This window comes from Kaistella antarctica (genome assembly GCF_900109615.1).
GTDB lineage: Bacteria > Bacteroidota > Bacteroidia > Flavobacteriales > Weeksellaceae > Kaistella > Kaistella antarctica.
On sequence record NZ_FOIX01000001.1, the window covers coordinates 230,686 to 288,356 of the forward strand.

60 protein-coding genes, 2 tRNA genes and 3 pseudogenes (2 of these 65 only partly in view) are annotated in these 57,671 nt (G+C 34.4%); 42 read left to right on the forward strand and 23 right to left on the reverse strand.

Annotated features, from left to right (window positions below; translation table 11 throughout):
- From BMX49_RS01090 to rplU, 3 genes and pseudogenes are all read right to left on the reverse strand, one after another.
- On the reverse strand, positions 1-1,329 hold the 5' portion of the coding sequence (locus tag BMX49_RS01090; RefSeq protein WP_051803629.1) for a BspA family leucine-rich repeat surface protein. The gene continues 114 nt to the left of window position 1, outside the view; only the first 1,329 of its 1,443 coding nucleotides appear in the window; its start codon is at positions 1,327-1,329; the stop codon falls past the left edge of the window.
- Between the two features lie 135 nt (positions 1,330-1,464).
- Entirely contained in the window at positions 1,465-1,731 is a 267-nt protein-coding gene (rpmA, locus tag BMX49_RS01095) for a 50S ribosomal protein L27 (protein WP_034717840.1), read from the reverse strand.
- Between the two features lie 35 nt (positions 1,732-1,766).
- Positions 1,767-2,186: pseudogene (gene rplU, locus BMX49_RS01100) on the reverse strand (50S ribosomal protein L21); the annotation flags it as partial.
- Positions 2,187-2,389: 203 nt separating this feature from the next.
- Here rplU and BMX49_RS01105 point away from each other — a divergent pair.
- A complete protein-coding gene (locus BMX49_RS01105; protein WP_034717844.1) occupies positions 2,390-3,505 on the forward strand; it encodes an acyltransferase family protein in 1,116 nt (371 codons plus the stop codon).
- Positions 3,506-3,518: 13 nt separating this feature from the next.
- On the opposite strand, the gene BMX49_RS01110 is transcribed toward BMX49_RS01105, so the two are convergent.
- On the reverse strand, positions 3,519-3,755 hold the full coding sequence (locus BMX49_RS01110) for a hypothetical protein (RefSeq protein ID WP_034717846.1): 237 nt from the start codon (positions 3,753-3,755) through the stop codon (positions 3,519-3,521).
- A 160-nt stretch (positions 3,756-3,915) separates the two neighbouring features.
- Here BMX49_RS01110 and BMX49_RS01115 point away from each other — a divergent pair, with 160 nt between their 5' ends.
- From BMX49_RS01115 to tnaA, 3 genes are all read left to right on the forward strand, one after another.
- Positions 3,916-4,494 carry a MiaE family protein gene (locus tag BMX49_RS01115; RefSeq protein ID WP_034717848.1) on the forward strand — a complete coding sequence of 193 codons (579 nt, stop codon included), beginning with the start codon at positions 3,916-3,918 and terminating at the stop codon, positions 4,492-4,494.
- A gap of 74 nt (positions 4,495-4,568) precedes the next feature.
- Positions 4,569-5,189, forward strand: coding sequence for a DUF502 domain-containing protein (locus BMX49_RS01120; RefSeq protein ID WP_034717849.1), 621 nt, complete (start codon positions 4,569-4,571; stop codon positions 5,187-5,189).
- A 92-nt stretch (positions 5,190-5,281) separates the two neighbouring features.
- Positions 5,282-6,658 (forward strand): tryptophanase TnaA, encoded by a 1,377-nt coding sequence (tnaA, locus tag BMX49_RS01125; protein ID WP_034717851.1) that lies wholly within the window; start codon positions 5,282-5,284, stop codon positions 6,656-6,658.
- 104 nt (positions 6,659-6,762) lie between these two features.
- On the opposite strand, the gene BMX49_RS01130 is transcribed toward tnaA, so the two are convergent.
- Together BMX49_RS01130 and msrB are read right to left on the reverse strand one after the other, a co-directional pair.
- Complete coding sequence (locus BMX49_RS01130; RefSeq protein WP_034717853.1) at positions 6,763-6,945, reverse strand: CPXCG motif-containing cysteine-rich protein; 183 nt, start codon at positions 6,943-6,945, stop codon at positions 6,763-6,765.
- A gap of 25 nt (positions 6,946-6,970) precedes the next feature.
- A complete protein-coding gene (msrB, locus tag BMX49_RS01135; RefSeq protein ID WP_034717854.1) occupies positions 6,971-7,507 on the reverse strand; it encodes a peptide-methionine (R)-S-oxide reductase MsrB in 537 nt (178 codons plus the stop codon).
- 76 nt (positions 7,508-7,583) lie between these two features.
- Here msrB and BMX49_RS01140 point away from each other — a divergent pair, with 76 nt between their 5' ends.
- The 5 genes from BMX49_RS01140 to BMX49_RS01160 all read left to right on the forward strand — a co-directional run bounded on the left by BMX49_RS01140 (position 7,584) and on the right by BMX49_RS01160 (position 11,248).
- On the forward strand, positions 7,584-8,828 hold the full coding sequence (locus BMX49_RS01140; RefSeq protein WP_034717856.1) for a DUF445 domain-containing protein: 1,245 nt from the start codon (positions 7,584-7,586) through the stop codon (positions 8,826-8,828).
- A gap of 32 nt (positions 8,829-8,860) precedes the next feature.
- Positions 8,861-9,769 carry a helix-turn-helix domain-containing protein gene (locus BMX49_RS01145; protein ID WP_051803630.1) on the forward strand — a complete coding sequence of 303 codons (909 nt, stop codon included), beginning with the start codon at positions 8,861-8,863 and terminating at the stop codon, positions 9,767-9,769.
- 65 nt (positions 9,770-9,834) lie between these two features.
- Positions 9,835-10,350, forward strand: coding sequence for an azurin (gene azu / locus BMX49_RS01150; RefSeq protein WP_034717857.1), 516 nt, complete (start codon positions 9,835-9,837; stop codon positions 10,348-10,350).
- 10 nt (positions 10,351-10,360) lie between these two features.
- A complete protein-coding gene (locus BMX49_RS01155) occupies positions 10,361-10,792 on the forward strand; it encodes a hypothetical protein (protein ID WP_034717859.1) in 432 nt (143 codons plus the stop codon).
- Between the two features lie 36 nt (positions 10,793-10,828).
- Positions 10,829-11,248, forward strand: coding sequence for a hypothetical protein (locus BMX49_RS01160; RefSeq protein WP_034717860.1), 420 nt, complete (start codon positions 10,829-10,831; stop codon positions 11,246-11,248).
- 35 nt (positions 11,249-11,283) lie between these two features.
- On the opposite strand, the gene BMX49_RS01165 is transcribed toward BMX49_RS01160, so the two are convergent.
- Positions 11,284-12,291 carry a quinone-dependent dihydroorotate dehydrogenase gene (locus tag BMX49_RS01165; RefSeq protein ID WP_034717861.1) on the reverse strand — a complete coding sequence of 336 codons (1,008 nt, stop codon included), beginning with the start codon at positions 12,289-12,291 and terminating at the stop codon, positions 11,284-11,286.
- Between the two features lie 163 nt (positions 12,292-12,454).
- Here BMX49_RS01165 and BMX49_RS01170 point away from each other — a divergent pair, with 163 nt between their 5' ends.
- The 7 genes from BMX49_RS01170 to BMX49_RS01200 all read left to right on the forward strand — a co-directional run bounded on the left by BMX49_RS01170 (position 12,455) and on the right by BMX49_RS01200 (position 20,627).
- The gene (locus tag BMX49_RS01170; RefSeq protein WP_034717863.1) at positions 12,455-14,206 is read left to right on the forward strand and encodes a TrkH family potassium uptake protein; all 1,752 of its coding nucleotides are present in this window, start codon (positions 12,455-12,457) and stop codon (positions 14,204-14,206) included.
- An 11-nt stretch (positions 14,207-14,217) separates the two neighbouring features.
- Positions 14,218-14,904 (forward strand): potassium channel family protein, encoded by a 687-nt coding sequence (locus BMX49_RS01175; protein ID WP_034717865.1) that lies wholly within the window; start codon positions 14,218-14,220, stop codon positions 14,902-14,904.
- Positions 14,905-14,964: 60 nt separating this feature from the next.
- A complete protein-coding gene (locus tag BMX49_RS01180) occupies positions 14,965-15,456 on the forward strand; it encodes a hypothetical protein (RefSeq protein WP_034717868.1) in 492 nt (163 codons plus the stop codon).
- A gap of 255 nt (positions 15,457-15,711) precedes the next feature.
- Positions 15,712-17,253, forward strand: a complete 1,542-nt coding sequence (locus tag BMX49_RS01185; protein WP_034717870.1) for a glycine--tRNA ligase — start codon at positions 15,712-15,714, stop codon at positions 17,251-17,253.
- Between the two features lie 10 nt (positions 17,254-17,263).
- Complete coding sequence (locus tag BMX49_RS01190) at positions 17,264-18,040, forward strand: hypothetical protein (RefSeq protein ID WP_034717873.1); 777 nt, start codon at positions 17,264-17,266, stop codon at positions 18,038-18,040.
- 137 nt (positions 18,041-18,177) lie between these two features.
- Complete coding sequence (locus BMX49_RS01195; RefSeq protein WP_034717876.1) at positions 18,178-19,317, forward strand: serine hydrolase domain-containing protein; 1,140 nt, start codon at positions 18,178-18,180, stop codon at positions 19,315-19,317.
- Between the two features lie 89 nt (positions 19,318-19,406).
- Complete coding sequence (locus BMX49_RS01200) at positions 19,407-20,627, forward strand: aminotransferase class V-fold PLP-dependent enzyme (protein ID WP_034717878.1); 1,221 nt, start codon at positions 19,407-19,409, stop codon at positions 20,625-20,627.
- A gap of 5 nt (positions 20,628-20,632) precedes the next feature.
- Here BMX49_RS01200 and bcp read toward each other — a convergent pair whose 3' ends face one another.
- Positions 20,633-21,085, reverse strand: a complete 453-nt coding sequence (gene bcp / locus BMX49_RS01205) for a thioredoxin-dependent thiol peroxidase (protein ID WP_034717880.1) — start codon at positions 21,083-21,085, stop codon at positions 20,633-20,635.
- Between the two features lie 32 nt (positions 21,086-21,117).
- Between bcp and BMX49_RS01210 the strand changes: the two genes are divergently transcribed.
- The gene (locus BMX49_RS01210) at positions 21,118-21,735 is read left to right on the forward strand and encodes an endonuclease III domain-containing protein (protein WP_034717882.1); all 618 of its coding nucleotides are present in this window, start codon (positions 21,118-21,120) and stop codon (positions 21,733-21,735) included.
- Positions 21,736-21,762: 27 nt separating this feature from the next.
- Here BMX49_RS01210 and BMX49_RS01215 read toward each other — a convergent pair whose 3' ends face one another.
- From BMX49_RS01215 to BMX49_RS01225, 3 genes are all read right to left on the reverse strand, one after another.
- The gene (locus BMX49_RS01215) at positions 21,763-22,116 is read right to left on the reverse strand and encodes a response regulator (RefSeq protein WP_034717884.1); all 354 of its coding nucleotides are present in this window, start codon (positions 22,114-22,116) and stop codon (positions 21,763-21,765) included.
- A gap of 13 nt (positions 22,117-22,129) precedes the next feature.
- Positions 22,130-24,370: a PAS domain S-box protein gene (locus tag BMX49_RS01220; protein ID WP_034717886.1), complete on the reverse strand. Its 2,241-nt coding sequence runs from the start codon at positions 24,368-24,370 to the stop codon at positions 22,130-22,132.
- Between the two features lie 198 nt (positions 24,371-24,568).
- Positions 24,569-26,362, reverse strand: a complete 1,794-nt coding sequence (locus BMX49_RS01225) for a DUF885 domain-containing protein (protein WP_034721029.1) — start codon at positions 26,360-26,362, stop codon at positions 24,569-24,571.
- A gap of 181 nt (positions 26,363-26,543) precedes the next feature.
- On the opposite strand from BMX49_RS01225, the gene BMX49_RS01230 reads away from it, so the two are divergent.
- The 15 genes and pseudogenes from BMX49_RS01230 (at position 26,544) to BMX49_RS01300 (ending at position 38,149) form a co-directional block, all read left to right on the forward strand.
- Positions 26,544-27,005: a hypothetical protein gene (locus tag BMX49_RS01230; protein WP_034717887.1), complete on the forward strand. Its 462-nt coding sequence runs from the start codon at positions 26,544-26,546 to the stop codon at positions 27,003-27,005.
- Positions 27,006-27,098: 93 nt separating this feature from the next.
- Positions 27,099-27,779, forward strand: a complete 681-nt coding sequence (locus BMX49_RS01235) for a MotA/TolQ/ExbB proton channel family protein (RefSeq protein ID WP_034717888.1) — start codon at positions 27,099-27,101, stop codon at positions 27,777-27,779.
- Positions 27,779-28,177: an ExbD/TolR family protein gene (locus BMX49_RS01240; protein WP_034717889.1), complete on the forward strand. Its 399-nt coding sequence runs from the start codon at positions 27,779-27,781 to the stop codon at positions 28,175-28,177. The genes BMX49_RS01235 and BMX49_RS01240 overlap by 1 nt, the downstream gene beginning before the upstream one ends.
- Positions 28,178-28,211: 34 nt before the next feature.
- Positions 28,212-29,078, forward strand: a complete 867-nt coding sequence (locus BMX49_RS01245) for a hypothetical protein (protein WP_034717891.1) — start codon at positions 28,212-28,214, stop codon at positions 29,076-29,078.
- A 175-nt stretch (positions 29,079-29,253) separates the two neighbouring features.
- Positions 29,254-30,492: a bifunctional folylpolyglutamate synthase/dihydrofolate synthase gene (locus BMX49_RS01250; protein WP_034717894.1), complete on the forward strand. Its 1,239-nt coding sequence runs from the start codon at positions 29,254-29,256 to the stop codon at positions 30,490-30,492.
- Between the two features lie 52 nt (positions 30,493-30,544).
- Positions 30,545-30,619: transfer RNA gene (locus tag BMX49_RS01255), tRNA-Val, on the forward strand.
- A 41-nt stretch (positions 30,620-30,660) separates the two neighbouring features.
- Positions 30,661-30,738, forward strand: a tRNA-Val gene (locus BMX49_RS01260).
- Between the two features lie 130 nt (positions 30,739-30,868).
- Positions 30,869-31,720, forward strand: a pseudogene (locus BMX49_RS01265) (YifB family Mg chelatase-like AAA ATPase); the annotation flags it as partial.
- Positions 31,721-31,761: 41 nt separating this feature from the next.
- On the forward strand, positions 31,762-33,714 hold the full coding sequence (locus BMX49_RS01270; protein WP_051803632.1) for a recombinase family protein: 1,953 nt from the start codon (positions 31,762-31,764) through the stop codon (positions 33,712-33,714).
- Positions 33,711-34,739 carry an HNH endonuclease family protein gene (locus BMX49_RS01275; RefSeq protein WP_034717897.1) on the forward strand — a complete coding sequence of 343 codons (1,029 nt, stop codon included), beginning with the start codon at positions 33,711-33,713 and terminating at the stop codon, positions 34,737-34,739. The genes BMX49_RS01270 and BMX49_RS01275 overlap by 4 nt, the downstream gene beginning before the upstream one ends.
- Positions 34,739-35,104, forward strand: coding sequence for an HIT family protein (locus BMX49_RS01280; RefSeq protein WP_034717900.1), 366 nt, complete (start codon positions 34,739-34,741; stop codon positions 35,102-35,104). The genes BMX49_RS01275 and BMX49_RS01280 overlap by 1 nt, the downstream gene beginning before the upstream one ends.
- Before the next feature lie 314 nt (positions 35,105-35,418).
- Positions 35,419-35,955, forward strand: a complete 537-nt coding sequence (locus BMX49_RS01285; RefSeq protein ID WP_034717907.1) for a hypothetical protein — start codon at positions 35,419-35,421, stop codon at positions 35,953-35,955.
- A gap of 158 nt (positions 35,956-36,113) precedes the next feature.
- On the forward strand, positions 36,114-36,629 hold the full coding sequence (locus BMX49_RS01290) for a hypothetical protein (protein WP_126337170.1): 516 nt from the start codon (positions 36,114-36,116) through the stop codon (positions 36,627-36,629).
- Positions 36,630-36,639: 10 nt separating this feature from the next.
- Positions 36,640-37,173 (forward strand): hypothetical protein, encoded by a 534-nt coding sequence (locus BMX49_RS01295; protein ID WP_034717910.1) that lies wholly within the window; start codon positions 36,640-36,642, stop codon positions 37,171-37,173.
- A gap of 163 nt (positions 37,174-37,336) precedes the next feature.
- Positions 37,337-38,149, forward strand: coding sequence for a hypothetical protein (locus tag BMX49_RS01300; RefSeq protein ID WP_034717911.1), 813 nt, complete (start codon positions 37,337-37,339; stop codon positions 38,147-38,149).
- 102 nt (positions 38,150-38,251) lie between these two features.
- On the opposite strand, the gene BMX49_RS14565 is transcribed toward BMX49_RS01300, so the two are convergent.
- On the reverse strand, positions 38,252-38,485 hold the full coding sequence (locus tag BMX49_RS14565; protein WP_143055871.1) for a hypothetical protein: 234 nt from the start codon (positions 38,483-38,485) through the stop codon (positions 38,252-38,254).
- A 55-nt stretch (positions 38,486-38,540) separates the two neighbouring features.
- Between BMX49_RS14565 and BMX49_RS01305 the strand changes: the two genes are divergently transcribed.
- Positions 38,541-39,086 (forward strand): hypothetical protein, encoded by a 546-nt coding sequence (locus BMX49_RS01305; protein ID WP_034717912.1) that lies wholly within the window; start codon positions 38,541-38,543, stop codon positions 39,084-39,086.
- Positions 39,087-39,402: 316 nt separating this feature from the next.
- Here the strand turns inward: BMX49_RS01305 and BMX49_RS01310 are convergent, their stop codons facing one another.
- From BMX49_RS01310 to BMX49_RS01360, 10 genes are all read right to left on the reverse strand, one after another.
- Complete coding sequence (locus tag BMX49_RS01310) at positions 39,403-39,582, reverse strand: hypothetical protein (RefSeq protein WP_126337172.1); 180 nt, start codon at positions 39,580-39,582, stop codon at positions 39,403-39,405.
- Complete coding sequence (locus BMX49_RS01315; protein WP_034717915.1) at positions 39,567-40,376, reverse strand: hypothetical protein; 810 nt, start codon at positions 40,374-40,376, stop codon at positions 39,567-39,569. The genes BMX49_RS01310 and BMX49_RS01315 overlap by 16 nt, the downstream gene beginning before the upstream one ends.
- Before the next feature lies 1 nt (position 40,377).
- Complete coding sequence (locus tag BMX49_RS01320; protein WP_034717916.1) at positions 40,378-40,908, reverse strand: hypothetical protein; 531 nt, start codon at positions 40,906-40,908, stop codon at positions 40,378-40,380.
- Position 40,909: 1 nt separating this feature from the next.
- Positions 40,910-43,078: a hypothetical protein gene (locus BMX49_RS01325; protein ID WP_034717917.1), complete on the reverse strand. Its 2,169-nt coding sequence runs from the start codon at positions 43,076-43,078 to the stop codon at positions 40,910-40,912.
- A gap of 426 nt (positions 43,079-43,504) precedes the next feature.
- Positions 43,505-44,626, reverse strand: a complete 1,122-nt coding sequence (locus tag BMX49_RS01330) for a hypothetical protein (RefSeq protein ID WP_034717919.1) — start codon at positions 44,624-44,626, stop codon at positions 43,505-43,507.
- 58 nt (positions 44,627-44,684) lie between these two features.
- A complete protein-coding gene (locus BMX49_RS01335) occupies positions 44,685-46,550 on the reverse strand; it encodes a DUF2075 domain-containing protein (RefSeq protein WP_034717921.1) in 1,866 nt (621 codons plus the stop codon).
- Positions 46,547-46,876 (reverse strand): nucleotide pyrophosphohydrolase, encoded by a 330-nt coding sequence (locus BMX49_RS01340; protein WP_034717923.1) that lies wholly within the window; start codon positions 46,874-46,876, stop codon positions 46,547-46,549. Before BMX49_RS01340 ends, BMX49_RS01335 begins: the two co-directional genes overlap by 4 nt.
- A 43-nt stretch (positions 46,877-46,919) precedes the next feature.
- Entirely contained in the window at positions 46,920-47,474 is a 555-nt protein-coding gene (locus tag BMX49_RS01345; RefSeq protein ID WP_034717926.1) for a hypothetical protein, read from the reverse strand.
- A 39-nt stretch (positions 47,475-47,513) separates the two neighbouring features.
- Complete coding sequence (locus BMX49_RS14500; RefSeq protein ID WP_081864343.1) at positions 47,514-49,469, reverse strand: tetratricopeptide repeat protein; 1,956 nt, start codon at positions 49,467-49,469, stop codon at positions 47,514-47,516.
- A gap of 76 nt (positions 49,470-49,545) precedes the next feature.
- Positions 49,546-50,136, reverse strand: a complete 591-nt coding sequence (locus BMX49_RS01360; RefSeq protein WP_034717927.1) for a recombinase family protein — start codon at positions 50,134-50,136, stop codon at positions 49,546-49,548.
- A gap of 310 nt (positions 50,137-50,446) precedes the next feature.
- Between BMX49_RS01360 and BMX49_RS01365 the strand changes: the two genes are divergently transcribed.
- The 6 genes and pseudogenes from BMX49_RS01365 to BMX49_RS01390 form a co-directional block, all read left to right on the forward strand.
- The gene (locus tag BMX49_RS01365) at positions 50,447-50,917 is read left to right on the forward strand and encodes a thermonuclease family protein (protein ID WP_034717928.1); all 471 of its coding nucleotides are present in this window, start codon (positions 50,447-50,449) and stop codon (positions 50,915-50,917) included.
- A gap of 29 nt (positions 50,918-50,946) precedes the next feature.
- Entirely contained in the window at positions 50,947-51,537 is a 591-nt protein-coding gene (locus BMX49_RS01370; protein ID WP_034717929.1) for a hypothetical protein, read from the forward strand.
- A gap of 103 nt (positions 51,538-51,640) precedes the next feature.
- Entirely contained in the window at positions 51,641-52,081 is a 441-nt protein-coding gene (locus tag BMX49_RS01375) for a hypothetical protein (protein ID WP_034717930.1), read from the forward strand.
- Entirely contained in the window at positions 52,056-52,238 is a 183-nt protein-coding gene (locus BMX49_RS14915; protein ID WP_034717932.1) for a helix-turn-helix domain-containing protein, read from the forward strand. Before BMX49_RS01375 ends, BMX49_RS14915 begins: the two co-directional genes overlap by 26 nt.
- On the forward strand, positions 52,235-52,525 hold the full coding sequence (locus tag BMX49_RS01385; RefSeq protein ID WP_034717935.1) for a hypothetical protein: 291 nt from the start codon (positions 52,235-52,237) through the stop codon (positions 52,523-52,525). The genes BMX49_RS14915 and BMX49_RS01385 overlap by 4 nt, the downstream gene beginning before the upstream one ends.
- Positions 52,526-52,594: 69 nt before the next feature.
- A pseudogene (locus BMX49_RS01390) lies at positions 52,595-53,296 on the forward strand (YifB family Mg chelatase-like AAA ATPase); the annotation flags it as partial.
- 45 nt (positions 53,297-53,341) lie between these two features.
- Here the strand turns inward: BMX49_RS01390 and BMX49_RS01395 are convergent.
- Positions 53,342-54,412 carry a DUF3078 domain-containing protein gene (locus BMX49_RS01395; protein WP_034721039.1) on the reverse strand — a complete coding sequence of 357 codons (1,071 nt, stop codon included), beginning with the start codon at positions 54,410-54,412 and terminating at the stop codon, positions 53,342-53,344.
- A 189-nt stretch (positions 54,413-54,601) separates the two neighbouring features.
- Here BMX49_RS01395 and BMX49_RS01400 point away from each other — a divergent pair, with 189 nt between their 5' ends.
- From BMX49_RS01400 to gdhA, 3 genes are all read left to right on the forward strand, one after another.
- Complete coding sequence (locus BMX49_RS01400; protein WP_034717936.1) at positions 54,602-55,372, forward strand: rhomboid family intramembrane serine protease; 771 nt, start codon at positions 54,602-54,604, stop codon at positions 55,370-55,372.
- 28 nt (positions 55,373-55,400) lie between these two features.
- Positions 55,401-56,510, forward strand: coding sequence for a DNA-processing protein DprA (gene dprA, locus BMX49_RS01405; protein ID WP_034717937.1), 1,110 nt, complete (start codon positions 55,401-55,403; stop codon positions 56,508-56,510).
- A gap of 184 nt (positions 56,511-56,694) precedes the next feature.
- Positions 56,695-57,671 carry the 5' portion of an NADP-specific glutamate dehydrogenase gene (gene gdhA / locus BMX49_RS01410; protein WP_034717940.1) on the forward strand. The gene runs 382 nt beyond the window's last position, so only the first 977 of its 1,359 coding nucleotides appear in the window; it begins with the start codon at positions 56,695-56,697; the stop codon falls past the right edge of the window.

A 57,671-nucleotide genomic window follows, 5' to 3' on the forward strand; every position in this document is an offset into this window, starting at 1 on the left:
TAGAACAACTTTTCCGGTCGTGTCAAATACTTGAACATTTTTAGTTTTCTGTTCAGATTTAATGAATACAACTTCTGTGGCTGGGTTGGGATATAAGCTGATTGTATTTTTATTTCCGGAAAGGTTTTCTACTTTTAAGAAAGTTTCACCACAGTTTTCATCATAATAAGTAGCACCAGAGAAAGTCCAACCTTTATTATCGATAAGTTGATTCATGTATTGTTGACCACCTGTACCATAACTTCTGTTACTAACACCAAATAAGCGACCTAACGGTGTATTGGGATTCTCCGCCCAACCTTTTAGCGTAGCACCAAAATTATTACAATCCATGCCGACAGAATCGAATATATTAGTCATCGTAACTACTGGCGAAAGTTGCCAGTTTCCTAAATTTTGGTTGAAAGTTTGTGTGCTGTAAAACATAGAGCTCATAGTGAGCGCATTTGATACATCCCACGATGATATATTTTGATTAAATACATAAGCTGCTTGAAACATAGAAGAAAAGTCAGTTACATTCGAAACATTCCAACCACTAATATTCTGATTAAATGAATATGCACCAAGAAACATTGCAGACATATTATTTACGTTTGAAACATTCCAGGCCGCAATGTTTTGGTTAAATGCATTTGCATTATAAAACGTATAGTTCATATTAGTTACGTTTGAAACATTCCAAACCCCAATATTCTGATTAAATAGTAGTGCATTTGAAAACATTCCAGACATATTTTGTAATTTCCCAACATCCCAACTTCCTATGTTCTTGTTGAATGCAGGCGTAGAAGCGAACATATAATTCATATCAGTAACATTTCCAACATTCCAACTATTGATATTATTTGCGATGGAGAAATTGGTGCAACTATTAAACATACTACTCATATTAGTTACCTTAGAAAAATCAGGGATATCAGTCGCTGTTATTTGCAGATTTTTAAAGTCATAAAACATAAATGATAGATCACTATTCCAACTGACATCACCCCATTGGATAATTTCAGTAATCTTGTCTTTATCAGGATCACTGTTGTATTGATAAGTGCTGGACAGCCTGAATATTCCTGATGGAACAATAGATACTAAGTAAGTTCCAATTTGCGGAACACTAAATTCCGTTAACCCACTGATTCCAGCGCCACTTCCTGTTATGGTTGCATTGTTCGATTTTACATAACTATAAGTGTAATCACCTTGTGTGGTTAACCTAATCTTAGCATCGCTTGCGTCACTAACAAAGAATTTAAAAATTAATGGTCGTTGTGCATTAGCAATTAAGAATGCGAAAGCAAAGAAGCTTAAAAAGTAGAATTTTTTTAACATAATTTTATTATATTTTGAATATTAACCGCAAAATTAATTATTTTAGTTGACAGTACCTGACAAGCACCTCTATTGATAGCACAAAAAAGTCCCGATCTTACGATTGGGACTTTTTATATTTTAAAACGCTTCTAATTATGCGTTTACTTCAGTCGGTTCAATAGATACAAATGATCTGTTGTTTTGTTTCTTTCTGAATACTACTTTTCCAGCGATTAAAGCGTGCAAAGTGTGGTCTTTACCCATTCCCACGTTTTCACCTGGGTGGTGTGTTGTCCCTCTTTGTCTTACGATGATGTTTCCTGCGATAGCTTCTTGTCCTCCGAAAATCTTAACACCCAATCTCTTAGAATGCGATTCTCTACCATTTTTGGAACTACCAACTCCTTTCTTATGTGCCATTTTATTTTAAGGTTTTTTGGTTAAAATTATTCAGCGGTTTCGCTGTCTGATTTTTTCGTTGTTTTTGCCGCAACTGGAGCTTCTTCAGCAACTACTGCTTCTTTCTTCGCTTTCGGTGCTGCTTTTTTCTCTTCTTTCTTATTATCGAAACCAGTGATTCCAGTAATTTGAATTTGAGTTAAAGATTGTCTGTGACCGTTTTTCTTTTCGTATCCTTTTCTTCTTTTCTTTTTGAAGATGATTACTTTATCAGCTTTCAGGTGACCTACGATTTCAGCATCAACAGTGATACCGCTTACAGCTGGGGCGCCGATTGTTGTAGAACCGTTTACAGTTAAAAGAACTTTATCAAAAGAAACTTTTCCTCCGATATCGCCTTTCAAACGGTTTACAAACAACTTCTGGTCTTGCTCAACTTTATATTGAAGCCCTGCTATTTCTACAATTGCAAACATTGTTTATAAATTTTGTTAGTTAATTCGAGGTGCAAAAGTAATAAATAAATTTGAGTTATCCACAATGCAAGTTTAAATATCTGAAAATCTTTTGAACCAGCCGGTTAACTTTTTAATTATTGAAAGAAAATGCTTTCCTCTTTTCAAATTAAAATTCGTCTTTTAAAGCGGTTTTTTAATTACTTTTGATTTTCAAATAAATTATGAAAAGAGATCTCTACATTGATTTTGCGAAGGGCTTCGCGACCTTAGCCATTATCTTCATCCATACCGTTTATTGGTCTGGCCAGTTTTATGTTCCAACTGAAGTTCGGGTTTTATCTTTGCTAATAGATGTTCCCTTATTTTATGCTTTAAGTGGAATAACCTCTGGCGGAAATATCGAAAAAACGTTCTACCGCTTGCTGAAACTGCAAATCACTTTTATGATTTTCGTGACTTTTCTTTTTTTCCTGGATTATTTTTTTAAAGTTTTCGGTTTAAATGTTTTCGGCCTGGATTGGATGAAAGACTTCTACTCTACCTTCGGTTCTAAGTATGTTCCTCAAAGTATTTCAGATGTTCCACAATGGCAAAACTTGGGAAACTGGTATCTTCATCAATATACGAATGCCGATACATTTCCTGTCGTCATGGGAAGTTTTTGGTATTTGAAAGTCTATTTTATTCTAGCGGTCTTTGGCGTTTTAATTCTGAAATTTTTCCCAAAGCACATCAATTGGTTTATAGGCTTGTGCTTGGGATTAACCCTTCTCTTTAATATTTTCCCGCATTACTATCCGACTGGCCAAGTTGGGTATGTGGCTTTGTACTTAGGAGTTTTCCTAATTGGACATCAACTCAGAGGAAAAAAAATTCCAACAAAGTTGATTCCTATTTTGTACGGCATTTTACTGCTTATCCTTGCTTTCCTATTCTGGAATTATGGCAAAGAGATTTTCTTAAAAATGAATAAAGCCAAATTCCCGCCTAAGTTATTGTATATTTTCTGGTCCAGCTTCTCGTTGTTGACGCTTTTTGTTTTGTACAATCGACTTAAAATCACTAAAAATAATTTCATCACTTACATTGGAAAAAATGCGATATTCTATTATTTCGCACAAGGGATGAGTTCCTCTCTGGTCTATTTTATCGTTGTTCAGATGAAAGACTCAATGCCTTGGGGATTGATGCTCGTTCTAATTTTCGGCATTAATATTTTCCTTGCAATCATTATTGCGGAAGGATTAAAGAAAGTTGACGCTTTCGGCTGGAGAATTCTGGAATTTATACGAAAAAAAACTGCTTCAGTTAAACCGAAGCAGTCAATCAATAGTTAAAAATAACTATTAATTAATCTCTTTTATTTCCTCTTGCAATAATTGCAATCAGGATAATCACGAACAATCCACCAATTACCCAATATAATGGATTTGTAAACCATTCTTCTGTTGTTGTTGTTTTAGTCGTTGTAACGTCAACATCTAAAGCTGGAGTTTTGTCTTGTGCAAATGCTACCACACTGAAAAAGAAGGTTAGCATAAAAATTCCGAATTTCTCCAATCTGTTTGTTAATGATAATGTGTTCATAATAGTTTATTTTTTTTAATGTTATTCTTGATTATTCAACATTTGTGCCACATTTGCCCTAAATGTTTATATAAAATTAGATTTGTGGTGTATTCTTCAAAACACCATCCTCTTCATGCCATGCTGTTTATTTGATTAAATTTACGCAAAAATTAAGAAGATGTTTAAATTAAGACTTTTGACTGATCCGAGATGGGCGAATATTGCCGAAGGAAATTTAGAAGAAATTTTAACCGATCACGCTTGGTGCGAACAGAAAGCAACGACCAACGCCATTACAATTATTACGATGTGCCCTGAATATCCAGAAATTGTAACGGAACTTTTAAAAATAGCTCAGGAAGAATTAGAGCATTTTCAAATGGTTCATGAAATCATTAAAAAGCGTGGTTACCAATTCGGGCGGGAACGAAAAGATGATTACGTTGGACAATTATTTAAATTCATTGTTCAAGGAACACGGAAAGAATATATTATCGACCGAATGCTTTTTGCCGCCATGATCGAAGCCAGAAGTTGTGAACGATTCCGAGTCCTGACTGAAAACATTAAAGATGAAGAACTGAAAACCTTCTACAAAGACTTGATGATTTCAGAAGCTGGCCATTACACAACCTTCATCGGGTTTGCACGTCAATTGGGCGACGTTGAAAAAGTAAATCAACGCTGGGAAGAATGGTTGGATTACGAGGCAACCATCATTAAATCATACGGTGTAAAAGAAACGATTCACGGCTAACATTTTTTTCTGCTATTAAGCTGAAATTTTCCTATTTTTACCATTATTCAAGGCTAAACCCGGAATTACTTCTTATGCAAAAATCCCAGTTTGAAAAAATCCTCAACATTTTGGCAAAATCCTTTTTCCAGGGATTGCTCATCATCGGACCTTTTGCATTAACGATTTGGATTATTTACTACATCGTTTCAAGTATCGACAATATTATCCCGGCATTGTCACAACAATTCTATCCTGGAATTACCTTCCTGATTGTTATTTGTTCCACGACATTAATTGGTTATCTGGGCAGCAAATTCATCATCGGACGAGTTGTGGTAGACAGTTTCGATTATCTGCTCGAACATACTCCCGGAATTAAATTCATTTACACTTCTTTAAAAGATGTGATGACATCATTCGTTGGAGATAAAAAGAAATTCAATCAACCCGTGCTCATTAAAACCGCAGAAAACCCTGAGGTTTGGCGCATCGGATTTTTAACACAAAGCGACCTTTCTTCCGTAGGATTTCCCGATTATATTTCGGTTTACTTACCGCATTCCTACGCCGTTTCTGGCTGGGTAGTTTTCGTTTTAGCGACCAATATCGTGACTTTGGATAATGTAACAGCAGCACAGGCAATGAAATTTGCGGTGAGTGGCGGCGTTGCTGGATTCCATTCTGATGACAATGTTTTCAAGGCTCCGGAATGATCAGTAATAAGTAATGGGCAATAAGTAATTTAATACCTATCGCTCCCATTTTTTTTATTATTTATTACCAATTATTTATTACTCATACCTACATGAAATTACCTTACGCAGAACCATTTAGAATTAAAATGGTGGAAGAAATACGCCAATCAACCAGAGAAGAAAGAGAAGAATGGCTAAAGAATTCAAAATACAATTTATTCAATTTAAAATCTTCCCAAGTCTATATTGACTTATTAACTGATTCCGGAACTGGAGCCATGAGCGACCAGCAATGGGGTGCCATGATGACCGGAGACGAAAGTTACGCAGGCTCAAAAAGTTTCGAAAAACTACATGAAACCGTCCAAAAAATAACTGGTTACCAATATTTACTCCCAACACACCAAGGTAGAGCTGCCGAAAATGTTTTATTTTCGGTTTTGGTAAAAGATGGTGATGTTATTCCAGGAAACACTCATTTCGACACCACAAAAGGACATATCGAAATTAGAAAAGCCCATGCGGTGGATTGTACTATTGATGAAGCTTTTGATATTGAAGATCCCCATCCTTTTAAAGGCAATATCGATTTAGAAAAACTAGAATTAATTTACCAAACGTATCCCAAAGACCAAATTCCCTTCTGCCTCATTACCATTACGTGTAACTCTTCTGGTGGACAACCTGTTTCCTTAGAAAACATTAAAGCCGTAAAAGAACTGTCAGATCGTTATGGAGTTCCAATTTACTTCGATTCTGCAAGGTTTGCCGAGAATGCTTATTTTATTAAAATAAGAGAAAAAGGTCAAGAAAACAGAACCATTAAAGAAATCGCCAAAGAGGCTTTTTCTTACGGTGTCGGCATGACGATGAGTTCTAAAAAAGATGGCCTCGTTAACATCGGTGGATTTATCGCTTTGAACGATGCAGATATTTTTAAGAAGGCCTCTAATTTTACCATTATATTTGAAGGTTTCATCACATATGGTGGAATGGCGGGCCGAGATATGGCGGCTTTAGCCGTTGGATTGAATGAAGCAACCGAATTTGAATATTTAGAAAGCAGAATTTCACAAGTAGAATATCTCGGAAATAAATTAATTGAATTTGGAATTCCTGTGCAGAAACCAATTGGTGGTCACGCAGTATTCATTGATTCTTTGACATTTTTACCCAATATTCCACGAGAAGAATATCCTGCTCAAACTCTGGCTAACGAGATTTATAAAGAAGCTGGAATTAGAACTGTAGAAATCGGAACGTTACTCGCTGACCGCGATCCTGAAACTCGGGTCAATCGATATCCAAAATTAGAGCTGGTTCGTTTGGCAATTCCACGCAGAACGTACACCAACAATCATATGGATTATATTGCAGCCGCGATTAAAAATGTATTTGACCGCCGGAATGAAATTCAGAAAGGCTATAATATTACTTGGGAATCTGAAATCCTGAGACACTTTACAGTTGAATTAGAAAAAGCCTAAAAGCTAGATTTACTTTAAATAAAAAAAACCTCGGCTTTCGTCGAGGTTTTTGCTTTTTCAGATTCAATCTTTATAGGATCACCGATAGAAGTTAGCGTAAAAAGTTACTGCTCAATATTCACAGCATCAAAACCGATCAATTCTTCCGATTCAAAACTCACATGCAACTCTATCGGATTGCAGCAAACTTCGCAATCCTCTATATACGCTTGGTTAGGAACAGAGGGATCCAAAAGTGCGGAAATTTCTTCCCAACAATAGGGACAAGTATAAAAATGTTCTAACATGAGCTGTGATTAATAAAAGGGATTTTTATTTCTTGGCTATTTCGCTATCTCCGACAAATTCCAGACTTACAGAATTCATGCAGTATCTGGTGCCAGTTGGTGGCGGTCCATCATTGAAGACGTGTCCTAAATGCGAATCGCATCTTTTACAAACGACTTCAGTTCTTTCCATGCCGAACGTAGAATCTCGGTTGTAGGCGGTGCCTTCTTTATCGGCTTCGAAGAAACTCGGCCAGCCACACGTGGACGAAAACTTGGCATCGGAGCGGAATAAATGATTACCACAAACGATGCAGTAATATTCGCCTAATTCATCATACACATTGTATTTACCAGTGCCGGGTCTTTCAGTATCGGCTTCGCGGGCGATAGCGTAGACCTCTGCGGGTAAGATTTTTTTCCATTCAGAATTGGGAACATTCAGTTTCGTACGATCGTTACGGGAGTAGTATGGATTGTTTTTTGTTGTGGGATTGTCCATTGAGGTTGATTTTTCGGGTTGTTTAACTTGAGAACACATTTGCAAAGACATGCAAAATAATATTGAAAGTATGATTTTCATAATGATAATAAAACTTTTTGTTTAATGAAATCGTCTCGATTAAGTTTTGCGAGTCAAATTTAGTACATTTGAAATAATGAACGATACAGAAAAAAAGATACAATTACGGAAATACAAAATGTTTGCCACGGGACTTTTCGTTTTGATGGCAGTTGTTTTTATCGTAACCACCATTTTAGCAAAAAATAATCCCGCGCATTGGATCGGTTATATTCGCGCCTTTTCAGAAGCTGCGATGGTAGGCGCTTTGGCAGACTGGTTTGCGGTTACGGCTCTTTTTAATTATCCACTCGGAATTAAAATCCCGCACACCAATTTAATTGAAAACAGCAAAGAGAGAATTGGGGACAATTTGGGAAACTTCGTGGTTGAAAATTTTCTTTCTCCCCAAAACATTAGACCCTACATTCAAAAAATAAAAGTTTCAAATTTCGTAGGAGATTGGCTCTCCAAAGAGCGCAATCAGGAAACGCTAACTAAGGAAGTGTCTAATATTGTTTTAGATATTTTGAATAAACTTGATGATACAGCCGTCGTAACTTTCATTGGTAAAAAAGCCAAAGAGATGTCTGATGATTTAAAGATTAATCAGATTATCGGGAACGGACTGGAGTATATTCTTGATAAAAAAGATCATCAAAGATTCATCACCAATCTTTCAAAACAAATTAAAGAATATGTCCTGAATAATCAGGAGATGGTGAAGTCGAGAGTGAAAAGTGAAAGTTTCTTCTTAGTTCCGAAGTTTGTTGATGATGGTATTGCCGACAAAATAACGAAAGGTCTTTCCAAATATTTTGAAGAAGTTGAATTGAATGAAGAACATTCTTTACGAAACGAAATAACGCAAAAATTGTATTCCTTCTCGAGCGAAATTAAAACCGATGAAAAATGGGTAGAAGAGTTTCGGGAAATAAAAAACGACTTTTTAAAAGAGGAAAAAATTCATCAATACTCGACTGATATTTGGAAATCGATTAAAAAATCATTGTTGGAAGAATTGGAACATGAAACTTCATCTTTGAAAAAATATTTACAAAGAAATCTTTCCGAACTATCCCAAAATTTAAAAACAGACGAGGTTTTACAAAATAAAATTGATCATTGGATTCAGGTAACTGCATACAAATACATCTTGAAAAACACGCACCAATTTGGAGGTTTAATTAGTTCCACCGTCGGAACTTGGGAAGGAAAGGAGCTCAGTGAAAAGCTGGAGCTTGAAGTCGGAAAAGACTTGCAATTTATTCGTGTAAATGGAACCATCGTGGGTGGCTTGGTTGGATTGATCATATATACGATTAGTAATTTCTTCATTTAAAGTCCTAAGACAATTCTTTTCTCTTTAAAAAAATGAAAAAAGCAAAGCAAAACATACCAACATTAAGTCCAGTTATTTTCAAAAAAAATTATATTCAAAATAATACAGATGAGTTATTAAATGATGAAAATATCTCGGAGTTTTTTATTCATTCTTTCAAAGATGATGATGTGTTGCTTAACTTACCGCTGCCGCCTCATAAAAAAACGGTGAATGATTTTGTTTTTGTTTTCAAGGGTAATATGACAAAAAACTTGGGCATTGAATCATTTAACCTGAAAGAAAATGATTTTCTATTGATCCCTAAGAATAATATCACAACAACAGAATTTGTATCAGATGATTTAGAGGGGTTTTACTGTCATTTTTCTGATGAATTTGTTGGCGCAAATTCGTTTTTAAGAAACATACATTCCCAACCCAACCGTCAGAATTACTTGCATCTTTCAGAAAGTGAAGCATCGATTATAAAAATTTTATTGACTCGTATTGTTCAATTGTATAAAGGCAGAAAAAATAATCAAAATGATTATCGCATCATTCCTTTTTACCTGTCTACGGTGTTCGCCGAATTATTCTTGAGTTTAGATCATCAGGATATTTCATCAAAAAGAAACAGTGATTTATTGATTAACTTTAAAAGTTTAGTTCATCAAAAGTTTAAACAAAATTTAACCATTAAAGAATATGCGTTGCTATTACATATTTCACCAAACCACCTAAACAAAAGGGTTAAGAGCGAAACTGGGAAAACGACTTCTGAAATCATAAAAGAAATTACGGTTCTTGAAGCGAAAGTATTTCTTCTTCAAACCGAGATGACCATAAAAGAAATAAGTAGCGAACTGGGTTTTAATGACGAGTCTTATTTTAGTCGTCTTTTTAGAAATGAAACGAATCATTCTCCTTCCAATTATCGTAAAATGATTGATTTATCCTAAATTAAGCAGAAATCGTCCTCGATATTGATTGAATCGAACTTTAACTTTGCAGAAAATTAAATCAGATGAACCATTTTAAATTCAAGCAGATCTTCTTACTGCTTGCAATCAGCGGAACGTTCTTCGTTTCATGTACAAAAACTCAAAAAAACGAAGCGACAGAGGAAGCACCGATTGTTGCGAATACTGAAGATCTTTCGAAACAGGATACCATAAAAATCACCCTGAATTCGAATGATAAAATGCAATACGATTTATCAGAGATTGATGTTTATGAAGGGCAAACTGTGATTTTAACATTGCACCACAAGGGCACGATGCCTAAGGCAGCAATGGGACACAATTTTGTACTTTTGACCCAAGGAACAGAAATTTCTACATTTGCCAACGACGCCGTAAAAGCCAGTGACAATGGCTACATCCCAACCGACAAGACCAATATTATCGCAAATACCGAACTGATTGGTGGTGGCGAAACTACGGAAGTAACTTTCAACGCACCAATAAAAGGAACTTATGATTTCCTGTGTTCATTCCCGGGACACTACTCGATTATGAAAGGTAAATTCAACGTTAAATAGTTTTTCAACAATGTATAATATCCTCAAAGAATCCCATAATGGAATTGGTATGTTTTTACTTTTCCTATTATTCATCATCATCTTATTTTTATTTGTTAAATTTTTATTCAAAAATCCTTTCAATAAATCTGCAAAAATTGCTGCCTTAATTGGATTGATTACGGTTCACCTACAAATACTCGTTGGTTTTGCACTTTATTTTTTATCACCTTTAGGAATATCAAATTTTTCCGGAGAATCGATGGGTCATCCCATATCGAGGTTCTATATTGTAGAACACCCAGTCGGAATGATCTTGGCGGCAATTCTAATTACAGTCGGTTATCGATTATCAAAGAAAACCACCTTAAGCGATAAAGCGAAATATGCCAGAATACTCATTTATTACACGATTGGATTTGCAATTATTGCCTATTTAATTCCGTGGTTTTTATGGTCGTAATTTGATGAAATATAAATTTAAAATGTTTTTAGATAGATGAGAGATACCATGTTAATTCTTCACCTTATTGGTTTAGCCATGGGTTTGGGAACGAGTTTCGCGCATGCATTTTTAGCCAATACGCTATCGAAATTGGAACCGAGAGAAGCAGCAAAATTTAGAACACACAGCAAAGGATTAAGTCAAATGGGAACAGTCGGAACGGTGCTTTTACTTGTTTCCGGAATCTATCTTTTAATTCCATTTTGGCCTGTCATCACAACATTGCCACTCTTAGTTTTAAAATTAGTTCTATTTGTAATTCTGGTTGTCTTGATATTTTTCATCAATCAAGGAGCAAGAAATAATTATCATAATCAAGATGTGGGAAATTTAAAAAGAATAGAATTGATGGGAAAATTCGCCATGGTTATAGGAGTTACGATTGTTATCTTGGCGGTTAATGTATTCGAGTAAACTTGATGATCTTTATTTGCAGACTTAACCTCAATCTATAAACCTTCTAAAATTTTCTTATTAATGTTCGCGATTAATTCTGGTCCTTCATAAATAAATCCCGTGTAAAGTTGCACTAAACTTGCGCCGGCTTCCAGTTTTTCTAAAGCATCTTCCGCCGAATGAATTCCACCAACACCAATTATTGGAAACGCTTTCCCACTTTTTTCAGCTAGGAACCGAATGACTTCTGTAGATCTGTTCGTTAAAGGTTTTCCCGAAAGTCCACCAGTTTCTTTTTTATTCTCTGAATTTAAGTTCTCTCTGGAGAGCGTCGTGTTCGTTGCAATAACGCCTGCAATTTGCGTTTCTTTAATAATATCAATAATATCTAAAAGTTGACTGTCCGTTAAATCCGGCGCAATTTTTAAAAGAATCGGTTTCGGATTTTTCTTTGTCAAATTTAATTCTTGCAAAGTTCCGAGTAATTTTGTCAAAGGTTCTTTATCCTGAAGTTCCCGCAGATTTGGCGTATTCGGTGAACTGACATTCACAACGAAATAATCAACGTGGTCGAATAATTTTTCAAAACAAATGATATAATCTTTGACCGCATCTTCGTTGGGTGTGATTTTATTCTTTCCAATATTTCCACCGATGAGGACGTTTTTATTTTTTTTCAACCTTTCCACGGCAGCATCTGCGCCGCCATTATTAAAACCCATTCGATTGATAATCGCCGAATCTTCCTTTAAACGAAATAATCTTTTTTTCAAATTTCCATCTTGTGCTTTCGGTGTTAAGGTGCCGATTTCTATAAAGCCGAATCCCAAATCTGAAAGTTCGTTGAACATTTTTGCATCCTTGTCAAATCCTGCTGCTAACCCAACTGGATTTTTAAATTTCAAGCCAAAAACCTCTCTTTCTAATCTTTTATCTTCAATTGGTTTCGGAAGAAAAATTTTTGTTAAAAATGGAAAATTCTTTAATAATGAAAAAGTAAAATAATGAACTTCTTCAGGATCAAATTTAAAAAATAGAGGACGGATAATTGATTTATACATGGGAAAATAGCTTGGTTACAAAAATACGCAAATTAGCACGCGAGCCGAAAACCTTTCTATAATTTATTTTAACGAACTTTTTTTTTAACCGTTATATTTGAATTTTATTTACATTCGCAACAGTTAAATAATAACGATCCAATTTGCAGCTTAATTTTGAACGATGTGGAATAATAAACTTAATATTTTTTCTTTTTACACCAGCCTGATCGCTTTGGGCATTATGATCATCGAAGCTGGATTTTTCACAGAGTTTCTTTATCGGAGCCAAATTATTTACTTTTATGATTTCAGTTTTATCCTCACGCTAGCCAATATTTTCTATTATAATTTTTATAAAAGGAACAATGCTTTAAAGAAAATCTGGCCTTTAGAAATCATTGTCACTTTTCTGGTCATTATTTATTATCTCGCCAGATTCGAATATAATTTTTTCGAAACCAGAAACTTTCAGTTTTTCAACGTAAGGCTTTTATATGTTTTGATTATCCTGTGTTTCATTCGGGATTTTTCGAGTTTGCGCATTAATTTCAAAAGAACTTTTATAAATCCCGCCCAGCTTTTTATATTGAGTTTTCTTTCCATTATTTTATTGGGAGCCGCATTTCTGATGATGCCTAATGCTACTGTTAATGGAATTAAACCTTTAGACGCGCTCTTCACTGCCACCAGCGCAGTTTGCGTAACAGGACTGATTGTATTGGACACCTCAAAGGATTTTACGCTCTTTGGAAAGTTAATTATCATTACGCTCATTCAGATAGGTGGCCTGGGAATTATGACTTTCGCGAGCTATTTCAGCTACTTTTTCCGGGGCGGAGCTTCCTACGAAAACCAAATCAGTTTGGGAGAAATTACCAGTTCGGAAAAGTTAGGAGACGTTTTCAATACCCTTAAAAGAATTATAATCATTACCGCGACCATCGAAGCTTTGGGCGCGATTATTATTTATTCGACTCTAGATCTTTCTTTATTGGGAGATTCAATTAACAAAGGAATTTTCTTCGCCATATTTCATGCCATCTCGGCTTTTTGTAATGCCGGTTTTTCCACGCTGAGCGGTAATTTATATGAACCTGGCTATAAATTTAATTATGGCTTGCATCTCATTGTGGCCACTTTATTTATTTTCGGCGGACTCGGATTTCCTATTGTTTATAATGTGTACAAGTATGTAAAACATTTGATCAGAAATTTTTTCCAGTCTTTCTTTACCAGAGAAAAATTTCAGTATGTGCCGTGGGTTATCAATTTAAATTCCAGAATTATCCTTGCAACTACTTTTTTTCTTTTGGTTTTTGGGACCGTGATGATCTACTTTTTTGAGCACGATGGCGCGTTGAAAAACCACTCCACTTTGGGTGCGTGGATAGAAGCTTTTTTCATCTCTGCCAATAACAGAACAGCAGGTTTTAATACCGTAGATGTTGCTTTAATTTCTGCTCCGACCTTAATGATTTGTATGTTTTTAATGTGGGTTGGTGCCTCTCCTGCGTCAACTGGTGGTGGTATTAAAACAAGTACATTTGCCATTGCTACTTTAAATATCATCAGTTTGGCTAAAGGCAAAAGACGAACTGAAATTTTTCGGCGGGAGATTGGTGAACATTCTGTTAGAAGAGCTTTTGCGATTATCGCACTGTCGCTGGTGGTTCTCGGGACTGGAATCTTTTTACTGGTTATCGTAGAACCCGATAAAGATTTGATGAGCCTGGCTTTCGAAGCCTTCTCTGCTTATTCCACCGTCGGACTAAGTATCAACATTACACCTTCACTTTCGCCGGCGGGGAAATTTGTTATTATTGCTATCATGTTTATCGGACGTGTAAGTATGTTTTTTCTCTTAATCGCAGTGATGAAGAGAGAGAAGTATTACAATTACAGATATCCGAAAGAAGAAATTCTAATTAATTAAAATCAAAAAAAATGAAATATATCGTCATCGGTCTGGGGAATTTTGGACTTTCTTTAGCCGAAAAATTAACCAAATTAGGCAACGAAGTAATTGGCATTGATAATAGCATGGCCAAAGTGGAAGCTGTGAAAGAGAAAATCTCCCATTCCATCCGTATGGATGCGACGGACGAATATACGATGAGTGGTTTGCCATTTAAAGACACCGATGTTGTAATTATCGCCATTGGCGAAGATACTGGCGCTAACATTATGGCCACGGCAATGGTGAAAAAACTACATCCCAATCGGATTATCAGTCGGGCAATTACGCCAATTCATGAAACCATTTTAGAAGCGATGGATGTGGAAACTATTATTCACCCCGAAGAAGAAAGTGCCGAACGCTGGGCGAAAAAATTATCGCTTAAAGGAATGGTGGATTCTTTTGAACTCAGCATCAATTACAGTATTGTCGAAATTGCAATTCCGGATAAATTAGTTGGGAAAACCATTGAAGGAGCTGGTTTCAGGAATAACTACAATTTGGTTTGTGTTTCTATTATTAAAAAAATAGCAGAGAAAAATCTCTTCGGAAAAACAAAACGAATTAATAAAATACAAGGAGTTGTGACGACCGATACCGTTTTAGAAAGTGCCGACATCTTGGTCATCTACGGTGAAAATGAGGACATTAAAAAGTTCATTAAAGAAAATTAATTACTTTATAAAATTATATTCATTATTTCCCTAAAATTATTACTTTAGCAAAAAAAATATATGAAAAAAGTTCTCTTTTTAGGGTTGGTATTTTGTTTTCAAAGTATCTTTTCCCAAGTAAGTCTATCTGGAAACAAATTAGTAAAAGACGGCCAGACTTACAAATTCTCTCAATATGAACAAGTATTCTCAAAGGCTGAAGCTATCGAATATTTTAAAAAAGGAAGATCTAACAAAACCGCGGGTGATGTTATTTCAAGTATTGGTGGTTTTGGACTGGGCTTGAGCCTCGGTCTCATTATAAGTTCTCCTAAAGACCAAAATGTAAGTACTCCTAATGGTCCTGCAAATGTAAAAACTGACAATAGCGCGAGATGGGCTGTCTTAGGGGCTAGTGCTGGTGTTGCCTTAGCTTCGATTCCTTTTTACTTAGGTGCAAAGAAAAACTTTGATAAAGCGATTCAAACGGAGAACGGCGAATCAACCGCTTTTCAACCTTATTTTAAATTAGAAAATGCTGGAACAAGTTTGGCGCTGAGTTATAATTTTTAATTAGATTTCAATTAATAATAACAAAGACGGAAAGTGATTTCTGTCTTTTCTTTTTAGCTAAACTTTATTAAACAACCAAATCTAAAATAGCCCTGATCAAAACGGCATCCTTTTTTATTTTTCAGCTCGGGAAATGCACGGCGGAAAATAAAAAAGATAAAGGACTTCGATAAGCTCAGGATAAATTCCACGAAGGTTTCTGGCTCTTAAAAATTAGTTTTAAATTCCTTATTTTTGCACAAATTCTAAACAACAATGGCTAAACAAGAAGATGTTTTCAAAAAATTGATTTCGCACGCGAAAGAATATGGTTTTATTTTTCCTTCAAGTGAAATTTACGACGGTCTTTCGGCGATTTACGATTATGGACAAAATGGAGCGGAACTGAAAAACAACATCAAGCAATATTGGTGGAAAGCAATGGTGCAAATGAACGAAAATATTGTGGGTATTGATTCTGCAATTTTCATGCATCCTACCATTTGGAAAGCTTCAGGCCACGTTGATGCTTTTAATGATCCTTTAATTGATAATAAAGATTCGAAAAAACGTTTCAGAGCTGATGTTTTAATTGAAGACTACTGTGCGAAATTAGAAGATAAAGCAGATAAAGAAATTGAAAAAGCTGCCAAAAGATTTGGTGACGCGTTCGATAAAAATGAATTTGAAAGCACGAATACACGCGTTTTAGAATATCGAGAAAAACAGAAAACAATTCTGTCGAGAATGGCACAGTCTCTTGAAAAAGAAGATTTGGCCGATGTGAAAGCCTTAATTGAGGAATTAGAAATATCTGATCCTGACACAGGTTCTAAAAACTGGACGGATGTTCGTCAGTTCAACTTAATGTTCGGAACAAAATTAGGCGCATCTGCGGATTCTGCAACCGATTTATATTTGAGACCAGAAACAGCGCAGGGAATTTTTGTGAACTTCTTAAATGTACAGAAAACTTCCCGACTTAAATTACCATTTGGAATTGCTCAAATCGGAAAAGCTTTTAGAAACGAGATTGTTGCAAGACAGTTTATTTTCAGAATGCGCGAATTCGAACAGATGGAAATGCAATATTTTGTACCTCCAGGAACCGAACTTGATTTTTACGAAACCTGGAAAGAGAAACGTTTGAACTGGCATTTATCTTTAGGTTTAGGCGCAGAAAATTACAGGTTTCATGATCATGAAAAACTGGCGCATTATGCAAACGCCGCGACAGATATTGAATTTAAGTTCCCATTTGGATTTAAGGAATTAGAAGGAATTCACTCCCGAACAGATTTCGATTTAAAGGCACATGAGCAACATTCTGGTCGTAAATTACAGTATTTCGATTCCGAAAGAAATGAAAACTATATTCCTTTCGTGGTAGAAACTTCGGTTGGTTTAGACCGTTTATTCTTGGCAATTTTTGCAAACTGTTTAAAAGATGAGGTTTTAGAAGATGGCTCAGAAAGAACAGTTCTTTCTCTTCCACCATCTTTGGCTCCCGTTAAAGCAGCGATTTTACCTTTAATGAAAAAAGATGGTTTGGGCGAATATGGTGAGAAAATATTTAATGATTTGAAGTATGATTTCAACATGATTTATGAAGACAAAGACAGCATCGGAAAACGGTACAGACGTCAGGATGCGATTGGAACGCCTTTCTGTATTACGGTTGACCACGATTCTTTAACTGACAACACCGTAACTTTAAGAGACAGAGATACGATGAAACAGGAAAGAGTTTCAGTTGCGGATTTGCGCAGAATTATCGACGAGAAAACAAATTTCAGAAATTTACTTTCTAAGATTTAACAGAATTCTGATGACCAATTTTCTCCGTGCTGGAATATGCCTTATTTTCGGACTAATCATTTCTTGCTCTTCAAGAGACGAGGAGCAAGAAAACATTTTAGTTGTACCTAGAACAATTACCTCAAAATCATCTTCAGGAGAAAGCTCTTCAGCGTATCATTATATTGATGGAAATAAACTCGCACGAGTGGTGAGTAGTAATAGAACAAAAGTAGAAAGTTTTTATACCAACAAGTTTATTACAAAGACGATTTCGTACAATGAATTAGGCGAAATTAGCGCTACTAATAATTACGAATACGCCAATAATAAACTTTCTAAAGTAAATACGAACATTGGGATTTTAAATTACAATATCTATTACACTTGGATCGATAGCAATCACGTTTCCATTGAGGATGATAAAACAAGATCTGTCGGTTCTATAGATAAAACTGAAGTTTATTTAAGTAATGGTAATGTTGTAAAAACAACAAGACATCTGCACATTCCAAATTATTATACAATTGATGAAGTGAATATTGTAGAAGATGATGTAAAAAGTAACCCATTTAAAAATGTAGAAGGATTTTCCTTAATTGCTTTTGACATTAAAACAAATCTTTTTTATCAATCCAATAACATAACAAAAATAACAACTACAAGAACAGGAACTATTGATGGTGAACCAATGGCTGAAACTTATTTCAAAGTTTTTAATCATTCTTTTAACTCCCAAATGTTTCCACTAAACTATACTGTAAATGATTCTTTTGGAAATTCCTATACCTACGAATTTACTTATTAACGATAATTAAAATTTCCATATTTAAAATTCGAGTTTAAAAAAATATTTTTAATGAAAAGTTCTGGAGAAATCTGGAACTTTTTTGTAGTGATAAAAACTACCATTAATAATCCTAAATTTGTCTTAAACATTTTCGCATGCTGAAAAAAATAGTAAAAGGAATACTTGTCGGGATCGCCGCCTTAATTGCGCTGGCTTACACTTTTGGATATGATTATTTATTTAAGGGAATCCGAGAAACGTACCTGCGTGGTGAAGCAGGTTCTTCCATTGATGACGGCACCTATTTCAAATCACACACCATTGCTAAAGGAAATACTATTCCGTGGGTGAAAGATTCAATTTACAATAAAAAAACTTTACCGAAAAACCTCGTTGACGAATTGAAACAGACGAAAACAGCTTCCCTTCTCGTCATCAAAAATGGAAAATTAGTTCATGAAGAATATTGGGACGGTTACAATCAGAATTCTAAAACCAATTCTTTCTCTATGGCCAAAGCGATCACGGTCATGCTGGTCGGAAAAGCCATCGAACAGAAAAAAATTAAAAGCATCGACGAGAAGTTTGCCGACTTCTTTCAAAATTACAATAACGTAGAATTCGGAAAATATTTAACGCTCGCTGATTTAGCACAAATGGAAGCCGGTTTAAATTGGAAGGAAGATTACAACAATCCTTTTCTGCCCAACGCAAAAGCTTATTACGGAAAATCTTTAGAAGAAGCTGTTTTGTTAAGAGGTTTCAAAGCTAAGCCTGGGACCAACTTCGAGTATCAGTCGGGAGCTACACAGCTTTTAGGTTTCGCTTTGCGTAAATCCCTCGATAAAACTATTGCAGAATATGCTTCAGAAACTTTGTGGCAACTCTTAGGTATGGAACAAAATGCAGAGTGGAACACCGATGATTTCGGCATGGAAAAAACGTTTTGTTGCATCAATTCTAATTCCAGAGATTTTGCGAAATTAGGCCAACTACTTTTAAATGACGGACAGTTTGATGGCAAGCAAATCCTTAATTCAAATTTTATCCAAGAGATGCGGACGCCGACAAAATTGTCGAAAGGAGCTTATGGATTGGGACTTTGGATCAATGAAGATGTTGCAATTAAACATTATTATTTTCGAGGCTTGTACGGACAATATATTATCATGATTCCTGAAAAACAAATGGTTATCGTTCGTACCGGAATGAATAAAAATGAAACTTTAGATGGTAAAAGTAGGCCAAAAGAAGTAGATTTCCTGGTGAATGAAGTCGTCAACCATTTCAATTAAAACCATTTGCTTTATCTATCTGTTTACGGCTTCTGTGACAATAATTCAATTTAAAATTCCGTAAATTTGAAGTATTCTAAATAAGCATTATGTTCGACATTCAAAATATTCGCAGTCAATTTCCTATTCTTTCTCAAACCGTTAATGGTAAGCCTTTGGTTTATCTAGATAACGGCGCAACGTCTCAAAAACCGATTTCAGTTATTGAAAGCTGGGAAAAGTATTACAAAGAGATCAACGCTAATGTTCATCGTGGGATTCACACTTTGAGTCAATTGGCGACCGAAGAAATGGAAGTGGCTCGTAGAAAAGTTCAGAAATTCCTTAATGCTAAAAATGATTTTGAAGTTATTTTTACCAAAGGAACAACGGAAGGAATTAACCTCATCGCTTATGCGATTACGAATTTGATTAAGAAAGATGATGAGATTATTATTTCTTATTTAGAACACCACTCGAACATCGTTCCGTGGCAAATGTTGTGTGAACGAACGGGTGCAAAATTGAAAGTAATTCCGATGGACGAAAACGGAATTCTGCAACTCGACTTTTTAGATGAACATTTAAATGACAAGACGAAGATCGTTTCCTTAAATCAGGTTTCAAATGCTCTTGGAGTTATTAATCCTATTGAAGAAATTATTGCTAAAACCAGAGCGAATTCGAACGCCATGATCGTGATTGATGGCGCTCAATCGGTGCCTCATTTTAAAATTGATGTTCAGAAGATGGATTGTGATTTCTTCGTCTTTTCTGGACATAAAATGTATGCGCCAATGGGTACAGGAATTTTATATGGTAAAGAAGAAATCCTTAGAAAAATTCAACCTTTCCACGGTGGTGGAGAAATGATTGCAACCTGTTCTTTTGAAAAAACAACTTACGCAGATCTACCGTTTAAGTTCGAAGCTGGAACGCCCAACGTTGGTGGAAATATCGCGTTAGGAGCCGCCGTTGACTTTATGGAAGCAATTGGCCAAGAAAACATTCAGACGCATGAAACTGCTTTGCTTGATTACGCTCAGAAAAAACTATTAGAAATTGAAGGTCTCAAAATCTATGGCGAAAAAGCACACAGAACGGGCGTCGTTTCTTTCAACCTCGAAGGAATAGGAATCGCTTCTGATGTCGGCATGATTCTAGACAAACTCGGAATCGCCGTAAGAACTGGTCACCACTGCACGCAGCCCATTATGGATTATTTTAATATCGCAGGAACCGTTCGGGCAAGTTTTGCGGTCTACAATACTTTCGAAGAAATTGATATTTTAACAGAAGGCGTAAAAAAAGCCCAACGAATGCTGGGCTAATTATTTTAAGATTCTTTTAAAATCTGTCTGGCGGCTGTTTTATTTTTCACCTTATCTATGACGCGGGTACAAATCCCTTTTTCGTCGAAAATGAAAGTAGTTCGCATGACACCCATGTATTCTCTTCCCATGAAATTCTTCATTATCCAAACTCCAAATTTCTCTAAAGTCTCTTTGGACTCGTCAGAAAGAAGCGGGAACTGAAACGCATTCTTCTCATGAAATTTTCTTTGAGCAGGAACTGGGTCGGCAGAAATTCCAATTAATTGATAACCTTCTTTGGTTAATTCAGCAAGATTATCATTCAGATTACATGCTTCGGTGGTGCAACCAGGCGTGCTCGCTTTCGGATAAAAGAATATAACTAGTTTTTTTCCTAAGAAACTCTTTGACTGTACTTTATCACCATCTTGGTTTAAAAGTTCAAATTGTGGTAATTTATCTCCTACTGTTAACATAATGTTTAATTTTGTTCAAATTTAGAATTAATATGTTAAAAAAACAAAGAGCAGCAATTGTAATGACCGAATTAGAGAAAATCTATCCTATAGTTCCCATTCCGCTGGATCATAGTTGTCATTTTACGCTCTTGGTCGCGGTTGCTCTTTCGGCTCAAACTACGGATAAAAAAGTAAATGAGATTACACCCAAACTTTTTGAGGTTGCAGGCGATCCATTTAAAATGAAAGATTTAGAATTTGAAGAAATTAAATATTTAATTAAGGAAATAGGCCTGACCAATACGAAAGCAAAAAACCTTAAACGAATGTCGGAGCTTTTAGCAGAAAGACATAACGGAATTGTACCGCAAACATTTGAAGAATTAGAGGCACTTCCTGGTGTTGGTCATAAAACAGCGTCGGTGGTAATGAGTCAGGGATTTGGATTCCCAGCTTTTCCTGTAGATACGCACATTCACAGGTTGATGACGCAGTGGAAACTAACTTCTGGGAAAAATGTAGTGGAGACAGAAAAAGATGCGAAGAAATTATTTCCGAAAGAAATCTGGAATAAACTGCACTTGCAAATTATTTTTTATGGCCGAGAATATTCGCCAGCGAGAGGAAATAAAGAAAATGATTTTATAACGAAGATGCTTTTCGATTAAGTATTGTATTTAGAAATGAAGAACGCTCTATTTCAGCAATACTTCAACCTTTTTAACGAGATCATCAATCTCAAAAGGTTTAGACAAGAAATCATCTACACCCGCAGTCTCACTAAGTTTTTTAGCGTCGGGATGTGCAGACATCATCATGATTTTAATGTCTTTCGTTTCGGCATTGCTTCTAACTTTTTTGGTCAAAGTACGGCCATCATAGCCAGACATCAGTAAGTCGGTAATGATTAATCGCGGTTTTACGTATTGCAAAATATTTTCAAATTCCAGAGGATTAGAACATGACTCCACATCGTACCCTTCCGAAAGTAAAATATTTTCGATCAGTTCGCATATGTCTTTATTGTCGTCGACCACCAAAATTTCCATAGTTCTATTTAATTTAATTTTTATGTAAAGGAAGCGAAAAGTAAAACTTACTCCCTTGATCTTTCTTGCTCTCCACCCAGATTTTTCCCTGATGCCGATCCAAAATATCTTTTACGATAAAAAGACCAATCCCGAAGCCGGGGAACGTTTCTTCATCATCACCAGACACGCGATAGAAGCGTTCGAATATCTTAGTTAATTCTTCGCTATCGATTCCTATTCCATAATCCCGTACCGAAACAATGGCACATTTACCATCCGTAAAAAGCTCCACATCAACATTTGAAGCCGCGGGCGAATATTTGATGGCATTGGTTAAAAGATTATTCAAAACCTGGGTAAGCCTTTCTTTATCTGCGCGCACTTCAATATCTGAAGAATGCTTTAATTCAAAATTAATGTGATGACTGTCATCCGAAGCTTTGATATCTTCTATGGTTTCTGTCACAAGCTCTACCAACGAAAAATCTTTTTTGTTTAAGGGCAATTTCCCAGATTCCATACGGGAAATATCCAGTAAGTCCCCAATCAGTGAATTCAGTTTATTCACCTGGTTTTCAATAGTATTTAATGAGTTGACCAAGAATTTGTCTTCTGAATTAGCACGCATTTTTTTTAAAAGCTGGACATAACCTTTAATGGTCGTTACAGGAGTTTTCAATTCATGGTTGGCCATTTTAATGAAATCATTCTTGAGTTTTTCCTGTTTTTTCATGTCATCGATATCCGTGCTGGTGCCGACCCATTTCTTCACAGCGCCATTTTCATCCAGCTCGGGAAAGGCTCTACTCAAAAACCAATGATATTCGTTGGTTTTGCTACGAAAACGGTGTTCTAAAAAGAAGGGTTCTTTAGTTTTTATACTTCTATACCAAAGTCTTTCGTTTTCCTTTCTATCATCGGGATGTACGATATCAAGCCAACCATTAGCTGACAAAAACGTATTGTAATCTTTACCCGAATAATCCATGGTGGCTTTGTTGAAGTACGTAAGTCGGCCGTCACTTTCGCCAATCCAAACGATTTGCGGAATTGCATCAGCTAAAAACCGGTACTTTTTTTCACTCTCGCTGATGTTCTTTTCAAAATCTTTCAACTCTGTTATATCGCGAATAGTTCCCGAGACGAAGGGCTTGGTTCCTTCATAACTGTCATGAAGTCGCCCATAAATCTCGATCCACTTTACCTTTCCATCTCGAAGAATAATTTTGGTTTGATAGAATAGATCACCTGTTTCTTTAGCTTTTAATAAAGCTTCCGTTCTAGAATCCAGAAATTTCGGGTGAATATGTTTCTCGAATACATGAGAATCTATGGTTTCAGTATCTGCGTCATAACCGAGTATGGTCAGAAAACGAGGTGAGAAATTATATTTCTGCTGTGTTTCAAAGTCCATATCAAATCGGCCTAATTTGGTGGCATCGAGCGCCGTATTTAGCAGATGATGACTTTGCTGTAAAAGGATCTCGGTATTTTTTCTTTCGGTAACATCTTGCAAGACACCCAGCATGCGAACCGGTTTTCCGTCGTCATCAAAAAATATTTTACCATTGGTTGCAACCCATTTCTCATTACCGTTTTTGTCGATAATACGGGCTTCATATTGGTAAGTCCCAATCTTCAGGGCTTTTTGAAATGCATTTTCAACCACTTGTTTTTGATCTTCACTTGCTAAGTGACTTCTAAATTGTTTGTGAGAAACCTTGTCTTCTATTTCATACCCAAATATTTTGGACAGAAAGAACGAATGCACGATTTCGCCTGTTAGAAGATTTAAATCCCATGTCGCCGTTTGCGAACTTTCGGTAGCTAACCTTAGTCTTTCCTCTTCTTCTTTAACTTTAGTTCTAATTTCTACCAGATCGGTCACTTCAATTACTACGGTAGCGAAATATTGCAGGTCACCCGTTTCACTATAAATCGGCTGATAGACAAAATTGAAAAAAACGTCTTGTAAAACACCAGCCCTCTTCAATTTCACACTGTGTTCTGGCGCGTAAAAAGGTTGTTTAGTTTTTTTAACATTCTCAAATATAGAAAGCAATTGATCTTCAGTTTCCGGAAAAATGTCGAAGATTTTCTTACCCAACACGTCCTCTTTCGTTTTCTGAACAATGTCCAGCCACGCCTGATTTGCAAATTCAAAGACATAATTTTCATTGATCAATGAAAACCCAAACGGTGTCTTTTGCATAACGTTTTCAAGGAGATTCTCTTTGAGCGAGAAGTGAATATGGGGAGAATTAAAGTCCATAAAGGAGGGAGATTTTTGACCGGTAAAAATACTACTTATATCTTAATATTTTCCTAATTATTTAGCTAGGCAACCTTTTTCAATCACAGCTATTTGGGAAGGAGAATATTCTTTAAATTCGACAGAACTGATCATTGTTGAAACGCATCGCGAAGTCAAATTTTAACGGAATTCCTATATTTTAAAGTCAATGATTTTTTACTGTTTCTTTGCCCAAAGTTCCATCTTACGATCTAAAACATCCAGCGGCAGACAACCCTGATTTAAAATTTCATCATGAAAATTCGGCAAAGAAAACTTAGCTCCTAGTTTTGATTCATACCGATCACGCAGTTCACGAATCTTTAATGATCCAATTTTGTAACCTAAAGCTTGTCCCGGCATCGCCATATATCTTTCTATTTCTGCAACCGCACTTCCTTCATCATAAGAAATATTACTGAGAAAATATTTAATGGCATCTTCCCGATTTAAGGCTCCCGTATGCAAACCTGTATCAATCACAAGTCGCACCGCACGCAACATTTGATCGCTGAGATAACCCATTTTCTGGTAAGGGTCGGTGTACAAGCCAAACTCTGGACCTAAAGTTTCGCAGTAATGCGCCCAACCTTCGCCATACGCACCGAACCAGCCAAAACGCATAAATTTTGGAAGTTTTAAATTTTCTTGCTGCAAAGATACTTGGTAATGATGTCCTGGAATTGCTTCGTGTAAGAACAAAGATTCCATTCCAGAGGTAACATTAAATTTCTCCGGATCGGGAATTGGCATGTAGAAAATTCCTGGTCTTTTTCCATCGGGAGTTCCGGGCATATATTCAGCACTCGCCGTAGCTTCCCTGAATTTTTCAGTCTGTCTGATTTCAAAAGGAGTAATCGGATCTACGTTGAACATTGTTTTCAATTTCGGTTTGATCTTCGTTAAAATTCCATTAAAAGCATTAATAACTTCTTTCTCCGTTTTATAAGGCATCGCTTTCGGATCAGATTTTACGTGCATAATGAATTCCTCCAAAGTCCCGCTAAAGCCCAATTCTTGTTTCACCTTTTCCATTTCAGCCCGAAGCATTGCGACTTGTTCTCTACCAATTTTGTTAATTTCCTCGGGCGTTTTGCTCGTTGTAGTCCAGCTTTTTGTGTAATAGGCATAAATCTCATTTCCTTTTGGCAAACCGTTTATTCCGTCCGTCGTTCTGGCTTTCGGCCAGTATTCTTTTTCTAAGAAATTTCCCATCTTGGTGTAAGCGGGAATAATTTTTTTCAAAATAACCTCTTTATAAGACGCGGTCAGTTTTTCCTTCTGTGAACTGCTAAAATTTTTGGGGAAATTTTTCAGCGGTCCGAAAAATATATTTTTGTCAAAATCTTGACTTGTTAATTCATCAGCTCTCATTTGTGGAATCATTTTCACCACCAGTTTCTTTGGCAAAACGATACTGTTTTTCATTCCCTCTCGGAAGTTTAATTCTGCAGTGTCCATCCATTCAGGGAATTTTTCCATTCTCTTCAACCAGTCCTGATAATCTTTCTCAGTTTTAAAGGGTTGACTTCCTTCACCGCTTCCTAGCAAAGGAAAATCCAGTGGCAAACCTCCAAACTGAGTGAACGGAATATATTCGGGATGATAAGCATAGCGCTCAATTTTATCCTTTAAAGTATAATCCAAAACATCGTAAACAGTCCTGTCATCGTCGCTCAAAGTTTTATAATCTAACTTCTTCAATTGATTTTGAACGGAACTATAAAAAGAAATTTCGCCAGAGATAAAATCTTTGTCAATGTTGATCGGCAACTGATCGTTATATCGAAGATCGCCTTGAGAAGTGGCTTCCAACGGATAAAGTTTAAGATATTGCTCGTAATAATTTGCTGCAATGGAATCTACTTCAACCGGTGTGATTTTGGTCAAAGGAGAATCAGATTTTTTACAACTTGTAAATCCCGCCAAGAAAACTACTCCTAAGAAAGCAGTGTATATAAAATTTTTCATGATCATACTTTTGAAGATGCTAATTTAATTGTTTTAGTTTAAAGTCTGCTATGTTGATTTACGCTGCTGATTTCAGTAGATTCGAAAATTACATCAAATAACTTTGCACAATCAATCTATTTTTTATCTTTGCTCAATCAGTTTCGCTGATTAATTTTTTAACTCAATTTTTCTTAAAAAAATGAAAGGGATTTTAAAAATCTATCATCCGGATGAAACCTTAAAATATCACATCCGAAGTTCTTATTGCAAAGCATTTTACAGCAACACTCAACATTTTTTGGAAGTAGAAATCATGACCGATGATTCATTGGATCATGTAGATGATGATTCTTTACAATACCAATTTCCGCAAATTTCGATAACCGTTTTCGATTTCCCCATGGAGGACGCCGAACTAGCTGGGAAATGTTTTGACCTTAAAGATTCAGACGCCGATAATTTCACCGGAGTTGATCTCTTTAATAATGAAGATGTTTTTTTAACCGACACCAAACTCACTTTTAAAAATGATGGTGCCGGGCAATTAGAACTTTTCTGGGAAGGAAGCCTTACCGATTTTTATACTGGCGCCGATCAACCCATTCCCTTTAAACTAAAATGTAATTTCAAGCAAGACGAAATTATTGTAGACGAAGATTAATCCTATTTATTTCAGTTCTACTTTAAATAAATACCTTAAAATCTGTAATATTAAGGTAATTTTGACGTTCAATTTTAAAATCAAAAAGTACACATGTTTTTACAAACTCCAACGCAAATCATCAATACCACCACAGAAAAACACGTTTTTTCACTTTGGGAAATTCTTTTCGGCGGCGGGCTCGTCGGAAATATTATTATGATTGCGATTTTTCTTTTAGGAATATTAGCGCTTTACATCTTTTTAGAAAGATACTTTTTCATTAAAAGAGCTTCCAAACAAACTCCCAACTTCTTAGAAAATATTAAAGATTTCGTACAGGAAGGAAAAATCACAACTGCAGTTGATTACTGCAGAACTATCGATTCGCCAGAAGCTAGAATGATCGAAAAAGGTTTGGCCCGCATCGGCAGACCTATTTCTGACATTTCCAACGCGATGCAAAATCAAGGACAATTAGAAGTTTCTAAATTAGAAAAAAACCTAAATATCTTAGCATCCGCCGCTGGAGCCGCACCGATGTTAGGATTCTTAGGAACCGTAGTCGGAATGATCATGGCGTTTTTTGAAATCTCCAACGTGACTGGCGCGGTAAGTCCTAAACTATTGGCAACTGGGATTTATACAGCGATGGCAACTACCGCAATCGGTTTATTCGTCGGAATTCCAGCTTACTTTTTTTACAATATTTTGGTCACCAATGTTGATCGTTTGGTTTTAAAAATTCAAACGCATGTGAATGAATTTCTGGATACTTTAAATACGCCGTTATAATGGAGTTGAAAAGAAAAAACAGAGTCAACGCCGAGTTCAGTATGGCCTCGATGACCGATATTATTTTCCTGTTGTTGATTTTCTTTATGATTACGAGTTCTGCTATTAGTCAAAGTGCTATTGAAGTAAAATTACCGACCGCTGATAGCGCAAACCCGAGTGTTCAGGATCCGTCGGTGGTTACGATAAAGGAAGACGGCAAGTATTTTGTAAACGATAAGGAAATTGCAAAGGACCAACTCGAAAATTATTTGGTTACTACTTTGAAAGACGTAGAAAAACCATCATTCACGATCAGAGCCGATGAAAACACCAAACATAAAGATGTTGTTTTCGTGATGGGAATTGCCGAGAATAATCAATATAACTTATCAATCGCAACCACTCAAGAAGAGTAATCGATTAGTTAATAAAAAAAGGAATTCCGCATCAATGGATTATATCATTAAACATAAAAGAAACGAAGCGAAAGACAGAACATGGAGCGCAATCATAACGCTGCTCATTTCACTGGTACTTTTTCTGGGGATTTTCTTTTACAAGTTTACCAAAATTACCGAACAACCCGAGCAACTTACGACCATGCTCATTAACTTCGGCGATAATCGTGACGGTGCAGAAATAGAGGAGCCAGCCAATCAGGAAGGAAGTTTAGCCGCCAATTCAGAAGTTACAGAACCCGTCGAGGAAATTGTTCCTGAAGCAAAGCCAGAACCGGTAAAAGAAATGGTAAAGCCTGCGGAAAAAGTAATAACGGGAACAAATACGAAAGTAAGTGCTCCGAAAGTTGAAAAAGTAGTTAAAGCTAAAACACCAACTAAATCTACTCCCGCAAAAACAACCACGCCGAAGAAAGAAACTCCCGCAAAAGCGACGACTCCAAATTCAAATACTGGCTCTGGCGATGGCAAAGGAACTGCAGCCGTTGGAAATCTCTTGAAAGGTCGAGGAACCAAAGCTGGCACGCAAGGAACGACGGGAACAACTGGTAATGCCGGCGATCCTTTGGGTGGCGACGGAAATGGCGATAGCAAAATTGGTGTCGATCGAAAACTCGTTGGATTTATTCCCGGAACGATGGGCCGTGGCGGCGCACAACCTTCTCATAGTTGTTCAGCGAGTGGAAATATTAATATCGCCTATACAGTAGACAAAGCTGGCAATGTCATTTCAGCTCGGCGTTCAGGCGGCGCTTCCGATCCCTGCGTGGTTTCAACATCCGTGAGTTGGGTGAAGAGATACGTAAAAGCAGAAAAATCGAACTCCGCTTCTACTGGAACTTACAGTATTACTTTTTAAATTTATTTGGGCGACTTATCCGCCTTCCACTCCCAATCTTTTTTCTGCCAGCGCCGAAGTCCAACTGAAAAAAAAGGATTTCCGTTCAAGTCGGGTCGCAATTCCAGCTTCAATTAAAGAGCAGAATAAATAAGGAAACCTTTTAGATACCAAAAACTTTTAGGAATTTTGCCTCATGACAAATCAGCAATATCAAGAAGCAATCGACTGGCTTTTTGTACAGATACCAAGTTACCAAACCGATGGACAAAAAGCCTACAAACCAGGTTTAGAAAACATCACAAAACTCTGTGACTTGTTTGGTAATCCGCAAGAAAAACTCAAGATGATTCACATTGGTGGAACCAACGGAAAGGGTTCTACTAGCAACATGCTTGCCTCTGTCTTGCAAGAAGCAGGTTATAAAATTGGACTTTACAACTCTCCCCACCTCATCGATTTTACAGAACGAATAAAGATCAATGGTGAAAATTGTGACAAAGAATTCGTTTATCATTTTATTCAAAAGCTGAGAAATTTACCCGAAGAAATAACGCCGTCATTTTTTGAATTCACGACGATTATGGCATTCGAATATTTTTATCAAAAGAAAGTCGATTACGCAATCATCGAAGTAGGTTTGGGCGGACGATTGGATTCTACCAATATTATTACTCCTCTGGTGTCTGCCATTACAAACGTTGCCTTGGATCATCAGGATTTATTAGGAAACACCATTGAAGAAATCTCCCGTGAAAAAGCCGGCATCATCAAACCAAATATTTCAATTATTTCAGGTGCAGATGATTTGGTCGTTAAAAATATCATTAAATCAGAAGCATCCGAACTGAAGACTGAATTCATCGATGCTACAACAATTACTACCGATTTAAAATCAGATTTAAAAGGGAACTATCAGCAAAAAAACATTAAAGTTGTTTTAGCTTTAACTAAAGAATTGCAAAATTCAGGATTAACCATTTCAGAAAAACACATTCAAAACGGACTTTTGAAAGTACTTAAAAACACCAACTTCATTGGACGTTGGTTTGAGTTTTCAAAAGATCCACTCATCATTTGCGATACTGCGCACAATCAAGCAGGCTTAGAACTTGTTTTTGACCAATTAAATTCTATTCCAAAATTCAAACATATCATTTTAGGCTTTGTAGCAGAAAAGAACATTACCGAAGTTTTACAGATTCTTCCTCGCAACGCTACCTTCTATTTTGCTAAACCATCCAACAATCGGGGCCGTCACCCTCAGGATTACGAAGATTTATTAAAAAAATCGAAAATAATTTATAAAATTTTTGATACGGTTCAGGAGGCGTATCTTTTTGCAAAACAACAACTTAAAAAAGAAGAAATGATTTTTATCGGCGGAAGCAACTTTGTAGTCGGAGAATTTCTACAAAAAAATTTGGAGGAGTAGAAAATTTTTGTACATTTGCCGAACCAAAATTTGACACATCAAAAATGGTATCGGGCTCTTAGCTCAGTTGGTTCAGAGCATCTCGTTTACACCGAGAGGGTCGGGGGTTCGAATCCCTCAGGGCCCACCCAAGAAACCTCAGTTCATTCTGAGGTTTTTTTTAATTAAGGGCAGTTAGCTCAGTTGGTTTAGAGCGCTGCGTCGACATCGCAGAGGTCACTGGTTCGAACCCAGTACCGCCCACCAAAACTTCTCAAGAAATTGAGGAGTTTTTTTTGGTTTCAAACCACTTCTTACTCACACTCAAAACATTCCAAATAATTCTTTTTCAAAACATTGAGATTAATTTCCTAATTTTAATCTCAAAACACAAACCATGCTAGTAAAAATTTACGGGAGCGCCATCTTTGGAGTTTCGGCCCAAACCATCACCATCGAAGTGAATGTTGATACTGGCGGCGTTGGTTATCATTTGGTCGGACTTCCAGATAATGCAATCAAGGAAAGCAGTTATAGAATCTCGGCGGCTCTGAAAAACATTGGTTTCAAAATTCCGGGAAAAAAAATCACCATCAATATGGCGCCAGCAGATTTGCGCAAAGAAGGCTCTGCGTACGACCTCAGCATTGCCTTAGGGATTTTAGCAGCTTCTGAACAAATCAGCGCCGAGGAGATTAGTAAATATATTATTATGGGTGAATTATCCTTAGATGGCGGATTATTACCCATCAAAGGCGTGCTACCAATTGCCATTAAAGCGAAAGAAGAAGGATTTAAAGGAATTATTTTACCCAAACTAAATATACGTGAAGCCGCGATTGTAAGCGAACTGGAAGTTTATGGCGTGGACAATATCAAGGAAGTAGTTGATTTCTTTAATGAAGGAATTCCGCTGGAAAGAACGACTATTGATATTCGTAAAGAGTTTCAGGAAAAGGTTCATCATTTTCCAAATGATTTTTCAGAGGTGAAAGGTCAGGAGACCGCCAAACGCGCCATGGAAGTTGCTGCAGCAGGCGGACACAATATTATTCTCATCGGTCCGCCAGGAAGTGGGAAAACAATGCTAGCCAAAAGAGTTCCAACCATCTTGCCGCCCTTAACTTTAAAGGAAGCCTTAGAAACAACTAAAATTCATTCTGTCGCAGGAAAAATCGGAACTGAAACTTCTTTGATGACGGTTCGTCCATTCCGAAGTCCGCACCACACAATTTCTGATGTAGTTGTGTATAATGTACACATTGTCTAAATTTGTACAAAACTATTTGTATGTTAGGTATTTATGCAAGAGTGTCTCAAGAAGAAGACACTGACCATTCACTGAAGGTTCAGGTCGATTTAGGAACAAAATACGCCAAGGAGAAAAATTTGGAATTTCTAATTTATGAGGATAATGGAATTTCGGGAACTCTCAGTATTGACCAAAGACCAGAGCTTTTAAGATTAGTTTCGGATATCAATTCGGGACTAATTAATCAAGTTTTTGCTATCGAACAATCTAGATTAGAAAGGGAACCTATCGTTTGGATGACATTATTTAAACTCTTTCAAGATACTGGAACAAAATTACACTTTTACAACCAAGGAGATTTTGATTTTGAATCTGACAATAATTACTTAATGTCAAATTTTCTCTCTGTTGCAAATGCATTTTATGTTAAAACTACTAAGAAGAAAGTAAAAAAAGCTCTGCTTTACAATGTTGAGCAAGGTAAAGTACATGCAAGTCCTCCATATGGCTATACAAAGGATGACAATAAGTTTTTGGTAGTTGATGAAGATGAAAAACCGATTGTAGAATATATTTTTAAGCAATCTCTGTCTGGAATTGGAACAAATAAAATTGCTGAACTTCTTAATGAAAAAAAAGTTCCAACATCTTATAGCAAACTTCCTGGTGAATATAAATATTTGAATAAAGATACTGGAGTCTTGACAATACGAAAAAAATCAGATTCGAAGTGGGCAGGGAAAACAATCCAGGGCATAATTAAGAATACATTTTACAAAGGGAAAAGATACTGGCAGGGACAATTCTATGATGTACCAGCAATTATCTCCGAGGAATATTGGCAACGGGTAAATGATAACCTAATAAAAAACAGAAATAATTCAGGAAAAAAAGTCACACATAAATATCTGCTTAAAGGAAAGATTACCTGTGCAAGATGCGGTAGAAACTATACAGGATTATCTCGAGTAAACAAAAATGACCACGTTTATAGATGTTCATCAAAAAGAATTAAAGGGCACACGTGCGAAAACGGTGGAATAAATATCGACAAAATTGAAAATGTAATTTGGAGTTATTTTTTCGAAAAAAAAGAGGTGTTAAATTTAATAAATTCTGGAAGTAGCTCTAAAAACGAAAGAATATTAGAAAATGAAAATCAAATTAAGCTAAACAAGAAAAGATATAATGCATTAATTAGTGAGCGAGATAAATTAGTAAATTTTATTACTAAAGGAATCGTTAGCGAAAATGAGGCAAAAAAAGAGGTAGAGAGAATTAGAAAGGGAATCCAGGAAACAGAAACGGAACTAAAGATATTAAATCAATATTCTGCATTAATAGAAAGCTCCAAAGAACTATTAGTAAACTCTTCTGAAGACTTCAACAATTTTTCAAGCACATTAACTTTTGTCGATAAGAAAGAAGTTATAAACAAATACATAAAAAGAATTTTTTTAAACTTACTTGATATAAAAAAAAGAAGTTTTGCTATAAAGATTGATTTTAATTTTGGCATTGATAGTGAAAAATATTATCTTTCAGGAGACTTCATTACATCTATCACACGGAAAAAAATAATTCAAATAAACGGTATTGTTCAAAATGAAATCTGTTCTCTGGATGAATTTAATAATTTAGTTTTATACACTAGTAATGGAATTGTTGCAAAACCATGGATGAATTTTAACAATACTATAATTCCTATTATCAACCCATTTTATCCATATGGAGTACCACAAGACTGGAATTTAGAAAATTTAATAGAATTTTACCAGTTAAATCCTGAATGGTTATCACCAATTACTGGAACAAATATTTATTGCATGAATGAAAATGAATTTAACTATACTTGGTTTGTAGAAAATTATACGTTGTATAAAAATAAGCCTCTCCGAGAATGGTTCATCTTTTTACTTTCATTTGACCTAAAAGTGGAACAACATATAATAAAAAAAGGTATTCCTATATCGAAAAGAAAAATTAAATGAGATTCAATTTCCTTCAAAACGACCCTTCATTAGAATCTCAATGGAGAGCTATAATTCTGTTCGGGAAGAATTCAGCTACTTACAAATTTGCATTTGGAAAAGCTCTTTTAGAACTTGCTTCTACACAAAAAACCGACATCTCCATTAGTGAACTTGCTCCAATCTATGTCAACAATATATTACAGCATCTCAAAAACAGTGACAAGCAAGGAAACTCTAGTTCGAGCACATTTCTCAATGCATGTAGAAAACATAATGTAGATGAAATTAGCTATGATGCTTTGATTGCAGTTACTGAAAAATACGGTTTCAATAATGTAATAGATGCTTTCCAGAATATTAATGGAGGAGAAATCACCAATAAGTTTTATGAGAAAGATTTCAGTGGAAGTTTCAAAAGAATCGTGATAACGGACGATTTGTTGCGACTTAAAGAAAGTATTCAATTTCAAAATTTTGTACACGAAGTAGATTCTCGTTGGAATTTGGTAGAAACAGCCTGGAATCTTAATCTAAATCCCAATTTGCTAGAGATAAAGATAGATGATGAACTACAAACTCTTTACCTGGAAACATCCTTTATGAAGAGAAAAGAAATTACGTCAGCAAGAGCATCTTTAAACGGATATCAAAAGGGTAAATGCTTCTACTCCTTTCAAGACATCACGATAATTTCTGGAGATGAAAATCTCGCTGCCGTAGACCATTTCTTACCTCATGCTTTTAAGGTTAATCTTAATAATGAAGGTGCTAACGTTAATGGGGTTTGGAACTTAGTTCTGTCAGATAGTGACGTAAATAATAATAAAAGGGCTAAAATCCCTGAAATAAAGTATTTAGAAAGACTATACAAGAGAAATGAGTTCTATATCGAGAGTAAGCATCCTTTAGGAGAAACAATTGTTAATCAAACTGGACGAACTTCAGATGAAAGAAGAAAGTTTTTACAAAAGCAATACGAATTATGCTTAAATTTAGCTATCCAGAAATGGTCACCAAAAATTGAATTAGAACCTTTATTTTAATGATAGACTTTACTGAAATAAAAGAGGAAAGCATAATACTCAGGACTCATTACTTCTTTATATTAAAAGACGCATTTCCTGTATCTCCTGGACATTTGCTGATTATTTCAAATGAGGTGAAAAGAGATTTCTTTGAGCTGTCTTATATTGAGATGATTGAGCTGACAAAGGTAATTGAATTGGCGAAAGAGATAATTTTAAAAGATTATGAACCTGATGGATATAACATCGGAATGAACTGTGGAGAAGTAGCTGGACAGACAGTTTTCCATTTTCACTGTCACGTTATCCCAAGATATAAAGGTGATATGGAAAATCCAAAAGGTGGCGTGAGACATGTTATTCCTGAAAAAGGGAGTTATTAAAACACTCAAATACGGTAAGCGATGTATCTATTTATCAATATACTTATTAGCAAACAAATAGAACAATATAGATGCCATACGTATTATTCTGCTCTATATGTAACATACTCTATCTTAGACTCTCTGCTCAGGAAAAAAAATACGCATTACTTGCAATCACTTACAAGTAATTAAATTGTAATACATAACTATTAAGCAATGATTTAATACTTAGGTTACCACTTTCCACATATTCATATTATTCGTATATTTGGGAGTTGTAGTCAATTATAAGACTATCTATCTTCAATATTAAAAATTAATTATTAAATCAAATGAACAAATTTTTACTGATTATTGCAATCGTAATAACAAATTTTTATTGTGCCCAAACTTACACTGATTTACTAAATATTACTAAATTTTACGGAAGTAAAGTAGAGAATTTTGAAAAAACCTTTAAAGTTAAACCCTTTGAAAAAAAATCAACTTTCGGAAAATCAATGCTGATATATAAGATGGCAAATTATAATGTATCGATTGAATCGAATTCTGAAGATGAGACAATAAATCGGATTGACTTGTTTCAATTAAATATTAATGCTGATTTAATAACCGAACTTTGGTATAAAATGACAACAGAGTTAAATAAGAACCCACTATTTCATATTAAATCTACAGCTTTTAAAGACAAAACTAAAGATTTCGAAACTACTGATTTGAAATATGATGAACTATTAAAACTTTTAAGAAGTCTAAATTACCCTGAAAAATTAATTTATGTAGTTACGTATGAAAAAGAAAATCTTATTTATTCGGTTTCAGGTTTTCAAAACAATTTTATAATTAGTACATCAACTATTCGAAAGTAAATCATAAAAAACCTACCTAGAACATGGTATTTGTAAAAAAAATCCCGACTCACTTGATGACCAGAGGCTTTCTTCACAAATATCCAACGCTGTCTGCAATGCAAAAAAATCTTTGTGAAATATAAATCCTACAAAAACATTAAACCTATTTTTTAAATATGCGAAAAATATTATATACAACTACTTTAATTTCAGGGTTTTGTTTTAGTCAGTTTACATGTTATCTCCCTACAGGTGAGAAATGCACTGCTGAACAAAGCAAAGGCAGAAATTTAAGTGAAGTCATGCTCAATTTTGACAAATATGAACGAATGTATTTTGAGTTTCCAAAAAAGACAACAGATTTTGTAGTTTTTAAATCTCTTTCCAAAATTCCAGTATTTCTCCTCTCAACTAAAAACGATTATACAAAAGAAGAAGTCCAAAAAAATGTAGAAGAAATTGACTTTACTTATTATTTTGGGCAATATAATTCAGGATTAAAAATGAATTTAGATAAATTGATTGAAGAAAAAACAGGAACTGACATTTTTGTTACTGATTCAATGGATTCACCTAATGAATCAAAAGAAATGAATATAAAAGGAAAAAAATTACGGTACATGACATATTCAAAATATGGTTTGAAATTATGGTTTGAAGATTCAATTCTAGTAGGCTACGAACAATTATAAATAAAATACAATGAAAAAACTTTTTTTACTCTGCACTTTAGTATCTACATTTGCTTTTGGGCAAATATTTACAATCAAAGATTTTTTAACCGTTACAAAAATTACTAAGGAACAATTAGAAGCAAAATATAGTCTAACATCGGAAAGTAACAAAACTGAAAAAAATGGGACTGTTTATCTATATTCTGTTAAAGATACACAAGGTGTAGATTGGAAACTTATGATAACCCCTAGTAAAACAACAATTTCAAAAGCGGTATTGTCAACTATGTCTCCAACAAAAAATAAAATATTTGCAGAGTACTCTTATGTCTTTGATAAATTTATTGAAAAGAGAGTTCTTGTTGATAATAAATCAAAAACAGAAATTCCATATTTTACAAAAGATGAATTTAGTGATGCATATTATAGAAATGAAAAAAATGGTGATGCTGAAACACTCAAAACTAAAACAGCGGTTTTATACGGAAAGGCAATTGGTGCGAACCTAATTTTCGCCAATGATTCAAATATATATTCGATAACAGCAACACCCTCTAAATAGGTTCAAAGTATAATAACATTCACAGCAAAGCAGACAACATAGTATTTCTATTAGCGGGGCGGAAGTTCATATCATAACGAATTTTCGTAATTGTTTAATTTGTTATAGACGATTTATTAAAAGTCTCCGCCAACAGAGATATCCAACCTTTAGCCGTAATTCTATGAAAACATCACAATATAAAAATTTATTAATTACGACCGTTTTGCTGTTATTTTCTTGTAATGATAATAATATTAAAGAAAAACACATACTACAAGAAAGTAAAACTGAATTATTAGATTACAAATTTGAACAAGATAGCATACTTGATAAAGTTGATGTCAAAATATCTAAATCATTAAAAGATGATACTAAAGATAAAACTGATAATTTATTTTTAGATTTTAAATATGGTATTAATGATGATGAAATACAGAAAACTACGAATGAATTAATTATTCAAAAAAAAATAAGAAAAGAAGGAGATAAATTATATTACGACCTATTTACTAGTAGTAAAATATTTCAATGTGAAATATACTTAAATAACAATTCTTTAAAACCACCTAACAAATTAAATACTGTTGCTCTAATTTGTGAATACTTCCCTTTTGATAAAAATTTAAATCCAAATCTTTATGATTTAGATAAGGTAAAAGAAGTTCTTTTAATTAATAATAGAAATTTCAACTCTATTAAAAAACTTTATATACAAAAATACGGCTTACCCAAAGAAAATGATTACGGTCTTATAGGAGGTAGAGGTGATAAAGCAGTGTTCGAAATTAGATACCCAGATTTGGCAAAAGAATCAAACAGCACACATCCTAAAGCACTCATTTTTGAATCTGGTGAAAATATAGTTGAACTTGCATCTACAGTTTACGGAGGGTTTTGCATCATTTATCATTCAAAAAAAAATATAATTAAGAGATATAAGGAGGAAAATTCTAAAAGTGTAAAAAGTGAAAAAGATTCTTTTGATGATATTTAAGGTTTACGCCTAACAGCGTTTTTGCAATAGTGCGGGATTTTCGCCAGGTTTAAAGATTTTAGATTTTCTGAAAATTAGTTTATAATAGAAAGATTTGGTATTCTAAGCCGCACCATAGCAAAGCAATGAATTTAAATTAATTGAATTTAAAACATCAACTTTCACAGAATTTTTAAAAGCGTTACAAATGATGAGGCTAATTCCTGATGAGGTCGTTTCATTCGGTGATTTAGACATTGACATAATTTCTGCAAAAGCCGCTGGAGTAAAAGGATATTTTTGCAAATGGGGAGGAACTGAGCCAGTCACTTCTAAACCTGATGTAATAATTAACACACCGAGTGAATTGACTAACTGGGTAGTTTGAAGACCTTAAATCTATAATTAAAATATGCTAGATAATTTATTACAAGAGCTACTTAGTCTAAGCCCATCAAACGTTTTCGAGATAGGACACTTGAAAATATGGCTCAAAAAAAACCACAAATTTTATGAAGAATGCAAATGGAGCAGTGGTTTCGAAAAAGAGCATACCAACTCATTTGTAAATTGCACTAATAAAAAAGAATTTCAATATCTCTATGAAAGTCTAAATGATATCGTACAACTTCATAAATTTGAAAAGTTTGCTGAAGAAGAATTGGCAATATATAAAAGCATAAACTTAAACAAGTCAGAGGTACGTAATTGGATAATCAAAAATGAGCAATTTGCGAGTGAGGACTTAGCATGTTTCTTTACAGATTACTTAGACTATTCAGACAATCAGGAAGCGATAATAAATTTACTTGTATATAGAAATAGTGAGAGGAAAACAGATGTTTTTTTGGATATAAATGAAATACAACACCTAGTAAATTACAAAACTTTGTTTGATGAATTGTACTACAGCAAAAAATTATATTCTGAAGGAATTGAGAGGATAATTCCAAGTTAAAATAGCTTTTTAACTATCAATGTGATAAAATTACTACATTAGACGCAAGCGGTTTCTAGGTGGACAATTTACACCTTTAAAAGACTATTATTCAACTACTTAAATAACTAATCCATACGTTTCAGATGGCATATCCTTATTTTTGTACACGACTTATGGATTTGAATGGGATTTTCCTAGTTGCGATTGGAGTTTAGGGAAGAGATACAGTAACACTTTGATGTATATCAATTTACCACGAAATACTGATTTAAACCAGCTCTACTTGATAAAGAATGGTCACAACCTTTCAATTAAATTGACCATCCTTGTCCTTTCAAATTTTAGAAATCTTTTCTAGCTTTCCAGCGATATAATTACGTCTCAATCCAGTCAATTCGGAAAGTATTTGCACAGCTTCTTTTGAAACTAATTCATCTTTAGATTTCAAAGCCTCTTGAAGTCCGAAATGTTTCGAGAAAACATCTAACAACATCTTAATTATCCAATTCTCCATAACTTGTTTTTGCTCATCCATAACTTACTGAGGAATTTGTTATACATGAAGAGTTCTTTGTCAATATTACAAACTAGAAATAGCCCTAGTTTCTTATCCTCTGTGAAGCTATCAAAGCGTTTCTCAAAGTAATCATATCGGAAAGGATTCTTATCAATATCTAATCTAGGTGCCGAGTAATAGCATATAAACATCTCTTGGAGCAGCTTTTCTTCTGGGAAGTGACCTTTACTTAGGTCAATTATTTTCGTCTTCACCGTGTCGGAATATATATCGTCAGTAAAGTGAACAGAAATAACTTTACTAATGTTTTGGTCTAAGACCAGGTTCAGACAATTTTCTACTGTTTTAACATCATCTTCATCCATCATGAAAATATTTTCAAATGGAAACGTCTGGGTCAGGTAAAAATTGAAATGTAATCTGACAAAGTTTTCTTCCGTAATTTCAGAAAGATATTGAAATTGAATGTTGCGGTAACTCACAGATATATACTTCTTAGTCAAAAGTGCCAGTTCATCTACGTCATCAGTTTCACGATTTTCTTCAATGTATTTAACGAATGAATCAGAAGTCCTACAAAAACTGTCGTATGCGTGGATGACTGCCATAACAAACATATTAATTTTCGAGATAGAATCGTCATTGTAGAAATCGTCATCTTCACAATAGTAATCTGCCTCAATTCCTTTGATGGGATATAAAGGCTCGCATGTGACATAATTTTTTGTGTGCGCAGTGACTTTAAAAATATAAAAAGAGAACCGACAGAAGGTTATTAGAATATGTTCCATATTAGGGTGTTTTGTTGTTAGTGATAGAATGAATTATCTTTTCTTTAAGACCCTCTAGAAAAGCCTCCTGGGACACTGTAATCAGCCGTTTGCCCGTTAGCATTTCCATCTTTGAGAATTCTAGGTACTCAATTAGATAATTGACCATTGACGGAGTGTATTCGAAAAAATGAAAATTATCCTTGAAGAATGCTTCTCCAAAGATTTGCTTTATCCTTTCATTTTTTTCAGTTGGAAATTCATCGTCTAGGAATATGCTTAATGAAAATTCCAGCTCTCGTAGTTTTTCCTTCAAGATGTGACGATTAAGAACCAGTTCAATTTCTAAGATGAGCTTTTTCCTGAATGCATGTAGAACCCTTTCCTCAAAGTAGCTCACAATATCATAATCTCCCGATGAGGTTTCAGAGTATTTTATTCCCTCGACAGGAAACACGGTATCTATTGCAAAACCGTGTTTGGTGTGTTGCAATACTTTGGCAAAGTAATTAGTATCGCCAAAATTAATACGTAGTAGTTTGTTTTGCATCATTTTAGATTTTCTGGTTATTTTTAGTAGAAGTTTCAAATTCAATTTGAGGTTCAATACCAAATTTTGTTAGGAAGGATTCCGACATAATTTTTAATGTTTTAGGGACGTCAGATTTTTTAACTGCAATACAGTCGTGAACTGTTAGACATTGTATTTTATTTTTTAGCAACTTGCTTGCAATTTCATCCAACATAACTTCAGCTTCAAGATTAAATAAAGCATGCGAAAACTGTTTATGGTTTGCAGTTTTCAAGTCATCTATTAGCACATAAACTAAAGGAAAATGTTTAACAAACGTCCATTTTATCTCGTTGTAGTTAGTATTTTCATTTCGAGCATAAATCAAAGACATAAGCATTTCCTTAGTTAATTTTCTATCTTCTGATGCGTCACCATTGTAGGTCTCATTAATTCTTTTTTCATATTTCTCTTTCCACTCTTCGTTTGAGAAATGTTTTTTATAATCATCAATAAAGCTCTCATAAAATTTACCACCAACCGCTAATCTCTGAAACCTCTCTAACTCTTTATCCAAAAGGCTTTGGAGAGTTTCAGGAATCATATAAGAGAGACTTAGACAATAGCCTAAGGTTGGTTCTATGTTTTTTCTTTTCAAAGCTTCATTACTCAACTTAGTCACGTCACTTGAAAGGTCTAACGTTGGAGCTTTCGTAAACTTCAATTTTCGCAAACGGCTACTTTGGTCTTTAATGGAATATTCTGAAACTTCTCCTGAGAAAACTTCTGACCCTAAGTTCAGAATTGAATTCCTTTCAAGAGAGTTTGACCCAATGTTTATTTCAGTTGGTTTGATGCTAGGTAGGAGTTTAGGCACCAAACTCTGGTAAGCTTTAATCGTATTAAGCTTAGGTAAACTTTCTTTTTGGCTAGAATTCTCTGGGACAAAACCCAACTGAAATAATAGTGAGTTAAAATCAGTCAAGGGGAAAGGGTTACTTAGATTACACCCATCACTAATTGAAAATTGCGTCAGTGGTAATTGTATATCTCTAAAATCCTCCAGCACCAAGTCTATACCTTGCTCAGCTAAGCATTGCTTAGTCAAATTGTAACTATATAAGGCAAAATACTTCTTAGACGTCAGGTTACTAAGCATATGATGACTAAAGCTATAATTGCTTTTTAAATAATTGGAAAGAATATACATGACACAATTCTTCACATCTATTTGCTCAAGTTTTTCACCGTCAAAATGGAGTAAATCCCTTACCGTTTTTGGAAGAAAGGAAAACGTAGAATAAAATCTACCTAAAGGTTTTATTATCGGAGTTTTTCTTTTAATATTAATGATGTTTTTAACATTCCGAATTTTTCTTCCACTCACTCTTCTACTTCGGAAGCTCTTCTCTTTATACTCGACAAAAGTAAAATTTGACCGATTGAAATAAAATTTACCGTTTAGTAAATTCATCATTTGGATTAAGCTATTATGATAGGCTCCGTACTTATGCACGCTCTTAAATTCATCATCGAGCATATAACCTCCAAATGAATTTTGAATGAACGATTCGCAGTACTTTTTATGGAGCGATTTTTCAGCTTTTTCATAATCAATCCCAAAACTTTCTCTTCGAAATGGTTTAATGAGATTCTTACAATATTTTTCTGTAGACTTATCCTTAAATCTGCTGGCAATTTTCTGAATTAACTTATTAGCCGAGAATATCTTGACTGATAACCTCTGGTATCTGAAATGTGGCAGGAAGCCATAACCAAAACTTTTACCCCCTTTTTTATAAGGCGTTCGGTTAATTACATATTCCTCTTTTAGAAAGCGATAGTAAATTAAATAGTCTTTACCCACCTCTACTTCTAATGATTTTGCTCTAATTCTAGCGTGAGATTTTGAATAAAAATCGAAGCCTGAACCATTAAAATTTCTTCGCTTATGAATGCTTCGCTGACCTATGAGCGATAAAAACCTGATAACTTTAAATGGATGAAGATTATTTGCGGATGCCTTTTCCAGAAGTTCATCTAAGTTCAAATTTTCTGGTACGAAAAAGAAGAAATCGTTTCTTTTAGGGTAGTACACATTTGATTCTTCAATTACAGGTGGGTCAACCTTACTGAAATTTATTAGGTTATCTAAACCAGCGAGTGATGGATTCGCTTTTGCAAGCTCATCTAATATTTGTTCTTTTTTCATGTTCTTAATTTTTTATGTTCTACAAATAGATTAGTAGCAGAATCATTAGAACACGAGTGAACGTTTAGAGTCTACCATTTTATTTGAGTCCGAAGACTCCGAACCATCTAATTTAATAGGCTTAATAAGCCATATTTTTAAAGGTTTTCGTTACAACTGTCCAAGTTGTATGTATAATTTCTTTTCATTTTACTTAATTGTCATTAAAATTATTTTATTCGAATCTGCGATAGAATTTTATCATTTAGCATTTATATTTAAAACACTGGTTTCTTAACTTCTGTATTTCTTTTTTTAATCGTTTTAGCTAAAATTCTAATGTCAAAGTATCGTCTTCTCTTTATGACAATGCAAACATATCACTGAAAAAAATCCATAAAAATACCCCTTCGAAAAAGGGGTATAAAAAAGGTATAATAAAATTGATTAATTTATTGAAAGTATAAGTTTGGGTGCTTTGGAATCCCTGTTTAGAGTTCTTTGAATTGTATTTTCTTTGAAATCTATAGGACGACCATTTAGTAGATATTGGAAGTTTTTCATAATCCAAGTACTTAGACTTTGTTTAGAATTCGCAACTAATATATTTTCTTCATAAAGCATCTTTAAAAAATATGTTAGAACAATAGATTTTTGTTGGAATACTAACTTACTCTCGAAATTTACAGATTTACTATTGATAATTTCTTTTAGAACCGTTTGCTCCTTCTGTGTAAAATAAGGAGATAAAACATTAATAACTCGCTCACAATCTACTTCTCTAAAGCTTACCAAATTTTCAGCATAATTTTTTGTGTATTGCTTTTCAATATCAAGGGCTTTCACGGTCTCAAACTCTGCATTTGAAATAGAAAATTTCTGAATTAAATGAATTAAAAATGTATGATAAGTTAATGTTCCATCATTCCTTAAACCTTTTAGAACTTGAAGAATTCTATTATTTTGAATTGCAATATGATTTGTCAAAATTGAATGAGAATTTCCTGAGGAATATTCATGTTCTAAATCAATTTCAATATGACCAATACACGAATATAACAAGTATTTTAAAACTAATATTTTTTCTAATCTCTTACTATAACTCTCATACCATCTGACCTTAAACTCATGGTTTAAGTACACGAATCTTTTATTTAATGCAGTTTCAGTATAAAATGGTAATAGAATTTTTTGTTTATTTTCTGAGATGGGAGAGAAATTTTCTTTTAGGAATATTAAGATTTTGAGTAGGCACAATTCAATCTCGTTTTCATACAAAGCCAAATTATTATTAATAGAATTGTTAATAAAGATTTGAACATTAGGCTTATTTGGAAAACTCAATTTCCAATTTACGTACGATTGAAAACCAAATTTTGAAATAGTGATTAAAAGATTTTGTAAACTATTGAGATTACTTGTTAGATATTTATCACACAAATATTCGGACAAATTCTCTGAAACAAAATTTGGTTGATAGTCAGCCAAGACAGTCAAAAAACCTTGCTCTTCCTTTAAACCAGTAATTTTAAAGGATAAGGAAAAAAGATTTTTAACATCGCTTAACATCAAGATATTGTTCTTTACTTTAATTGTTTCTGATACTAGTCCTTGTCACTAACAGTTTTTATTTTTTGTTGTGAATTTTAGTTTTAAAATATTCTCTCGTCTCATTGTCTGTAAAGTATACATAACATCCTTTCATTCCTCTAGTCATCAAGGTTCTATAAGTGTTTTTAATAATAGTAGTCATCAGCTCCAGCGTACTTTCAGGATTTTTCTTCATCATAGATTTGTATCCTCTTACTGTACTATCGTTTGAATCTCTTTCATAAGGATTTGCGACCACAATTCCATCTCTTACAACGAGGTCACCTCCAATTATAACACCAATATAGTCAACCTCCAACCCTTGGGATGTATGGATACAACCAATTTCATTAACTGATTCAGGCTGTATAAGCCATTTCATTCCGTCATCTGCCAGATTCCATTTCATTTTGAAATCATATTCAGGAAATTGTATGTCGTACGCAAAAAAATCTTTTTTACTAACCCACTTCCAACAATATCCCGCAACGAGCCTGGCTTTATTTTTTTCCAAGTTTTTCTCAAAAATTATATCTCTTAATTTATCAGGTCTATCAATAATTCTGAAATCAAAATCTTCAATGTCTAAAATAGGATTTGCAGTTTCTCTTATTTGTAAAGTGTGGTCTAACCAAGCCAAATAACCATCAGACCCATTACATCTAAATTGAGAAGTTAATTCGAGTTCAGTTATTTCTGCACCTGCTTCATTTGCCCAGATGATAATTTCTTCCTTCGTTCCAATATCATGTATTGCAACTTTTTGATTTTCGTCTATAAAAAAGATTGTGAATTTTGATGCATTGATAATCTCTTTAACTTGATTATCACCTAAGTTTTTAAACATTCCAGACTTTTCATTAAGTCTGTGTCCTTCATCCACTATCAAAGCGTCAAATTGATTTTTGGCAGTACTAATAAATGAACCTGAACCAGAAAAGAAATTGGATATTTCGGTTTGTTTAAAAGTTCCTGTTAATTTGGTTTTATATACTTCTCTTGGTGCAGAATTCTTTGTTACGTATTGACTTAATAACCCTAATTTTGTTAGATTAACTAGCAAATTTATTGCTACTACCGATTTCCCAGTTCCAGGACCTCCTTCGACAATAAGTACATTTTTATTTTTTTCACTCGATTTTTTTGCGAGAGCCAAAGCCGTCTCATAAACCACTTTCTGGTCATCAATCATAAGAAACTCTTGATTCCCCTTTAACATTGACGATAGGCTATCTGCAAGGCTTTTTGAAGGTCGTATTCTGCCTCCGTCAATTATTTGAATAATTTTATTGCTATCTCCAAACTTTACGAACGTCTTGATAAATTCACGAAGTTTTAAAATATCGGGTTTTAAAAATATCGGTGCTTTGTCAATATAGTCTTTATAAAAATCGTGAGTAATATAGTTGTCAGGCACATAATTATGTAAGTATGCACATGGAATCAATTTTATCTCCGAATTGTACACCGCTTCATTAAAACCAGTAAGTAAAGAACAATAAGTCCACGCTTGATAAGAAGGATGACTAACATCTCTTTTACGTTTGCCAACAAAAGTATTTACTATACCGTCTTTGTCAGTCATTGTAGATTCCGACCATTGCTTTAATTCAATGATAATTGCATACTCAACATCATTTTCATCTTTACCAGAAAGTATAAAATCTACTCTTTTCGATGTTTGAGGTATTTGATACTCTATTGTAACTCCTGCATCATCAGGAATCTCAGTATCCAATAATACATTATTCATGTATTGCATTGAATTCTTCCAAGAGTTAATCTCATTAATAGATGTTTCAAATCCGAATTTTTCTATAAAAAAGTTATGAATAATATTTTCGATATTGTTCGATATTACATCATTGTAAAATGATGCTTTATCACTTGAATAAACTATCATAAATCATTGTATTTTTTGCTAGTGCCCTTTGCTTTGTCAATAGGATATTTCTTAGCATTTAAAGCCATTTTTTGCTCAATTATTTCAGTCACATCTAGATTAAACTTATCTGCAATATTAAGAGCAAAAGTAAAGATATCCGCAAGCTCTTCCTTTACCTTTTCAACATCAACATCTGAATCTCTTTTCCAAAGGAAAAGCTCCAGTAATTCAGAAGTCTCAATGTTTAGTGCAATTGCAAGGTCTTTAGGATTGTGGAACTGCTCCCAGTCACGCTCTTTATTAAATTTGCGAATTTTATTGATTAAGTCTTTTAATTCGGACATTATCTAGAGATGTTATATTAATTAATTTTCGCTAAACTCCTTATTATTCGTAAATTGCCTGATTATGCCAATTATTCATATAACGAATTAAGGAGCGATATTTCATTTCTATTTTTTCATTATTATCTGTCGTTTCAAAAAAGAGATAGAAATTTGCACTCCCATCGTAATCCATATGTAATTTTAAGGTAGATTTACTCGTTCCCTTGTTGAAAGTAGTCTCAAAATTCAGAAGCGTACCCTTCGTTCTAATTCTTCCGCCCATATCTTCAGTACCTCCTGGAGACAAAGAGTCATAAATGTCAATATCGGAATTTCTATCTACTGTAACATTAAACGAATTTTGTTCTAGAAATTCTAGTACTCTATTCCTCATTAAAATAAGTTTTGCAATATCAACAGCATCAGTATTACCTCTAGACGAAGAATTTGTAGTTTCCCCGCTACTAGCAATGCGTTCCAAATTTTCCGTGCGAACCTTAGTCTCTAAATCTCGGATTGTTTTTTCATGCGAAAAGTTCTTTGCCTTTTCTGTGTCGTTTTTCAGGTATAAATAAATTATTAAAATAATTAGCCCTACTACAAACCATGTAACCATAATATATTTTTTATTTGTTTTAAACTTATATGAATAAACTTAATGTTCAAAGGACTTGGCTGTTTCATACTCTTTATCAAATGGCAACTGTAAGTCTGGCAGTAATTGTGGAGCAGATAACGCCCAGCTAACATAATAGTAGGCAAGCATCTGATAACCACTAAAATCACTGTCTTTTATAGATGGAACTTTATAACCTGATTTCTTTTCAGGGGAAATCCCATTTACTCCCATGGATGCAATTTGAAATGCCGTTTCTTTAATTTCGGCATCAGATTTATTTTTAAAATATTCTAACGCTCCAATCATGTACATCATTACAGAAAGATTCAAATTTTTATCTTTGTGCTCTTCCAAAAAGCTGTGCATTTCGATTTTTTGATTTGATTCAGTATCAATGTCTATATCATTTTCAAAATCTAAATCAGCATAAGATGGTTCACTTTTTCTAAACTGCACTTCATTTACTAATTTAAAGTATTGGTTTAATTTTAAGTCTTCTCCCCAATGTTGAACAAGTTCATATTCTTCTCCAGGTTGCTTATCATATCTATATTCTAAAAATTCATCATAACACTTTTCTGCCTGCCTCATTTCCGTATGAGAAGCCTTGAAATTCTTAATAAAATCAATTCCGAATAAATTTCTAAAATGAATAGCATTGATTAAGTTATAAGTTTTGGATTTAGAAAGAATGTTATCATCCATTATATCAACAACATCTTTTCTTGTGACTGCATCTACTCCTTCGAGTACAATAGTTAAAAGCGAAGTAAACTGTATCGGTCGAAAATCTGGGAATCTGTTAAAAATTCTATCTTCAATAAATAGGTCAATTGGCGTATTAAAAATTTGTCGATTAATACCTTCAAATAAACTGTTTATAACACCTATAATTGATTCGTTAGAAAACCCTTTTTTCGTTAAAGTTTTGAAATAATTTCCATGCTCAGCAATAAATCTTTTTCGATGCTCTTCTGAAGAAGTAAACAGTAAATTATCATTTGAAATTTTAGCTTCTGAGGCAAGTTCAATATGTATCAACTCATGAAGTATCAAGTGAAGGTGACCTTTATATCCTTCCTTATATTTTATTAAATGATAATCTCTATTGTGATTTTCTGCATATTCTACTTTTGCGATAGTCGGAATTTCATTGTCAATTTCTATTCGGGTATTTACTCCTGAAATCTCTTCAATATGCTTTGTAAATTCCTTAAGTGTTCTGATTGTAGTATCTGAATCTGATATTTCCGCAGATATATCTTCTATAAGTTTGACAGAATTTATATACAATGCATCTCTTAAATTATTTAATTTTACGCTTTTGATGGCGTAATTAAATGCTTCATTATACTTCCTCTTTTTAAAAGCCAACAATCCTAATGCATACTGTGTATTGGGATAATCAGAACTAATGCTATTTGCTTTTTCAAAATATTCTTGAGCTTCATCATATCTTTCTAAGGAAAGCAGATTTGCACCAATATTGTTCAGCGAAATATGGTCATTAGGGTCAATAAGAGATGCCTGTTTATAATATATCATTGCTGTATCAATATCCGATTTATCTCTTGCAAAAATATTACCCATCATTATTAATGCATATACATTTTCAGGATTCCAACGCAGTGCATCTATGAATGAATCTACAGCTTTATCAGCTTCATTTAATTCGGACTCGATTTGACCTTTAATACGGAATAAATCAGAATTAGTTTTGTTAGCAGAACATAATTCAATAGCTAATGGATAGGCTTCAGTAAATTGTCTTGATTCGCACATTGATATAAGTTGATTGTATTTTACAGCTTCAAAGTAAATTTTATTTACATCTACTTTTACTGAAACATCTCTCTCATTTACTTTTATTTCTGGCGAGATGCCATCGTATGTATAATATCTTTTGATTGCCTGAATTAAGTCTTCCTTTTCACCTTCGGAGATAGAAAAGAGGTTATATAAAAATGAATTTATTTTATGGAGTATTATCATTATTTTTTAAAAAGTGTGTAAGATGTAAATATACGAAATGTAGTAAAGACAAAACAATAAGGAATTTATTTAAAATTTAATTGAGTAATTTTTTAACTTTCTGAACGGTTCCTATACTTACTTTACAAATTTTTGAGGTATCTCTTATACTGTTGCCTTTTCTAAGATTCTTTATGACTTCTTTATATTTAGACAAAAACATTTCATTTGACTCAAAAGTTCCTTTTTCTCTTCCTTTATAAGTTCCATTTGCTTTTGCAATAGAAATACCCTCTCGCTGTCTTTCTAAAAGTGTCTCCCGCTCCATTTCTGCGATATTTGCCATTACAGATATAATAAGTTTAAAAGCAGAATTTGGTTTTCCTTCGATTAAACTCTCCAAACCCAAATTATCAACCTTTAAAACAATGTTTTTTTTATTAAGTATTTCTATTGTACCTAAAATATCAAAAAGATTCCTTCCTAATCTATCAATTGAACTTACGCTCAGATAAGTAATTCCTCCCGCTTCAACTTCCATAAGTAATTCTTTGCCCTGTGGTCTACTCTTAAAGGGAACAGCACCTGAAATAATATCAATGTAAATTTTCTCATCAGGATAGGACTTAAGAATTTGTCTTTCTGTTTTTTGATTCCCTGTTGACACTCTAACATATCTCGCTTTCATGATAAATATTTTAACAAAGTTACTATTAAAAACTTAGTGTAACAAATTTAAGGTGGGTGTTTTTGTAACATCCGAATCTAGGTGGTTTTAAAAAAAATCAGAACAATATGTTACAAAAATAGACTAAAGTCTAATTATGATACACCTACTGATTTGCATGGATGATTTTGGATGCAAAATATAGGGGGGTAGTACTAAATTTAAACATTTGGGCGGGGGTATGCATTCATATGGGGTACAAGTATTTACATGTAAAAAGAATTTCTAAATTTGGTGTTTATATTTTACTAAATTTGATAGAAATAATTCTATGAGAAAAATAACAATGACTTTTTTTTTGCTGATTTCCATTCTATTCCTTAGCCAGATAGAAGGTAAGATTGTTGGCGTTAAAGATGGAGATACAGTTGTAATCCTGCTTGAGGGTAATATTCAAAAGACCTTAAGATTAGCTGAGGTTGACTGTCCAGAAAATGGACAGCCTTTCGGGAAAAATGCAAAAAAGTTTACTTCAGAAATGGTATTTGGAAAAATGGTTACTTTCGTTGAGACCGATACGGATAGATACGGCAGAAGCATTGCTAAGATATATTATGATAACAACAAGTATTTGTCCGAAGAACTAATAAGAGCTGGTTATGGATGGTGGTATTATCATTATTCAAAAGATAAATCTCTAGAAAACCTGGAACATAATGCAAAACAGAACCGTCTAGGTCTGTGGCAAGATGAAAACGCAATTGCACCTTGGGACTATCGTAGAGCACAGAGGAATAAATAATTAAATTACAGAAATCTAAAACCCATGATATGGAAAAGAAAATTCTTACCACTAAATCCTTAATTAGAGATATGGGCAGCATGAGAAAGTTAATTCTCAAACATGTAGAAAAAAATAATCCTCACTATAGCAATCTAGCTAAGATTTTATTTGAAGAAGATTATTATAATAACGAAGGAGAATATCCCTCTGGTAAGGATTTAATGACTAAAACACGATTATCCCAAACACAATTTAGAAAACAACTAGTAGAGATGTATGAAGACACAAAAGGTGACTTTATATATAAATTCCCAAAGACATCAACGTCTTTTATCGTAAAGAATAATGGAAGGTATCTAGTTTTAGATATCGAAGACCTCACCCACATTCCAAGAATTGGCGAAGCTGTAGAATTTCCGTTTTTTCGTGAAGAATTTCATTCAGATTATTTATTCGTGGAAGATATTCGACATCGCTTTTCCGACTGTGAACATATGATTGAAATAACTTTAAAAGTAGGAACATATGATTTGTATTGGAAGATTAGAAAAGATGAAGCATTACTAAAAAGAGAGCTTTCTTATATTGACATGTTTGAGGATGATTATAAGTTAAAAAAAATACTGGGATATAAATAATTCACCCCTCATTATGAAATATAAAAGATTATATTACCATGTACGAATAAAGGAAAGTATGAGAAAAAGAACGGAGCTATAAAACCAATACCTAAGAAATAAGATGGAAGAAACCAAAAATAATAGAATAGCAATTAGTTTAGTGATAGGAGTAATTACAGCCTTAATAATAGCTTTTATTTCTAGAGATACTAAATTTTATAATAACTCTACAGAAATACTCCCAGGACAATGGAAAAGTAATAAAGAATATTATAAAAATCGTTTATCTCTTACAACGGATGAAGTACTAAAATTATGGGGAAAGGATGACCCTAAATATACTGCTACTCAAAAACAATTAGAAGAAGGGGCTGTATGGTTAAAAAATGATGCAGAAATAAAATTAGAAGCCCTTTCTAAAAAACACTCCTATAACTATATGTTTATTTTTCTCTCTCTGATAGGAGGGACAGCTGGAGGTTATCTTTTACTACCAATGATAGAGGAAAAGAGAAAACAAAAATTAAATAAAGATTATGCCCACAGTAATAGAGGGAATTAAATTTTACACTATACCAGAAGTAGCAGAGGCTTTAAATGTAACCTCTCAAACTATTAGAGCCTGGATTAAAAAAGGGAAGCTAAAGAGCCAAAGGATAGGGAGGCCTATCTTAATTACAGAGACTAATCTAAAGGAATTTTTAAAAGAAAGTAAATGAATACAAAAATAGCCCAGAGCTTAGTAATAGGTTTTCTATTCTCTTTATTAGTAGGATATGCTACTGCTAATTATATTTATTATGTTGGAACTGACAGGATAAGTATAGAAATGTATAAAAAGTTTAAAAAAGAATCTTCTGAAGATGTCAGAGTAACTGCTGGTACAAGTACAAGAATAGAGCTAAATACTGGGGCTATATTATCTGGGTTTTTAGGAGGTTTTGGTTTAGGTTATTTATTACTATCCAGAAGAGAGGAGGAGTTAAAAAGTAAAGAGCTTAAATAGGCTTACTTCCATAAACATTACATTACAGAAGTAAACTTATTTAAGAATTATGCCCCTACATTATAGATAATAACAGACGTCGCTCTAGTTGGCGGAGGCAGTTATCCGCAACCGGGCGAGATTTCATTAGCCCATAACGGCGTTTTGTTTCTGGATGAAATGCCGGAATTTAAAAGAACAGTTTTAGAAGTGATGCGCCAACCTTTGGAAGATCGTGAAGTCACCATTTCCCGAGCAAAATTTACGGTGAATTATCCCGCAAGTTTTATGCTGGTCGCAAGCATGAATCCTAGCCCCAGCGGATTTTTCCCGGATGATCCAAACAATACCTCGTCTCAATTTGAAATGCAGCGGTATATGAATAAACTTTCTGGGCCACTACTCGACCGAATCGACATTCACATCGAAGTGCAAAAAGTAGAATTTGACCAGCTTGCCGACAAACGGAAAGGCGAGCAAAGTGATGAAATTAGGCGTCGGGTTTTGATCGCGAGGGAAATTCAAACCAATCGATACAAAAATTCCGACATTCATTATAATGCTCAAATGGGCCCTAGAGATATCGAAAAATTCTGCGAACTTGATGAAGCCTCGAAAACATTGATAAAAACGGCGATGGAAAAATTAAATTTATCCGCTCGAGCTTATGATCGAATTTTAAAAGTTTCTCGGACCATCGCTGATTTGGAAGAGTCAGAGGTTTTGAATGCTGCTCATATTTCAGAAGCCATCCAATACCGAAGTTTAGACCGGGAATTTTGGAACGTTTAAAAAATTCTTTCGTCTTTACTTAATGATAAAAAATAACATTGCTTATTACCTCGCAATGAAAGGTTTGATCATCTTTTTATTTTTTTCTTTAATTTCAAATCCAAGATTGTAAGAAAAACCAATACCCAAAGTTTGTTTGAGTTGCAGCTTTTGCATTTGATCATGATCGTAAAGCAAATCTAGACTTATTACCGTAGTGATAAATTTGTTGAACTTGAAGTTGAGCGTGCCGTTGTATAAAATATCAACTCTTTCAAAATGATTCGCATAATTGCTGAAAAAATTCACTTGATTAACCAAGTTAATATCTTTAAAAAGATTGATCCGATAAAGAACATTCACCAAAGCTCCCAGCTCTGAACGAATCGATTGACCGTCTTTTTCTAAACCATATTTACCCGCTTTTTGCAAGTAAGGATCATTAACAAAAGTAAACTTGCCATTAACAGGACGGAAAATGACCTGAAAATTTTCATTGGGATTATATAAAACTCCTACCCCTGCATACACATAACCTGGCGACATAAATCTAGAGATTCGATCTTCAAATGCGGGACTTGGCGTTAAGGTGTAATTATAGCCGGCAGAAAACTGTGACAGAAATTGAAATCCGGTTGATAAATAAAAGTTTTTCCCAATATCATAACCGTAGTTAGTCATAATATTAATGTAATCTTCTGTTTTCCGTGATGCTTCGCCCCGTGTAGAAACAAACCCATAACCCAATTGCACATTACTATCTAAAAAATGTTTTCTATTTTTATAGCTCAAATTATAGTTTATTTTCCCGATAACGCCGATATTATTATTTCCGCCAGAATTCCAGTTTGAAAATGAAGACTGATTGAAAACGAGATTATTTTGACCGTGATAAAACCATTTAATAGGATCCTTCATTTGAAGCAAATTGTAAGGAGTTACAGGAATCTCTTCATCTGCCTTCACCACACCAACACGATCATAAACGATAATGGTATCTTTAAAAACGACTTTAAAATTCTCAAATCTAGGATTGGCTAAGCTGTCTAAATCTAATGCAGTCGCATCCCATCTTTGCTGTGAGATCGAATCAATCTCGGCTAACACCCTTTTTTCTTTTTGCGAAAAAAGAGCCATTGAAATAAAAAGTAAAATAAAGGCGCACAAGTTTCTCATAGTCGGCAAATTTAAGACAAACAAACAATTTACAAAAACACATTCTGCATTGTTTCACGCATTTTGTCTGATTTTAATTACTTTTATATAAAGTCTTAGCCATATTTGCTTATTAATAATTTTGGTCAACGTTTTGTCAAAAACTAATTCATGCTCAAAAATCATTTTAATTTCAACGCCGTACTTTACGCAGCTCTTATGGTTGCGGCGATGTGGTTAGGATTTTTATTACAGTATTTAGGCTTATTTACAGGCTGTTCTGGAGCAATCGTGCCGCTCAGTCCGTATGGTTTGAAGGGAATTTTTCTGTCTCCTTTTCTTCATGGAAGTTTAGAACATATATTTGGAAATTCAGTTCCTATTTTTGTGCTCATATTTCTCCTTTTCCAATTTTACCCTTTTATTGCAAAGAAAGTATTTTTGTTAGGTTGGATTTTAACCGGCTTTTTAGTTTGGCTTTTACCGCCGATTGATATTTATACGGGTGAATTTAATACAGTTTGTATTATTGGCGCAAGCGGAATCGTTTACGTTCTCGCCTTTTTTCTCTTTTTTAGCGGTGTCTTTCGCTGGAACATGAAATTCTTAACCGTGTCTATGGTTGTTGCGTTGTATTACGGAAGTTTAATTTGGGGAGTGATGCCTGAGGAACTTTTCTCTCAGTTACCAGAACCAAGCAGAATTTCCTGGCAGTCGCATTTATCGGGTGCGGTTATTGGAATTTTAATGGCCTTTATATTCCGAAAATCAGGCGAGAGAAAAGTGAAATTTATCTGGGAATTTCCGAATTATTATAGCGAAAAAGACGACAAGCTTTGGCAAGAATACAAAGAGAATCATCCAGAAGATTTTTTAGAACTCCCTTATAAAAAGAAAGAAAATGTTTGGGAGCGGCTAGATGAACTCCGTAAAAACGAATAAATTTCAATACTTTTGATAAAACATTTTCATGCGTTCCGAAGAAAACCTTTACGCTATCGCACTGCGCCACTGCCCTTTAGTCGGAGATGTAATCTTCCGGAAATTGGTCAATGAAGTAGGATCGGCCAAAGAAGTTTGGGATCTTTCAAAGTCGGGATTGCATAATATTTTCGGAATTGGAAAAAAGATTGCAATAGAAATTGGTAACGCTGAGCATTTAAAATTTGCTGAGAAAGAAATTGCCTTTTGTGAGAAAAACAATATCAGAATAAACCTGCGTCATCTTGGTGATTTGCCAGAGCTCTTAAATGAATGCGACGACGCTCCCGCTATCCTCTACCAAAAAGGGGATTTCGATTCCTCTAAGAAAGCAATCAGTATCGTGGGAACCAGAAATATATCCTCTTACGGGAAACAGTTTATTCAGGATTTTTTAAAGGAGATTAAAGGCGAGAGGATAATGACTATTAGCGGCTTAGCATTAGGTGCAGACGCTGAAGTTCATGAAGTTTCTTTGCAAAATAAGATTGCCACAGTTGCAGTTCTCGCCCATGGTTTTCACACCCTCTATCCATCCAGAAATAGAAAGCTCTCTCACAAAATACTCGACGAAAATGGAGTGTTATTCACCGAATTCAATTCTTCTCAAAAACCAGATCGCGAGAATTTTATTCAGAGAAACCGCGTTATTGCAGGTTTGGCTCCAGCAACAATTGTAGTCGAAACCGCTTTTGGAGGAGGATCGATCAGTACCGCAACTTTTGCAAATAATTATAACAGGGAAGTTTACGCTTTGCCTGGAAGAATTGATGAGAAATATAGCCAAGGTTGTAATCAACTCATTCACCAAAATAAAGCCGCGGTGATTTCAACCATTTCGTCACTCATCGAACAACTTGGTTTTAACAAAGAGTTGGAAAAGACAGGTAGTCTTTTCCCTATTTCTGAAATAAAGGTGCTTCTGCCAGAACATCAGCAAAATCTTCTTAATACTTTAGATAAAAAAATTCCTCTGTCCCTGGACGAAATTTCTCAACGGTTGGAAATCCCAACATATAAAATTTTACCAGACTTGCTTCAACTCGAAATTCTAGGTTATATAAAAGCCCTTTCTGGCCGACAATATCTTTCTCTCTGATATTTTTACATTCTTAAAAATTTAGCAATATTCGATTAATATTCAATTTTTAATATTTTTACTCTTTCTTTTATGAATTTAATAAAAATAATCTGTAATTTTATTAATAATTCAATAATATTTAAAGTTTTTATTGTAAGTTCTGAAAATTGACTAAATTTGTTAGTAATAATTCTCATTTCTTATGGAACACTACAACGTAGAGCAGAAAATTCAGGAATTTATCGCAAATATTGAAGCGAGAAATCCAAATGAACCCGAGTTCTTACAGGCCGTAAAAGAAGTTGCTTCCACAGTGATTCCTTTTATTGCAACTCGCAAAGAATACAATGGAATGAAACTTTTGGAACGGATGGCAGAGCCAGAAAGAACCATTATTTTCCGTGTTCCTTGGGTTGATGACGCCGGTGAAATCCAGGTGAACAGAGGATTTAGAATTCAAATGAACTCGGCGATTGGTCCTTATAAAGGGGGAATTCGTTTTCATCCAACTGTAAATTTATCGGTTCTAAAATTTCTAGCTTTTGAACAAACCTTCAAGAATTCCTTAACTACGCTTCCTATGGGCGGTGGAAAAGGAGGAGCAGATTTTGACCCTCAAGGAAAATCAAATATGGAAGTGATGCGTTTTTGTCAGGCATTTATGACAGAAATGTGTAAATATATCGGCCCAGAAACTGATGTGCCTGCGGGAGACATTGGCGTTGGAGCCAGAGAAGTTGGCTATTTATTCGGTCAATACAAAAAAATTAGAAATGAATTTACTGGCGTTTTAACTGGTAAAGGTTTGGCTTACGGCGGTTCATTAATCCGTCCCGAAGCTACAGGATACGGCGTTGTCTATTTTTGTGAGCAAATGCTAAGAACAATTGGTCAGGAGATTAAAGGTAAAACTTTCGTGGTATCTGGTTTCGGAAATGTTGCCTGGGGCGTTGTGAAAAAAGTAAACGAATTAGGCGGTAAAGTATTAACGATTTCGGGACCTGATGGTTATGTATATGATGAAGATGGAATCTCTGGCGACAAAGTTGATTATTTATTACAACTTCGCGCATCTGGAAATAACAGAGCGGAAGATTTCGTGAAAAAATTCCCGAGTGCAAAATTCTATGCAGGAAAACGTCCGTGGGATGTAAAATGTGATGTAGCGATTCCAGCTGC

Excerpts from the sequence above, each read along its gene's own strand:
- BMX49_RS01320 (WP_034717916.1), bottom strand. The coding sequence starts at position 40,908 with ATGATGCAAAACAAACTACTACGTATTAATTTTGGCGATACTAATTAC.
- BMX49_RS01230 (WP_034717887.1), top strand. The coding sequence starts at position 26,544 with ATGAAAGGGATTTTAAAAATCTATCATCCGGATGAAACCTTAAAATAT.
- BMX49_RS01165 (WP_034717861.1), bottom strand. The coding sequence starts at position 12,291 with ATGTATAAATCAATTATCCGTCCTCTATTTTTTAAATTTGATCCTGAA.
- BMX49_RS01115 (WP_034717848.1), top strand. The coding sequence starts at position 3,916 with ATGTTTAAATTAAGACTTTTGACTGATCCGAGATGGGCGAATATTGCC.
- BMX49_RS01400 (WP_034717936.1), top strand. The coding sequence starts at position 54,602 with ATGCTCAAAAATCATTTTAATTTCAACGCCGTACTTTACGCAGCTCTT.
- BMX49_RS01220 (WP_034717886.1), bottom strand. The coding sequence starts at position 24,370 with ATGGACTTTAATTCTCCCCATATTCACTTCTCGCTCAAAGAGAATCTC.
- BMX49_RS01200 (WP_034717878.1), top strand. The coding sequence starts at position 19,407 with ATGTTCGACATTCAAAATATTCGCAGTCAATTTCCTATTCTTTCTCAA.
- BMX49_RS01360 (WP_034717927.1), bottom strand. The coding sequence starts at position 50,136 with ATGAAAGCGAGATATGTTAGAGTGTCAACAGGGAATCAAAAAACAGAA.
- BMX49_RS01175 (WP_034717865.1), top strand. The coding sequence starts at position 14,218 with ATGAAATATATCGTCATCGGTCTGGGGAATTTTGGACTTTCTTTAGCC.
- BMX49_RS01240 (WP_034717889.1), top strand. The coding sequence starts at position 27,779 with ATGGAGTTGAAAAGAAAAAACAGAGTCAACGCCGAGTTCAGTATGGCC.
- BMX49_RS01335 (WP_034717921.1), bottom strand. The coding sequence starts at position 46,550 with ATGATAGTTTATTCAAGTGATAAAGCATCATTTTACAATGATGTAATA.
- BMX49_RS01155 (WP_034717859.1), top strand. The coding sequence starts at position 10,361 with ATGTATAATATCCTCAAAGAATCCCATAATGGAATTGGTATGTTTTTA.
- BMX49_RS01185 (WP_034717870.1), top strand. The coding sequence starts at position 15,712 with ATGGCTAAACAAGAAGATGTTTTCAAAAAATTGATTTCGCACGCGAAA.
- BMX49_RS01365 (WP_034717928.1), top strand. The coding sequence starts at position 50,447 with ATGAGAAAAATAACAATGACTTTTTTTTTGCTGATTTCCATTCTATTC.
- bcp (WP_034717880.1), bottom strand. The coding sequence starts at position 21,085 with ATGTTAACAGTAGGAGATAAATTACCACAATTTGAACTTTTAAACCAA.
- BMX49_RS01270 (WP_051803632.1), top strand. The coding sequence starts at position 31,762 with ATGTTAGGTATTTATGCAAGAGTGTCTCAAGAAGAAGACACTGACCAT.
- BMX49_RS01275 (WP_034717897.1), top strand. The coding sequence starts at position 33,711 with ATGAGATTCAATTTCCTTCAAAACGACCCTTCATTAGAATCTCAATGG.
- BMX49_RS01145 (WP_051803630.1), top strand. The coding sequence starts at position 8,861 with ATGAAAAAAGCAAAGCAAAACATACCAACATTAAGTCCAGTTATTTTC.
- BMX49_RS01340 (WP_034717923.1), bottom strand. The coding sequence starts at position 46,876 with ATGTCCGAATTAAAAGACTTAATCAATAAAATTCGCAAATTTAATAAA.
- BMX49_RS01235 (WP_034717888.1), top strand. The coding sequence starts at position 27,099 with ATGTTTTTACAAACTCCAACGCAAATCATCAATACCACCACAGAAAAA.
- BMX49_RS01345 (WP_034717926.1), bottom strand. The coding sequence starts at position 47,474 with ATGGTTACATGGTTTGTAGTAGGGCTAATTATTTTAATAATTTATTTA.
- BMX49_RS01245 (WP_034717891.1), top strand. The coding sequence starts at position 28,212 with ATGGATTATATCATTAAACATAAAAGAAACGAAGCGAAAGACAGAACA.
- BMX49_RS01280 (WP_034717900.1), top strand. The coding sequence starts at position 34,739 with ATGATAGACTTTACTGAAATAAAAGAGGAAAGCATAATACTCAGGACT.
- BMX49_RS01160 (WP_034717860.1), top strand. The coding sequence starts at position 10,829 with ATGAGAGATACCATGTTAATTCTTCACCTTATTGGTTTAGCCATGGGT.
- BMX49_RS01395 (WP_034721039.1), bottom strand. The coding sequence starts at position 54,412 with ATGGCTCTTTTTTCGCAAAAAGAAAAAAGGGTGTTAGCCGAGATTGAT.
- BMX49_RS14500 (WP_081864343.1), bottom strand. The coding sequence starts at position 49,469 with ATGATAATACTCCATAAAATAAATTCATTTTTATATAACCTCTTTTCT.
- BMX49_RS01140 (WP_034717856.1), top strand. The coding sequence starts at position 7,584 with ATGAACGATACAGAAAAAAAGATACAATTACGGAAATACAAAATGTTT.
- BMX49_RS01315 (WP_034717915.1), bottom strand. The coding sequence starts at position 40,376 with ATGGAACATATTCTAATAACCTTCTGTCGGTTCTCTTTTTATATTTTT.
- BMX49_RS01330 (WP_034717919.1), bottom strand. The coding sequence starts at position 44,626 with ATGTTAAGCGATGTTAAAAATCTTTTTTCCTTATCCTTTAAAATTACT.
- BMX49_RS01385 (WP_034717935.1), top strand. The coding sequence starts at position 52,235 with ATGAATACAAAAATAGCCCAGAGCTTAGTAATAGGTTTTCTATTCTCT.
- BMX49_RS01310 (WP_126337172.1), bottom strand. The coding sequence starts at position 39,582 with ATGGAGAATTGGATAATTAAGATGTTGTTAGATGTTTTCTCGAAACAT.
- BMX49_RS01250 (WP_034717894.1), top strand. The coding sequence starts at position 29,254 with ATGACAAATCAGCAATATCAAGAAGCAATCGACTGGCTTTTTGTACAG.
- BMX49_RS01170 (WP_034717863.1), top strand. The coding sequence starts at position 12,455 with ATGTGGAATAATAAACTTAATATTTTTTCTTTTTACACCAGCCTGATC.
- tnaA (WP_034717851.1), top strand. The coding sequence starts at position 5,282 with ATGAAATTACCTTACGCAGAACCATTTAGAATTAAAATGGTGGAAGAA.
- BMX49_RS01300 (WP_034717911.1), top strand. The coding sequence starts at position 37,337 with ATGAAAACATCACAATATAAAAATTTATTAATTACGACCGTTTTGCTG.
- BMX49_RS01225 (WP_034721029.1), bottom strand. The coding sequence starts at position 26,362 with ATGAAAAATTTTATATACACTGCTTTCTTAGGAGTAGTTTTCTTGGCG.
- BMX49_RS01325 (WP_034717917.1), bottom strand. The coding sequence starts at position 43,078 with ATGAAAAAAGAACAAATATTAGATGAGCTTGCAAAAGCGAATCCATCA.
- BMX49_RS01215 (WP_034717884.1), bottom strand. The coding sequence starts at position 22,116 with ATGGAAATTTTGGTGGTCGACGACAATAAAGACATATGCGAACTGATC.
- rpmA (WP_034717840.1), bottom strand. The coding sequence starts at position 1,731 with ATGGCACATAAGAAAGGAGTTGGTAGTTCCAAAAATGGTAGAGAATCG.
- BMX49_RS01190 (WP_034717873.1), top strand. The coding sequence starts at position 17,264 with ATGACCAATTTTCTCCGTGCTGGAATATGCCTTATTTTCGGACTAATC.
- dprA (WP_034717937.1), top strand. The coding sequence starts at position 55,401 with ATGCGTTCCGAAGAAAACCTTTACGCTATCGCACTGCGCCACTGCCCT.
- BMX49_RS01375 (WP_034717930.1), top strand. The coding sequence starts at position 51,641 with ATGGAAGAAACCAAAAATAATAGAATAGCAATTAGTTTAGTGATAGGA.
- BMX49_RS01305 (WP_034717912.1), top strand. The coding sequence starts at position 38,541 with ATGCTAGATAATTTATTACAAGAGCTACTTAGTCTAAGCCCATCAAAC.
- BMX49_RS01130 (WP_034717853.1), bottom strand. The coding sequence starts at position 6,945 with ATGTTAGAACATTTTTATACTTGTCCCTATTGTTGGGAAGAAATTTCC.
- BMX49_RS01285 (WP_034717907.1), top strand. The coding sequence starts at position 35,419 with ATGAACAAATTTTTACTGATTATTGCAATCGTAATAACAAATTTTTAT.
- BMX49_RS01370 (WP_034717929.1), top strand. The coding sequence starts at position 50,947 with ATGGAAAAGAAAATTCTTACCACTAAATCCTTAATTAGAGATATGGGC.
- BMX49_RS01110 (WP_034717846.1), bottom strand. The coding sequence starts at position 3,755 with ATGAACACATTATCATTAACAAACAGATTGGAGAAATTCGGAATTTTT.
- BMX49_RS01210 (WP_034717882.1), top strand. The coding sequence starts at position 21,118 with ATGTTAAAAAAACAAAGAGCAGCAATTGTAATGACCGAATTAGAGAAA.
- msrB (WP_034717854.1), bottom strand. The coding sequence starts at position 7,507 with ATGAAAATCATACTTTCAATATTATTTTGCATGTCTTTGCAAATGTGT.
- BMX49_RS01295 (WP_034717910.1), top strand. The coding sequence starts at position 36,640 with ATGAAAAAACTTTTTTTACTCTGCACTTTAGTATCTACATTTGCTTTT.
- azu (WP_034717857.1), top strand. The coding sequence starts at position 9,835 with ATGAACCATTTTAAATTCAAGCAGATCTTCTTACTGCTTGCAATCAGC.
- BMX49_RS01290 (WP_126337170.1), top strand. The coding sequence starts at position 36,114 with ATGCGAAAAATATTATATACAACTACTTTAATTTCAGGGTTTTGTTTT.
- BMX49_RS01180 (WP_034717868.1), top strand. The coding sequence starts at position 14,965 with ATGAAAAAAGTTCTCTTTTTAGGGTTGGTATTTTGTTTTCAAAGTATC.
- BMX49_RS14915 (WP_034717932.1), top strand. The coding sequence starts at position 52,056 with ATGCCCACAGTAATAGAGGGAATTAAATTTTACACTATACCAGAAGTA.
- BMX49_RS01105 (WP_034717844.1), top strand. The coding sequence starts at position 2,390 with ATGAAAAGAGATCTCTACATTGATTTTGCGAAGGGCTTCGCGACCTTA.
- BMX49_RS01195 (WP_034717876.1), top strand. The coding sequence starts at position 18,178 with ATGCTGAAAAAAATAGTAAAAGGAATACTTGTCGGGATCGCCGCCTTA.
- BMX49_RS01120 (WP_034717849.1), top strand. The coding sequence starts at position 4,569 with ATGCAAAAATCCCAGTTTGAAAAAATCCTCAACATTTTGGCAAAATCC.